The 57,671-nt window shown below is 50.1% G+C and carries 51 protein-coding genes and 1 tRNA gene (2 of these 52 cut by a window edge); 28 read left to right on the plus strand and 24 right to left on the minus strand.

The features are described 5' to 3' along the window. From topA to HZA49_06445, 3 genes are all read left to right on the plus strand, one after another. Positions 1-870: the 3' portion of a type I DNA topoisomerase gene (gene topA / locus HZA49_06435; protein MBI5779077.1), read on the plus strand. Its footprint begins 1,695 nt before the window's first position; 870 of the gene's 2,565 nt are visible here — the last part of the coding sequence; its start codon lies beyond the left edge, outside the window; it ends in the stop codon at positions 868-870. Positions 871-985: 115 nt separating this feature from the next. Next, a complete protein-coding gene (locus HZA49_06440; protein ID MBI5779078.1) occupies positions 986-1,825 on the plus strand; it encodes a Bro-N domain-containing protein in 840 nt (279 codons plus the stop codon). A 220-nt stretch (positions 1,826-2,045) separates the two neighbouring features. Continuing rightward, positions 2,046-3,908: a hypothetical protein gene (locus tag HZA49_06445; protein ID MBI5779079.1), complete on the plus strand. Its 1,863-nt coding sequence runs from the start codon at positions 2,046-2,048 to the stop codon at positions 3,906-3,908. Positions 3,909-4,543: 635 nt separating this feature from the next. Here the strand turns inward: HZA49_06445 and HZA49_06450 are convergent. From HZA49_06450 to HZA49_06475, 6 genes are all read right to left on the minus strand, one after another. After that, complete coding sequence (locus tag HZA49_06450; GenBank protein MBI5779080.1) at positions 4,544-5,518, minus strand: ROK family protein; 975 nt, start codon at positions 5,516-5,518, stop codon at positions 4,544-4,546. A 79-nt stretch (positions 5,519-5,597) separates the two neighbouring features. Beyond that, positions 5,598-6,599 carry a pyruvate ferredoxin oxidoreductase gene (locus tag HZA49_06455; protein MBI5779081.1) on the minus strand — a complete coding sequence of 334 codons (1,002 nt, stop codon included), beginning with the start codon at positions 6,597-6,599 and terminating at the stop codon, positions 5,598-5,600. A gap of 121 nt (positions 6,600-6,720) precedes the next feature. Then, positions 6,721-7,884: a pyruvate ferredoxin oxidoreductase gene (porA, locus tag HZA49_06460; protein ID MBI5779082.1), complete on the minus strand. Its 1,164-nt coding sequence runs from the start codon at positions 7,882-7,884 to the stop codon at positions 6,721-6,723. Positions 7,885-8,112: 228 nt separating this feature from the next. Beyond that, positions 8,113-8,406: a 4Fe-4S binding protein gene (locus HZA49_06465; protein MBI5779083.1), complete on the minus strand. Its 294-nt coding sequence runs from the start codon at positions 8,404-8,406 to the stop codon at positions 8,113-8,115. A gap of 83 nt (positions 8,407-8,489) precedes the next feature. Continuing rightward, on the minus strand, positions 8,490-9,059 hold the full coding sequence (locus HZA49_06470; GenBank protein MBI5779084.1) for a 2-oxoacid:acceptor oxidoreductase family protein: 570 nt from the start codon (positions 9,057-9,059) through the stop codon (positions 8,490-8,492). 85 nt (positions 9,060-9,144) lie between these two features. Next, positions 9,145-9,984, minus strand: a complete 840-nt coding sequence (locus HZA49_06475; protein ID MBI5779085.1) for an acetyl-CoA carboxylase carboxyltransferase subunit beta — start codon at positions 9,982-9,984, stop codon at positions 9,145-9,147. Positions 9,985-10,112: 128 nt separating this feature from the next. On the opposite strand from HZA49_06475, the gene rimO reads away from it, so the two are divergent. The 7 genes from rimO to larA are packed head-to-tail and all read left to right on the plus strand — an operon-like array spanning position 10,113 to position 16,471. Beyond that, positions 10,113-11,498 carry a 30S ribosomal protein S12 methylthiotransferase RimO gene (gene rimO / locus HZA49_06480; GenBank protein ID MBI5779086.1) on the plus strand — a complete coding sequence of 462 codons (1,386 nt, stop codon included), beginning with the start codon at positions 10,113-10,115 and terminating at the stop codon, positions 11,496-11,498. Further along, a complete protein-coding gene (pgsA, locus tag HZA49_06485; protein ID MBI5779087.1) occupies positions 11,482-12,084 on the plus strand; it encodes a CDP-diacylglycerol--glycerol-3-phosphate 3-phosphatidyltransferase in 603 nt (200 codons plus the stop codon). Before rimO ends, pgsA begins: the two co-directional genes overlap by 17 nt. Positions 12,085-12,112: 28 nt before the next feature. Continuing rightward, positions 12,113-12,535, plus strand: a complete 423-nt coding sequence (locus HZA49_06490) for a phosphatidylglycerophosphatase A (protein MBI5779088.1) — start codon at positions 12,113-12,115, stop codon at positions 12,533-12,535. A gap of 8 nt (positions 12,536-12,543) precedes the next feature. After that, on the plus strand, positions 12,544-14,304 hold the full coding sequence (locus HZA49_06495; GenBank protein ID MBI5779089.1) for a SpoIIE family protein phosphatase: 1,761 nt from the start codon (positions 12,544-12,546) through the stop codon (positions 14,302-14,304). 46 nt (positions 14,305-14,350) lie between these two features. Then, positions 14,351-14,785, plus strand: a complete 435-nt coding sequence (locus HZA49_06500; protein ID MBI5779090.1) for an ATP-binding protein — start codon at positions 14,351-14,353, stop codon at positions 14,783-14,785. A gap of 30 nt (positions 14,786-14,815) precedes the next feature. After that, the gene (locus HZA49_06505) at positions 14,816-15,163 is read left to right on the plus strand and encodes an STAS domain-containing protein (protein ID MBI5779091.1); all 348 of its coding nucleotides are present in this window, start codon (positions 14,816-14,818) and stop codon (positions 15,161-15,163) included. Between the two features lie 21 nt (positions 15,164-15,184). Continuing rightward, entirely contained in the window at positions 15,185-16,471 is a 1,287-nt protein-coding gene (gene larA, locus HZA49_06510) for a nickel-dependent lactate racemase (GenBank protein ID MBI5779092.1), read from the plus strand. On the opposite strand, the gene HZA49_06515 is transcribed toward larA, so the two are convergent. The 6 genes from HZA49_06515 to HZA49_06540 form a co-directional block, all read right to left on the minus strand. Continuing rightward, the gene (locus HZA49_06515; protein ID MBI5779093.1) at positions 16,468-16,914 is read right to left on the minus strand and encodes a septation protein SpoVG family protein; all 447 of its coding nucleotides are present in this window, start codon (positions 16,912-16,914) and stop codon (positions 16,468-16,470) included. The genes larA and HZA49_06515 overlap by 4 nt on opposite strands. A gap of 130 nt (positions 16,915-17,044) precedes the next feature. Next, positions 17,045-17,929, minus strand: a complete 885-nt coding sequence (gene ispE, locus HZA49_06520) for a 4-(cytidine 5'-diphospho)-2-C-methyl-D-erythritol kinase (protein MBI5779094.1) — start codon at positions 17,927-17,929, stop codon at positions 17,045-17,047. Then, positions 17,923-18,762 (minus strand): pantoate--beta-alanine ligase, encoded by an 840-nt coding sequence (locus HZA49_06525; GenBank protein ID MBI5779095.1) that lies wholly within the window; start codon positions 18,760-18,762, stop codon positions 17,923-17,925. The genes ispE and HZA49_06525 overlap by 7 nt, the downstream gene beginning before the upstream one ends. Position 18,763: 1 nt before the next feature. After that, positions 18,764-19,222, minus strand: coding sequence for a 2-amino-4-hydroxy-6-hydroxymethyldihydropteridine diphosphokinase (gene folK, locus HZA49_06530; GenBank protein ID MBI5779096.1), 459 nt, complete (start codon positions 19,220-19,222; stop codon positions 18,764-18,766). A 5-nt stretch (positions 19,223-19,227) separates the two neighbouring features. Then, complete coding sequence (pssA, locus tag HZA49_06535; GenBank protein ID MBI5779097.1) at positions 19,228-19,986, minus strand: CDP-diacylglycerol--serine O-phosphatidyltransferase; 759 nt, start codon at positions 19,984-19,986, stop codon at positions 19,228-19,230. Further along, positions 19,983-20,636, minus strand: a complete 654-nt coding sequence (locus HZA49_06540; GenBank protein ID MBI5779098.1) for a phosphatidylserine decarboxylase family protein — start codon at positions 20,634-20,636, stop codon at positions 19,983-19,985. Before HZA49_06540 ends, pssA begins: the two co-directional genes overlap by 4 nt. A 103-nt stretch (positions 20,637-20,739) precedes the next feature. Between HZA49_06540 and HZA49_06545 the strand changes: the two genes are divergently transcribed. Further along, positions 20,740-21,045: a septum formation initiator family protein gene (locus HZA49_06545; protein ID MBI5779099.1), complete on the plus strand. Its 306-nt coding sequence runs from the start codon at positions 20,740-20,742 to the stop codon at positions 21,043-21,045. Positions 21,046-21,236: 191 nt separating this feature from the next. Here HZA49_06545 and ruvB read toward each other — a convergent pair whose 3' ends face one another. From ruvB to trmD, 3 genes are all read right to left on the minus strand, one after another. Then, complete coding sequence (gene ruvB / locus HZA49_06550) at positions 21,237-22,241, minus strand: Holliday junction branch migration DNA helicase RuvB (GenBank protein ID MBI5779100.1); 1,005 nt, start codon at positions 22,239-22,241, stop codon at positions 21,237-21,239. Between the two features lie 12 nt (positions 22,242-22,253). Next, on the minus strand, positions 22,254-22,721 hold the full coding sequence (rplS, locus tag HZA49_06555; protein ID MBI5779101.1) for a 50S ribosomal protein L19: 468 nt from the start codon (positions 22,719-22,721) through the stop codon (positions 22,254-22,256). A gap of 82 nt (positions 22,722-22,803) precedes the next feature. Continuing rightward, on the minus strand, positions 22,804-23,445 hold the full coding sequence (gene trmD / locus HZA49_06560) for a tRNA (guanosine(37)-N1)-methyltransferase TrmD (GenBank protein MBI5779102.1): 642 nt from the start codon (positions 23,443-23,445) through the stop codon (positions 22,804-22,806). A 303-nt stretch (positions 23,446-23,748) separates the two neighbouring features. On the opposite strand from trmD, the gene HZA49_06565 reads away from it, so the two are divergent. The 10 genes from HZA49_06565 (at position 23,749) to mnmG (ending at position 35,109) form a co-directional block, all read left to right on the plus strand. Further along, positions 23,749-24,483: a hypothetical protein gene (locus tag HZA49_06565; protein ID MBI5779103.1), complete on the plus strand. Its 735-nt coding sequence runs from the start codon at positions 23,749-23,751 to the stop codon at positions 24,481-24,483. A 22-nt stretch (positions 24,484-24,505) separates the two neighbouring features. Continuing rightward, positions 24,506-25,735, plus strand: a complete 1,230-nt coding sequence (locus HZA49_06570) for a hypothetical protein (GenBank protein ID MBI5779104.1) — start codon at positions 24,506-24,508, stop codon at positions 25,733-25,735. Between the two features lie 26 nt (positions 25,736-25,761). Continuing rightward, complete coding sequence (locus HZA49_06575) at positions 25,762-26,457, plus strand: hypothetical protein (protein MBI5779105.1); 696 nt, start codon at positions 25,762-25,764, stop codon at positions 26,455-26,457. A gap of 213 nt (positions 26,458-26,670) precedes the next feature. Next, positions 26,671-27,372, plus strand: coding sequence for a hypothetical protein (locus tag HZA49_06580; GenBank protein MBI5779106.1), 702 nt, complete (start codon positions 26,671-26,673; stop codon positions 27,370-27,372). Between the two features lie 105 nt (positions 27,373-27,477). Then, entirely contained in the window at positions 27,478-28,050 is a 573-nt protein-coding gene (locus HZA49_06585; protein ID MBI5779107.1) for a Fe-S-containing hydro-lyase, read from the plus strand. 267 nt (positions 28,051-28,317) lie between these two features. Next, on the plus strand, positions 28,318-30,342 hold the full coding sequence (locus tag HZA49_06590; GenBank protein MBI5779108.1) for a HEAT repeat domain-containing protein: 2,025 nt from the start codon (positions 28,318-28,320) through the stop codon (positions 30,340-30,342). A 23-nt stretch (positions 30,343-30,365) separates the two neighbouring features. Continuing rightward, positions 30,366-30,851: a hypothetical protein gene (locus tag HZA49_06595; protein MBI5779109.1), complete on the plus strand. Its 486-nt coding sequence runs from the start codon at positions 30,366-30,368 to the stop codon at positions 30,849-30,851. A 39-nt stretch (positions 30,852-30,890) separates the two neighbouring features. Further along, on the plus strand, positions 30,891-32,189 hold the full coding sequence (locus tag HZA49_06600; GenBank protein ID MBI5779110.1) for a 4Fe-4S binding protein: 1,299 nt from the start codon (positions 30,891-30,893) through the stop codon (positions 32,187-32,189). 40 nt (positions 32,190-32,229) lie between these two features. Further along, the gene (locus HZA49_06605; protein MBI5779111.1) at positions 32,230-33,258 is read left to right on the plus strand and encodes an aspartate-semialdehyde dehydrogenase; all 1,029 of its coding nucleotides are present in this window, start codon (positions 32,230-32,232) and stop codon (positions 33,256-33,258) included. 39 nt (positions 33,259-33,297) lie between these two features. Then, entirely contained in the window at positions 33,298-35,109 is a 1,812-nt protein-coding gene (gene mnmG, locus HZA49_06610) for a tRNA uridine-5-carboxymethylaminomethyl(34) synthesis enzyme MnmG (GenBank protein ID MBI5779112.1), read from the plus strand. Positions 35,110-35,161: 52 nt separating this feature from the next. Here the strand turns inward: mnmG and HZA49_06615 are convergent, their stop codons facing one another. From HZA49_06615 to rfbB, 3 genes are read right to left on the minus strand one after another with little or no spacing between them, the layout of a single operon-like run. Next, positions 35,162-36,331, minus strand: coding sequence for a PilT/PilU family type 4a pilus ATPase (locus HZA49_06615; GenBank protein MBI5779113.1), 1,170 nt, complete (start codon positions 36,329-36,331; stop codon positions 35,162-35,164). An 11-nt stretch (positions 36,332-36,342) separates the two neighbouring features. Then, complete coding sequence (locus HZA49_06620) at positions 36,343-37,755, minus strand: hypothetical protein (GenBank protein ID MBI5779114.1); 1,413 nt, start codon at positions 37,753-37,755, stop codon at positions 36,343-36,345. A gap of 13 nt (positions 37,756-37,768) precedes the next feature. Continuing rightward, on the minus strand, positions 37,769-38,776 hold the full coding sequence (gene rfbB, locus HZA49_06625; protein ID MBI5779115.1) for a dTDP-glucose 4,6-dehydratase: 1,008 nt from the start codon (positions 38,774-38,776) through the stop codon (positions 37,769-37,771). A gap of 78 nt (positions 38,777-38,854) precedes the next feature. Between rfbB and HZA49_06630 the strand changes: the two genes are divergently transcribed. Continuing rightward, positions 38,855-39,946, plus strand: coding sequence for a UDP-N-acetylglucosamine--N-acetylmuramyl-(pentapeptide) pyrophosphoryl-undecaprenol N-acetylglucosamine transferase (locus HZA49_06630; GenBank protein MBI5779116.1), 1,092 nt, complete (start codon positions 38,855-38,857; stop codon positions 39,944-39,946). Between the two features lie 24 nt (positions 39,947-39,970). Here the strand turns inward: HZA49_06630 and HZA49_06635 are convergent, their stop codons facing one another. Continuing rightward, a complete protein-coding gene (locus HZA49_06635) occupies positions 39,971-40,435 on the minus strand; it encodes an ATP-binding protein (protein ID MBI5779117.1) in 465 nt (154 codons plus the stop codon). Between the two features lie 215 nt (positions 40,436-40,650). On the opposite strand from HZA49_06635, the gene HZA49_06640 reads away from it, so the two are divergent. From HZA49_06640 to HZA49_06650, 3 genes are all read left to right on the plus strand, one after another. After that, positions 40,651-40,732 (plus strand) — tRNA-Leu (locus tag HZA49_06640). A gap of 127 nt (positions 40,733-40,859) precedes the next feature. Further along, positions 40,860-43,460, plus strand: coding sequence for an ATP-dependent chaperone ClpB (gene clpB / locus HZA49_06645; GenBank protein ID MBI5779118.1), 2,601 nt, complete (start codon positions 40,860-40,862; stop codon positions 43,458-43,460). A gap of 161 nt (positions 43,461-43,621) precedes the next feature. Beyond that, positions 43,622-44,680 carry an HD domain-containing protein gene (locus HZA49_06650; protein ID MBI5779119.1) on the plus strand — a complete coding sequence of 353 codons (1,059 nt, stop codon included), beginning with the start codon at positions 43,622-43,624 and terminating at the stop codon, positions 44,678-44,680. Positions 44,681-45,005: 325 nt separating this feature from the next. Here HZA49_06650 and HZA49_06655 read toward each other — a convergent pair whose 3' ends face one another. After that, a complete protein-coding gene (locus tag HZA49_06655) occupies positions 45,006-47,786 on the minus strand; it encodes a valine--tRNA ligase (protein MBI5779120.1) in 2,781 nt (926 codons plus the stop codon). 331 nt (positions 47,787-48,117) lie between these two features. Here HZA49_06655 and HZA49_06660 point away from each other — a divergent pair, with 331 nt between their 5' ends. Continuing rightward, positions 48,118-48,516 (plus strand): hypothetical protein, encoded by a 399-nt coding sequence (locus HZA49_06660; GenBank protein MBI5779121.1) that lies wholly within the window; start codon positions 48,118-48,120, stop codon positions 48,514-48,516. Between the two features lie 78 nt (positions 48,517-48,594). Beyond that, positions 48,595-49,425 (plus strand): hypothetical protein, encoded by an 831-nt coding sequence (locus HZA49_06665; protein ID MBI5779122.1) that lies wholly within the window; start codon positions 48,595-48,597, stop codon positions 49,423-49,425. Positions 49,426-50,509: 1,084 nt separating this feature from the next. Here HZA49_06665 and HZA49_06670 read toward each other — a convergent pair. The 4 genes from HZA49_06670 to HZA49_06685 form a co-directional block, all read right to left on the minus strand. Beyond that, positions 50,510-52,615: a DEAD/DEAH box helicase gene (locus HZA49_06670; GenBank protein ID MBI5779123.1), complete on the minus strand. Its 2,106-nt coding sequence runs from the start codon at positions 52,613-52,615 to the stop codon at positions 50,510-50,512. 91 nt (positions 52,616-52,706) lie between these two features. Continuing rightward, positions 52,707-53,234, minus strand: a complete 528-nt coding sequence (locus HZA49_06675) for a hypothetical protein (protein ID MBI5779124.1) — start codon at positions 53,232-53,234, stop codon at positions 52,707-52,709. Between the two features lie 35 nt (positions 53,235-53,269). Then, a complete protein-coding gene (locus HZA49_06680) occupies positions 53,270-55,855 on the minus strand; it encodes a zinc-dependent metalloprotease (GenBank protein ID MBI5779125.1) in 2,586 nt (861 codons plus the stop codon). Positions 55,856-55,898: 43 nt separating this feature from the next. Continuing rightward, the gene (locus tag HZA49_06685) at positions 55,899-57,251 is read right to left on the minus strand and encodes a replication-associated recombination protein A (GenBank protein ID MBI5779126.1); all 1,353 of its coding nucleotides are present in this window, start codon (positions 57,249-57,251) and stop codon (positions 55,899-55,901) included. 180 nt (positions 57,252-57,431) lie between these two features. Here HZA49_06685 and bzdN point away from each other — a divergent pair, with 180 nt between their 5' ends. Further along, a protein-coding gene (bzdN, locus tag HZA49_06690; protein ID MBI5779127.1) for a benzoyl-CoA reductase, bzd-type, subunit N crosses the window boundary here: on the plus strand, positions 57,432-57,671 show its beginning. It continues 888 nt past the right edge of the window; 240 of the gene's 1,128 nt are visible here — the first part of the coding sequence; its start codon is at positions 57,432-57,434; its stop codon lies off the right edge, out of view.

Here is a 57,671-nt window from a genome sequence, read left to right on the forward strand (position 1 = left end):
GTAGCCAGATGCCTTTGGAGCGCCAATGAACGCCGGCTGGTGGCTCCGGGATTTATGACCCTCTATAATCCCGAGGAGCAGTTATTGCCCGGCTTAAAAGAATCCGGCAAGCTGGACGTAGCGCAAATCATCCCGGCCCAGTCGTTTACCGAACCGCCGCCTTATTACAACGAGGCATCGCTGGTCAAGGTCCTGGAAAAATACGGCATCGGCCGCCCGTCCACCTACGCGCCGATTATTGCCACCATCCAGGACCGGGGCTATGTCATCAAGCGGGCCCGGCAGTTGACGCCGACTGATTTAGGCCTGCTGGTCAACGACAAACTCGTGCCGTTCTTTGAGGATATCATCAATACCCAGTTCACGGCCCGGATAGAAGAGGAACTGGATTTGATTGAGGAAGGCCAGAAGGAATTGGTCCCGACATTAAAGGAATTCTACGCGCCGTTTGCCAAGGACTTGGAAAAGGCCCAGGCCGAGATGACCAGCGAAAAGGGCAAGGAGAGCGGCGGGAAATGCCCACTGTGCAATAGTCCGATTGTCGAACGCTGGTCCCGGTTCGGCAAATTCCTATCCTGTTCGGCATTCCCGGAATGCCGGCATACCGCATCGCTCAAGCCAAAGGCTGAGCCGGAAAAGACCGACCAGGTCTGCGAAAAATGCGGCAAGCCCATGGTCATCCGGTTCAACCGCCGGCGCAGAACCCGGTTCATCGCCTGCTCCGGATATCCGGACTGCAAAAACGCCAAGCCGTTCAAGAAACCCGGTGAAGAGGCAGAAGCGGCCCCGGAGCCGGCCCGGAAACAAAGCCCGTCGGTTGAAGAGACCGAAGCCAACGGCACTTCAGCAGAAGAGACAGCCGCTAACTAACGACCTTACCCCTAAAGACATTCCGATTGACAATTCTTGCCCGGCAAAGGCCAAAATGGTAGGATGGAATAAATGGGTCTTCCGGGAATTCCACTGGTTTCGGAAGGAGTAAATTATGAATAATGAACTTGTGCCGGTTACAAAAATAGCCGTTTTTCGCGGCCGGAAAATACGCAAAACCATCCACAAAAACGAATGGTGGTTTTCTATAGAAGATGTAGTTCGGGTCCTTACAGATTCATTACAACCAGCCGGATATATTAAGGATATGCGGCGCCGGGACCCGGAGATAGCCAAAGGGTGGGGGCAAATTGCCACCCCCCTTTTGATTCAAACAGCCGGCGGTCCGCAAAAGGTGAATTGCGCTAATACCGAAGGCATGTTCCGTATTATCCAGTCCATTCCCTCGCCCAAAGCCGAGCCGTTCAAACGCTGGCTGGCTAAGGTGGGCTACGAGCGGGTCCGGGAGATAGAAGACCCGGAACTCGGCACCAAACGCACCCGGGCATTGTATAAAGCCAAGGGCTACAGCGATGACTGGATAGAAAAACGGATGCGCGGCATTGCCATCCGCGAGGAACTGACCGACGAATGGAAAAAGCACGGAGTTGAAAGGGACAAGGAATACGAGATTCTGACCGCGGAAATCTCCCAAGCGACATTCGGGCTTACCCCGAGCCAGTATAAGAAACTCAAAAACCTGAAGCGTCAAAACCTGCGCGACCATATGACCGACCTGGAACTGATTTTCTCTATGTTAGGCGAGGCGTCAACCACCCAGATTACCAAGGTGGAACATCCGGACGGATTTGTGGAAAACAAGAAAGTGGCCCGGCGGGGCGGCAATGTGTCCGGAATAGCCCGCAAGAAACTGGAGCAGGAAACCGGCGGCCGGGTGGTCAGTCCGCAAAACTATCTGGCAAATCAGCAGAATAAACGGCTAAAAGATAAGTAATGGCAAAACCCGGTGAAGAGGCAGAAGCGGCCCCGGAGCCGGCCCGGAAACAAAGCCCGTCAGTGGAAGAGACCGAAAGCAGCGACGAAGCTACTAACTAACGAATCAATTCCCACAACCAGTTAATTGCTGGACATTCCGGGCGGGATTTTCTAAGTTTAAGGCATAAAATCAACCTCTATCAATAAAGAATTAGTGTATCCCCGGAATTAGAATTCGTATGAATTTTCTGCGTAAAATATTTAAGAAGAAAGCGCAGGTTGATCCTGCCAATGATCCTAACATGGTAAAGGCCTATGATGGATATGGTCGGGAAATATTTATCTCCAAACAGCAATGGAAGGACAAGGTACTCCTGAAGAATCTAGAGGAGAAACGCAACAATCCTAATCAGCTTTATGATTGGCTTTTCTTGGCACTGAAAGATGGATTTGTGCAAGATATTGTTCCTTATGCCGAGCATTTATGGCGCACTGACCCTATTCCATCCAGGGGAGCCGCAGTACTCGGTATTGTCTATATGAAGAATAACCGCTTGGATGAGGCGGAACGAGTATTAAATGATTTCCTGTCAGCACATGGCGATAATGGGGTTGTTCTGACTAACTTGGCAAAGGTATACGATAAACGGGGGGATAAAGCAAAAGCCGAATCAATTCTTTGGCATGCCTTGGAGGTTGACCCTAATCAGGAAAATGGGCTTGCTTGGTATATTGCAATTCAGAGTGAGCGGGGAGGCGAAGCGTCGGTACTCGATGCCTATCATCATATCGCCGCTTGGCCCAAAAGCTGGAGGGTCCAGCTTTGGTTGGCGCGTGAGGCGCTTGCACGCAAAGATTTGCCAGCTGCGGAGGCATTTTACGCGGAAGTATTTGCCAGGGCTGAGCGTCCGGTTCCCGATTATGTCCTTACACAAATAAGTGGAGACTTAGGTAAGAACGGATATCTGGCAGAGATGTTTCGTCTGGTCGAGCCTCATTTTGACCCGGCTATTCACGGCTTTAATGTTGGAAATAATCTTATAATGGCCAATCGTGAACTTGGTCGCACAGATATTGCCCGGCGTATTCTAAATCAGCTTTATGCCCAGAAACGTCCTGATTGGCAGCATGCGTTAAAGTACTGGGACACTGAACTTGCCAAAGACGAAGTAGCGCGCAAGGCGCAACAAAACCCCGGACAATCTATTGTTTTCATTTCAACAGAAGGTCCGTTATGGGCAAGTAAGGAATCCCCATTTGCAGTTCTCATGCCGGCTAAATCTGGTAACACACCGCAGATTGCCGTTTTGGGAAGCATGGCCTTGTTTTCGGAGTTATCCAAAAAGCCTGTGCCTCAACTCAGCGATGCTCCGGGCCGTATCAGCCGGATTGTTGCTCTTTTTCTGGCTGAAAAAATCCACCTTCAAACCGATGCGGTTGGTATAGCTTTAACTCCTTGGGCGCAAAAACTAGGGTTTGCTGTTTTTGGTAATCCCTACGGCGACAAGGATCTCTGTGAAGTTGCATGTAAGAGTGTGAAAGTTCCGCATTTTATCGTTGCTGTCAATTTTGATGCTACCCAGTTAAAATGGAAAATGATACTACGCTTATTGAGGGTGAGTGATTGTGTGCGTGTTGCAGAAGAACAGATTGAAGCCGATCCGCTGAATCCCGGACCAGCTATTGAGCTTTTAGCTCAAACGCTTCAACAGTTGCTTGCTAAATACGCCGGGGTGCATATTACGGCACATCCGCAATGGTACCAGAATCTATCCGGACCGGATTTATCTGACTATCTTCTGCGGCTTGAGCAACAACTTGCAGTAATATGTAAAAATCTCGATTTCCTCGAAGGAGGAGGTTTGTTCGGGGAACATGAAATCATTGATGGTGTTTTGCAACTCTGTCTAAGTCAGCCGGCAAGCCAATTGGTTAGAATGGTTCTGGCCCAAACGCTCCGGCAGATGAGCAAATTGCACCCGGAACTTATTTCCGAATATAAAGATAAGATTAATTTACTCCAACGGACTCATCTTCTGACAGGAGAAGTTGGCGAATTGATTAATAAAGCCATTAATCAGACAATGACACGGACGGCTTAGTGATACGACTTTCTAGTCCAGGGACACAACAAATTATCCTCCATCCTTACAGCGACCATAGAGTATCCCCTAAGCGGGGGCGGTCTATCCCCTAAGCGGGGATGGGCTATCCCCTAAGCGGGGAGGGGCTATCCCCTAAGCGGGGACGGGCTATCCTCTAAGCGGGGAGGGACTACCCCCTAAGCGAGGGTGGACTATCCCCTAAGCTGGGAGGGGCTACCCCCTAAGCGGGGTGGGGCTACCCCCTAAGCGGGGATGGGCTATCCCCTAAGCGAGGTGGGGCTATCCCCTATGCGAGGTAGGGCTATCCCCTAAGCGAGGTGGGACTATTCCCTAAGCCGGGACGGGCTATCCCCTAAGCGGGGACGGACTATCCCCTAAGCCGGGAGGGGCTACCCCCTAAGCGGGGATGGGCTATCCCCTATGCGAGGATGGGGTATCACGGGTGCGGGGATGGGGGGAGGGGGGAGGGGGGATACCCCACCCCCCACCGTCTGAACCGGTTTTTGAGATAATAACTTTATGGATAAATGGTTACGCCAAAACCCGAGTGATTTTGGTAGCAGATTTCAGCCCGGATTACTTATTTAACGAGACATTAGACGACTTTTGGGGGTCGATATTGGCCTTTTGTTCTATGTCCCGCCAGAAGATAGGGCCAATGCGGCTGCGCCTAAGAGGCCGGCATCCTCGCCTAATTTGGCCGGGACAATCAGGGGCTTGCGATAGGGGTGTTTCATTATACTTGCCTTGACTACCTGACGCAGGGGTTTGAACAGAATCTCACCGGCCTGAGCCACTCCGCCGCCGATTACCACCATCTCCGGGTCAAAGATGTTAATCAGCGATGCGCAGGCCAGACCGAGATAATGGGCGGTGTCTTGAACAACTTCGCGGGCGAGTTTGTCGCCTTTTCTGGCTTTGTCAAATATTGTTTTAGCAGTAATGTCGTGCGTCTTGCGTCCTACGTCTTGCGTCCGGACGCCCAACGCATAACGCCCAACGCATAACGCATAGCGTTCTACAATGGCCGGTGCGCTGACCAGCGCTTCCAGATGCCCGGGTTTCCCGCAACTGCAGTCCGGGCCATTGGGGTCTACGTTCATATGCCCGATTTCAGCGGCATAGAAATGCGAGCCGCGATATATCTGGTTGTCAATGATAATCCCGCCGCCTACGCCGGTGCCTAAGGTCAGGCAGATGAGATTCGTTGCTTTCTTCCCAGCGCCCCAGCATTTCTCACCCCAGCCGGCCAAATTGGCATCGTTGTCTATGAAGACGGGTATTTTGAGCGCCTTCTCAAGCTCCTGTTTTACCTTCGTGCCTTTCCAGCCAATCAGATTGGGGGAGTCAGCCAGGATAATGCCTCTTTCAGCGTCAATAGAGCCGGGACAGGCGAGGCCGACACCGCGAACGGAATGACGAATGACGAATGACGAATGACGAATAACTTGATTGACTAATTGGGCAATGAGCCGGATGCCTTGTTTGCCATTGGGTGCTTTCGAGAAAGAGACCTTTTTCCTGGCCTTGATATGGCCGTTTTGGTCCACCAGCGCCGCGGTGATGTGGCTGCCGCCTAAATCGATACCAATAGCAAATTTGGTCATAAGATGTATATAGTAAAATCCCCCTTAATCCCCCTTTTGCAAAGGGGGAAGGGGGATTAGAGCAAATAGTCCTATAACCTTAAGTGCCAACCGTCTCAAGGTCAGGTTTTTTGTCGCCCTGATTACACTTCTTGAGCAGTTTTTCCCATTCCTTATCCACATTGGCCTGGAGTTTGTTGATAAGCTCCTGGTTCGGTCCGCTCCGGTGGGTGCTCCCGGTCTCTGCGGAGTTCCCGCCCTTGGCGAAGATGTGCTTGAACCGGCCCTGGGGCTTGAGCCATTCGGTGATGGGTTTCTTTTCCTTGGGGATATAATTGAGTTTGTATTCCCCGTTTTCCACTTCATAAAGCGGCCAGTAGCAGGTATCAGCCGCAATCCGGGCCAGGTTGATGGAGTCCTTCATCTCGTTTCGCCAGCCCCGGTGGCAGGGCGAGAGGATATTCAGGAAGCTCGGGCCGTCAGCGGCCAGTGCCTTTTTGACCTTGGTCATCAGGTCGCGCCAATGGGCCGGCGTGGTCTGGGCCAGGTAGGGGATATTATGGGCTGCCACGATGCCGGTCAGGTCCTTGCGGAAGACCGGTTTGCCGTAACTGGCCGAGCCGGCCGGGGTAGTGGTGGTGGAAGCGCCCATTGGGGTGGCGCCGGAGCGCTGGATGCCGGTATTCATATAGGCCTCGTTGTTGTAGCAGACATAGAGGAACTTGTGGCCGCGTTCCAATGCGCCGGAAAGCGCCTGCAAGCCGATATCAAAGGTCCCGCCGTCGCCGCCCACGGCGATGAATTTAATGGTCTTGGTAACCTTGCCCTGGCGTTTGAGCGACTGGTAAGCGGCCTCGATGCCGGAGATGGTCGCGGCCGAATTCTCGAAGGCGCTGTGAATCCAGTTGCATTTCCAGGCCGTATACGGATAGGTGGCGGTGGCCACATAGAGACAGCCGGTAGCCACGGACATAACCACCGGGTCTTCGGCGGCCATCAATATCTGGCGGAAGGTGGTTCCGGCGCCGCAACCGGCGCAAAGCCGGTGTCCGGAGACGAATGTTTCTTCCTTCTTGGATAATTCTTTTAAACTTAGTGCCATAAAATTCCTTTCTTACTTAATTTTTGCGAAACGCCCCTTCCGTCATTCCCGTGTAAACGGGAATCCAGTAATCACATGGGGTCTGGATTCCTGCTTTCGCAGGAATGACATAAAAGGGAAATTATTCTCTTACCGTTAAATAGTCAAACACCTTATCAACCTTGCCGGCCTTGGCCACATCAAACAATTTCTGGAATACCTTGTTGATGTCTTCCAGCCGGATATCGCGTCCGCCGATTCCATAGATGTAATTAATCATCAGGGGCTGTTTGGGCAGTCCGTACATGGCAGACCTGACCTCGGTAAAGGTCGGGGTGCCGCCGGCGCCGAAGGCATCGACCCGGTCCATAACCGCGATGGCCTTGAGATGTTTCAGCGCGTTCTTGATTTCCTCTGCCGGGAACGGCCTGAAGATGCGGGGCTTGAGCAGCCCGACCTTGACGCCCTTGGCCCGGAGTTCATTGACCACCATCTTGGCCACGCCGGCCGCGGAATTGATGATGACCAGCGCGTATTCGGCGTCATCCAATTTGTAGGATTCGAACAGCCCGTATTTCCGGCCGGACATCTTGGCGAATTCCTCGGCCACCTCAAGTATCTTGGCCTTGCTGTTTATAATCGCCTCGGAATGCTGGCGTTTGTGTTCGGTATAATAATCCTGCAGGGCGCAGGCGCCGATAGTCACCGGGTTATCCACATCCAGCAGTGAATTTATGGCTTTGAACTCGCCCACGAATTTCCTGACCGCCTCGTCATCGAGCAGGTCAACCCGTTCCACGGAATGGGTGGTGATGAATCCGTCCATCGAGACCATGACCGGCAGGCGGATGTCCATATCTTCGCCGATGCGGACGGCCTGGATGAGGTTGTCATACATCTCCTGGGCGTTTTCGGAGTATATTTGGATCCAGCCGGAATCGCGTCCGCCCATGGTATCATCGTGCCCGCAGTGGATATTTAGCGGCGCGCTTAAGGAGCGGTTGGCTACATACATTATCACCGGTGTGCGCAGTCCGGCGGCGATGGGCAGCATCTCCCACATCAGGGCGAATCCGGCTGATGAGGTGGCGGTCATGGTCCGGGCGCCGGCGGCTGAAGAGCCGATACAGGCGCTCATGGAACTATGCTCGCTTTCCACCGGCACGTATTGGGTCTTGACCAGTCCGTTGGCCACGAACTCGGCGAATTCCTCCACGGCCTCGGTCTGGGGCGTAATCGGATAGGCGGCCACCACGTCCGGATTAATCTGGCGCATGGCCTCGGATACCGCGTTGTTTCCGGTCATTGCAGCTATTCGGTTCGCTCCGGTAGGTGCTCCCGGTCTCTGCGGAGTTCTGGCGTTTTTGTTGTCTGTCATCTTAACGTCCCTTCTATAAGATACTTACTTTTTTTACCGCGTCATTCCCGCCCCGTGTTTGTCATTCCCGCGAAAGCGGGAATCCACGGGATAAACTCCAGCGGGAATCTATACTTCTGGATTCCTGCCTACGCAGGAATGACAGAGAGTGAATAGTTACTTCTTATCCTCCACCATCTGGATGGCCTTGACTTTATCCGGGCATTCCTCGGCGCAGATGCCGCAACCCTTGCAGTATTTCAGGTCAAACTCGGCAATCTTGCCGTCCTTGACCTTGATGCAGCCATCCGGGCAGTAAATCCAGCAGAGCAGGCAGTTGGTGCATTTCTTGTTATCGTGCACCGGCTTGAGGTTGCGCCAGCCGCCGGTTTCATACTGCATACTACAGCCCGGGTCTTTGATAATTGAGCCGATAGGCATCTCGTGGCGATTCATTGTCTTCTTTGCCATATTATTAATCTCCTTTTTAGAGCCAGTTAGGAACAGAGTGACTTACTGGGTCTTATCCCGGCAGTTTTTGCCGGGACACCTCATTATTCCTTTACTTCTGCGAAACCCTTTTTAATAGAGTTCAGGTTGCCCTCGACCACCTTGGCGGCGAATTTCTCGCCGAATGAATGTTTGATATCAGCCAGCAGACCGTCCAGCGAAACCACGTTGGTGGTCTTGACGATAGCGCCCATTATCGGCGTATTGGGCATGGTCCGGCCCAGTTCTGCGATGGAGATGCCGGTGGCGTCCACGGTATAGATTTTATTGCCGTCCATCTTAAGTTTAGCGCGAAGTTCGGCCGGTGTCTTGGTGGTATTGACGATGATAATTCCGCCTTTATTAAGGCCTTCGGCCACGTTGACCGTATCCAGCAGCGAATCATCCAGCACCACCACCACATCCGGGTTGACCACGGAGCAGTAGAGCGAGAAATTATCCTGGCTGACCCGGTTATAGGCGCGCATCGGAGCGCCCATCCGTTCCGGCCCGAACTCCGGCATGCCCTGGGCGTATTTGCCTTCGGTAATGGCGATTCTGGCCAGGGTCCGGGCGGCTAACATCGCTCCTTGCCCGCCCCGGGCGTGCCATCTGATTTCTGTTATTTTAGACATGTTTAGCGCTCCATTCTATTTCGTCTAAATGTCATTGCGAGTATAGTCCCTCGCAATGACAGAAAGAGGGTCTTTCAATAATCTCCTACACCAAATATTCTAACATCTTGGCCAGTTCTGCCTTCATATTCTTGCGGTCGATGACCCGGTCCACCAAACCGTGCTGGAGCATAAATTCCGAGGTTTGGAAACCCTCGGGCAGTTCCTTGCCGATGGTTTGGGCAATGACTCTCGGACCGGTGAATCCGATAAGCGCCCTGGGTTCGGCCAGGATGATATCGCCCAATCCGGCGAAACTGGCCATCACGCCGGCCATGGTCGGATTGGTTAATATTGAGATATAAGCCACGCCGGCATCGTGCAAACGGGCCAGGGCAGCCGAGGTCTTGGCCATCTGCATCAGGGAGATGCAACCCTCATACATCCGGGCGCCGCCGCCGGAGCCGGATACGAATATAAACGGAATCTTGAGTTCCATGGACTTTTCCGCGGCCCGGGCGAATTTCTCGCCTACCACCGAGCCCATCGAACCCATAATAAAACGGGAATCGGTCACGCCGAACATCACGTCTATGCCGTTGATTTTACCCTTGCCGACTATAACCGCGTCATTCATGCCCGTGGCCTTCTGGTCTTCGGCAACCTTATCCTTATAGGTGGACAGGGCCTTAAAACCGAGCGGGTCTTTGGAAACCATATCAGTCCAGTATTCCTCAAAGCTTCCCTTATCCATGGTTAGGGCGACGCGTTCCCGGGCGGTGATGGAGAAATGGTAATGGCATTCCGGGCAGACATTGAGCAGTTCCTTGACCTCGTTCTTGCGGACCAGGTTCTTGCAACCATCGCACTTGGTCCACTGGCCGTCCGGCATCTCCTTCTGGCGCTGGAGCACGAACTTCTTAAGGTTTCCCCATCCTTCAGACATAGTTAGTGTTCTCCTTTATTGGTAAATTAATTTATGTAGTGTATCAAACACCAATGACCGGGTCAAGAGAAATCCTGATAAATAATTACTTGACCCTGGCAGGACGGGCTGATATATAAAGGGCTAATATGCCAAAAAAGCCAAATGTTAGATTTGTCAGTTTGGGATGTCCCAAGAATCTGGTGGATTCTGAGGTGATGTTAGGCCATTTGACCGGCGCCGGTTATCGGATATGTCCGGACAACCAGTTAAATCAGGCCCAAAGCGACCTGTTTATGGTCAATACCTGTTGTTTTATCAACGAGGCCGAGCAGGAGTCGCGGGATATCATTGGACAGGCCATAGATATCAGGGATAAATTCCGCAAAGCGCATCCGGGCCGGAGCGGTTATAAGATAGTGGTCAGCGGATGCCTGGCCCAGCGGTATGCCGACCGTTTGAATAATGATTTTAAAGGACAGATTGACGGCATTATCGGGATATCCGAACGGGATAAGGTTATTGACCTATGCGATGGTTTGGTGAATAATGGGCATAGTAAAAATACCGTGTACCGGGCTAAGCCCAATACCGGATGCCGGACCGATGGTCAACGTCTGAGAATCACGCCGGCGCATTATGCCTATCTGCGGATAGCCGAGGGGTGCGACAACCGATGCAGTTATTGCGTGATTCCGGCGTTGCACGGCGCGTATCGCAGTAAGCCACTGGATAAGGTGATAGCCGAGGCATCATCATTGGTAGCAGGCGGGGCCATGGAGATTAATCTGATTGCCCAGGACATTTCTTCTTACGGCAAGGACATCGGCAGTTCCCTGCCAAAGTTGCTTGAGAAACTGTCCGGCATCAAAGGCCTAAAATGGATTCGGCTGTTATATACCCATCCGGCCCATTTTACGGATGAATTGATATATGCCATACGCGATATTGACAAGGTGGTCAAATATGTGGATCTGCCGATTCAGCATATCAGCGACCGGATGCTGGCCTCAATGGGTCGGCACACAACCTCAGCCCGGGTCAGGCGCCTGATAGACAAAATCAGGCAGGAGATACCGGGCGTATTCATCAGGACCTCGGTGATTGTCGGGTTTCCGGGCGAGACCGCCCAGGATTTCCGGGAACTGATGAACTTTATCAAGGATACGGAATTTGAACGGCTGGGGGCATTTGAATATTCTCGGGAAAAGGATACCTTGGCCTATAAGATGGCGCATCAGGTTCCGGCTAAGATTAAAAAGCAGCGGCTGGACAAGGTGATGTTATTACAGCAGGGCATTGCCTTCAGGCAGAATCAGGCGCTCAAGGGTAAATTAATGGATGCTATTATTGATAAGTCCGGTAAGAACGGGTTTTATTTAGGGCGGATTTATGGAGACGCGCCTGACGTGGATGGTAATATTATTATCAAGCCAAAAACTAAACTTTCAGCCGGGGATATTGTAAATATTAAAGTCACCGGCAGTAAAGGTTATGATCTTAAAGGAGAATTAGCAGATGAACATACCAAATAAGATTACGGTATCGCGGTTGGTGCTGGCTATAATTTATTTTATCCTGCTCTATCTGGCCGGCCTGGATACGATACCCGAGAAGTTTGACAAGGCCATATTCTACGCCGGGATGGTGGTTTTTAGCGTTGCGGCCCTGACCGATGTTTTGGACGGCTACCTGGCCCGGCGTTACAATATTGTGACCAAGTTCGGCCGGATAGCCGACCCGTTCGTGGATAAGGTCCTGATTTGCGGCTCGTTTATATTCTTCGTGAGCTGGCCGTCGCTGAAGCCGTTTATCAGCAGCTGGATGGTGCTGGTGATTGTCTTCAGGGAATTCCTGGTGCACGGCCTGAGGACCATTGCCGAGTCCAAGGGTATATCTTTCGGCAGCACTGTCTGGGGCAAGCAGAAGACCTTTACCCAGTGCATCACCGTTATCTGGACGCTGTTCTACCTGGTCTATATGAGATATACCGAGGGACAATGGTGGAGCGCGGTGCTGTTGAAGTCCCTGGTCTGGCTGACTCTGTTCTCCACGGTTTTTTCCGCCCTGACTTATTTTTATAAGATAAGAAAGATGCTCAGGGAAGTAGTGGATGAATAAGCTGTTAGTTATTATCGGGAGCGGGGGAGTGGGGTACAAATTGCCCCTGATGCAGGGTACAGTCGGCACCCTGGAGGCCGTGGTTTTGTATCTGGCGGTATTAAATTGGGCGCCGAAACAGGTTAATCTCTGGGCCTACGGTTTCATTGTTCTGTTTACGGTTTTGAGCTTGGCTTTGGGCGGTCTGGCTGAAGAGTATTTTAAGGCCAGAGACCCGCGTCCCTTTGTGCTGGATGAATTAGCAGGATTTTTCTGCGCGGTAATATTTTTACCGGCCACATATTTTTATATAATATGCGCGTTTATCCTGTTCCGGATATTTGATGTCTGGAAACCTTTCCCGGTCAGGAGATTGCAGGATTTGCCGGCCGGGGTGGGCATCGTGGCTGATGATTTATGGGCCGGTTTTTATGCTAATATCTGTTGCCAGATAATCAGGTATTTGATTTAATATTACGTATGCAAAAAGGTAAACCAACATCGTCTTCGGTTAGTGGCGCTTCCGGCATCAATAAGCCTGGTAGTGCTTCCAAGGTTGTTCGTCCGGGCCGGCCGGACAGTCGACCGGGCGGACCTTCAGGCAAATCTTCCAAGATAATGCCGGTTCCGGCTAATCTTGCCCCGGCCCAGAATGACAAGGCTACACCCGCCACGCATAAGGGGATATCATTGGGTATCAAATATGCCTTGCTGACCGCCCTGACCGTTAGTTTGGCCGTGATTTTACTGGTGGTTATCTATAATAATTTTTCCAGCAAAGTGATAGATGAGAATATTACCGAACAAGGTGTTAGATTCGTTCAATGGGCTGCCACCTTTAAGCCTTCCTATTGGAAATCAGCTGATAAAGACACCATAGAACTCCTGGCATCCAAAAAAGGTGATGCGATGGGTCTTAATGTGCCGAATATTTTAAATCTGGTGATTACCGATTTGGATAAGCGCCCACTGGCCGGGATAGACCAAAGCGAGACTACTTTGAGGAATCCTAAGAAATTGCCATTGGTGACATCAGAGACTATCACGCTAATGGAAGGCGAATACCAGGATAAAATAACCGGACGCTGGGTTCGGACCAGGTTGTTCATAAAGAAGATTGTTGATTCCGAACTGAAAGGCCAGGGTTATGTCATCCTGTTTCTTGATGCCAGAAAGATAGATGAGCAGTTGAGTAAGATACTGGCGGCGTCTATATTCCCGGCAATACTGGCAATTATCATTGGCGGGATTATCGGGTTCTTTATGGCCCGCTGGGTAACCAGGCCGGTCCAGGTCCTGATGGAGGATATGGCCATCGTCAGCGCCGGTGACCTGACCCATAAAAGCCGGGTGGAGAGCACTGATGAAGTGGGTGTTCTGGCGTCGTCATTTGATAAGATGACCAATAGTTTAAAGGTGGCTCACCAGCGGGAACTCGAGAGCAAGGCATTGGAACATGAACTTAACATCGCCCGGGAAATCCAGTATAACCTTTTACCCAAGGAGATTCCGACCATTCCCGGGTACGATATCGCGGCCCGCTATTTCCCCTGTTTTGAGGTCAGCGGCGATTATTATGATATTATGCAGCTTGATAACGATAATCTGGGCATTATTGTGGCCGACGTTTCCGGTAAGGGCGTGCCGGCTTCGATGATTATGACCATGGCCCGGAGTCTGGTCCGGATGGAATCGGAACGGAATCTTTCCACAGCCGATACCCTGAAGAAGGTCAACCGCATCTTAGCCCGGGACCTCAGGCGCGGGATGTTTGTCACCGCCATGTATTGTATCCTGAATATCAAGACCGGAATGATTAAGGTTTCCAGCGCCGGACATAATCCGCTGGTGGTCTGGCGCAATGATCAGCAGCGCTATGAATTGTTCAACCCCAACGGTATTGCCCTGGGCTTTGACCGCGGGCCGGTCTTTGACCGGACCATCAAGGAGGAAACTATCATGATTAATCCGGGTGATTTGGTGGTGGGTTTTACGGACGGCGTTACCGAGTCAATGGATACGGACGATAACGAATTGGGCGGGGATAAATTTTATAAGTTAGTCGGCGAACTGCATCATCTGGAATCACAGCGTGTTATTGACAGCGTGATGAAATTCCTGAGTGATTTTAAGGGCAGCGCGCCCCAGCATGATGATATTACACTAGTTTGCGTCAAGCGGACGGCTATCCCGGCCGGAAATGTTCCGGTGACGGAAGGGCTGAAACCGCCGGACGCATAATCGGACGCCGGAGAAGCTGTTTTGAGTCAGCGAGATAGGAGAAAGAATGACAGACAATGTTAAAGACCGGTTGGTTATTAACAGTGAACTGAAGCATCTGAATTTAGCGCGGCATTTTATCGTCAGGACTATCAGGAAGGTTAACCTGGCCCCGAGCGACGAGAATAAGATAGTCCTGGCTACTGATGAGGCATTGAGCAATATTGTTGAGCATGCCTACGAGTTTAACAAGAGCGGGTATATTGATATCAATGTCGAGGTTACCCCCAAGCAGTTCCAGATTCGGATACTGAACGGAGGGCGGGATTTTGATCTGGAGAAGGTGAAAATTAAGGATATTATGGAGCACGTCAAACAGGGGAAGAGGAGGGGACTGGGTATTTTTCTGATGAGACGGATAATGGACGAGGTGAAATACTCATTCAAGAACGGGCAGAATCAATTAATTCTAATAAAATATTTGACAACTTCCGATAGATAATTAGATTGTTTGAGAAATAAGGAGGAATGAATGGCAGAAATCAAGATAGAAATGCAGAAATTACCCAACGGAGCTATTCTTGTTAAGCTTAAAGGTTTTCTGGATGCTTACACTTACGGCGAGTTCGAGCAAACGATAAATAATTTATTTAACCAGAAAATGTACAGGTTGATTGTGGATATGTCAGCGGTGGATTATATTTCCAGCGCCGGGGCCGGCGTTTTTATCGGTTCCATCGGCGTGGCTCAGGAAAATCAGGGTAATATCGTCATCGTCCGTCCCAAGCCGGCTGTTAAAGAGGTTTTTGACCTTCTGGGATTGTCGCAGATATTTACTATCGTTGAGAATATGGAATCCGCTCTGACCGCTCTGGCATAACAGGATTCTCATTGGAGCGTTGTGCATAAAATAAAACTCCCTTACGGCAAGAAATATCAGTATTTCCGTATTCCTTCATCGGTAAAATACAGGATATTGGAGGTGCGCGAGCCGGTACCGATTACTGATTTTTCAGGCAATTTGATACATGCCGTCAATCACCCGATTAATTCAGCTCGATTTGATTCTTTCTTTAACGTCCAGGATAAAATAGCCATTCTTATCCCGGATAAAACCCGTCGGTGCCCATCTGATAAGGTGCTTGATATTGTTATCAAACGCCTTACTGGTATGGGCGTGGACCGGGCAAATATCACCGTTATTCTGGCCCGGGGTTCTCATTCTGCTCACGCCCCGGCGGAGATAACTAAATTGGTTGGTCGGAGTACTTCCCGGGCTATAAAAGTCATAGACCACGATGCCAATAAATCCACCGAGCTATCATATATCGGGACGACCTCAAGAGGTACGCAGGTAAGAATTAACAAGCATTGCGCCGATGCCGATAAAATCATTATTATCGGGACAGTTGGCTATCATTATTACGCCGGCTTTTCAGGCGGCCGGAAACTCATCCTGCCCGGTATTTCCGCCTATCAGACCATCCAGCAGAATCACAGTTTGGTCCTGAATAAACCGCCTCTGAAAGGCAAGAATTCTGATGCCTGCCTAGGTAAACTTGACGGCAATCCGGTAAATGAGGATATGATAGAAGCCGCCCGGTTAGCCGGACGGGGAAGAGTTTTCTCCATCAATCTGGCGATTAATAGCCGGGATGAAATAATCAGAATGTTTTGCGGTGATATTATTGATGCGCATCGTCGCGGGTGTGACTTTGTGGACAGGATTTATCAAGTACCGCTTAAAGGTAAGGCGGATTATATTATTGCTTCGGCAGGCGGGTATCCTACGGATGTTAATTTTATTCAGACTCATAAAGCAATAGAAAACGCTGTTTATGCCTTAAAGGATAGAGGGAAAATGCTGATTTTGGCCGAATGCAAAGAGGGCATTGGTTCGGATATATTTATGGGTTTTTTGCAGCACCGGACACCGGAAAAAATGGAAGCCGAACTGCGCAAGAAGTTTGTGGTTTCAGGCCATACGGCCTTATGCACCTTGATAAAGGCAAATAGGTTTGATATCTACCTTTATTCTGGGCTCAAGGATTCTCTTGTCAGGAATTTACACTTTACGCCGATGGATGACGTCCAGCGGGCGATGGATATTTTCTTCAGGCAGATGCCTGATGACGCGACGGTATTTGTTCTGCCCAAGGGGTGCGGTGTCAGGCCGGTTGTTTCTTAGATGGCTTTTTGCTCATCCTGTAGTTCAGAAGGATGTTCCTTAAAATCACCTGGTTTATAACCAGGTTTTTTAGCCCGTTCCACTTCATCCTTATATGCCTGCAGGACTTTGTTTTGAATCATATCACGGCATTGAGTATTAATCGGGTGGCAGATATCGGCGAATACCTGAATCCGTCCGTTCAGATCACGAGGTCCTCGTCCGGAATCTAATTTACAGCCGCACTCGCAGCAGAATCTTGAGAGCATGGTATTCTTACCACGGCATTTGGGGCAATGGTCTGTTATCTTGCGGCTGGGCATAGCCACAAAAATCCCGTTGGATCCTTCAATAACCTTCAAATCCCTGACGACAAAGGCATTGTCAAAAGTGATGCTGCAGAATGCCTTCAGCCGGTCTGCGGCCCGTCCCAGTAATCTTACTCTTGTCTCTGTTATTTCCATAAGAACACTGTCTTCTCCAGTTTATCCGGATACAAAAATGCCTCTTTTAGGATGTTTAATCTATGGAAGTATATACTTAAGAGACGTTTACCCAGCCCTTGCATGCAAAGGCTGGGTTTATTTATCAGCCCTAATCAAGGCCGTTAACAATAAAGGATTGGCCTAAATTCCTTCTAGATAGTACGGTAGCCAGAGTTTTGGCTTCGGTTCGGCTACTGCATAGTTTAAAAATGGTAGACCCGCTGCCGGAAAGCAATATTCCCGGGTGGGATATTTTCTGGAATGCTCGGTGCGTGTCTTTTAAAACAGGATATAGTTTCATCGCCACGTTCTCTAATCTATTGTATAGCAACTTCTGGATTTCTTTGTAACCTGCCTGTTTCTGTTGGAGTTTATTAACTAATGGTAATATACCATTAGAGGCCGGTTTTGTCAAGTAGAATCTGATATTTTTGTAAATATTTTTGGTCGGGATGGATATCGGCGGTTTGAGTAGGAGATAGTGAAATTTTGCACTAATCATTAATGGCAAGATAATCTCACCCCGGCCTTTGACCAGGGCGGTTCCGCCGTATGTGAAAAAAGGTACGTCAGAGCCCAATCTGGCGCCCAGAAAAGACATTTCTTCCTGGCTTAATCCCAGGTTCCAGAGCCGGTTCAGGCCTAATAAAACAGCGGCCGCATTGCTGCTCCCGCCGCCTAATCCGCCGCCTATCGGGATTCGTTTCTCCAGGATTATCCGAACGCCTTTCCCGATACCGTATTCCTTCTTTACAAGTTCAGCCGCTTTATAAACCAGGTTAGCCCTGCTTGATGCCAGTTCCGGATGGGTGGTTACTACTTCGATTCCTTTGCTTATTGGATGCAGGTAGAGCGTATCAAAGAGGGAGACTGTTTGCATGATGCTTTCTATCTCGTGGAATCCGTCCTGGCGCTTACCCAGCACCTCGAGAAACAGGTTAATCTTGGCCGGCGAAAGTATCTTCAGTCCTTTTCGGGTCTTTGTGATTAGCATAAAATATTATCTATCAGCCTGGTCTTACCTGCATATACGGCCAGGGCAATAAGCGTATGCCCCTTTTTTATCTTTTCTATAGTTTTAAGCGTTTCCGGGTCTGCGATTTCCACATAGTCAATCCGGCTGCCGGGGATGGTTTTGATGACGGCCAGCATGGCATCTCGGATTTTCCTGCAGTCCTTCTCGCCCGATATAATCAATTCCTTTGCCTTGAGCAATGACCGGTAAAGGCGCTGGGCATAATATCGTTCTGGCACACTCAGGTATTTATTGCGTGAACTCATGGCCAATCCGTCCGGTTCGCGGACCGTGGGCAGGGTTTTTATCTCAAGATTCATATCCAGGTCTCTGGCCATTTTTCTTATAATCAGCGCTTGCTGGAAATCCTTCTGTCCGAAATAGGCGACATCCGGCTGGACAATATTTAATAACTTGGTCACCACGGTCATCACACCCCGGAAATGACCGGGCCGGGACTGGCCGCAGAGTTTATCGGTCAGGTTAGACATGTCAACGAAGGTAGAGGTGTTATGATACATTGCTTTTACAGTCGGTGCAAAGATGATATCTACTCCGGCCGTTTTGGCCAATTTGGCATCACCTTTGAGATTACGGGGATAGCGCTTGAAATCTTCTTTGGGCCCGAATTGGAGCGGGTTGACGAATATGCTGATGACCACCAGGTCGTTATCCTTCTTTGCCTGCCGCATCAGTTCCAGGTGTCCCTGATGCAATGCCCCCATGGTCGGCACAAAACCAATCATTAATCCCTTGCGTCTGGCCCGGTTGATTTCTGTCCTGATGCTTTTGAGCGTGGTGATTATTTTCATATTACAGTTTTTTTAGCAAAGCGCATATCGGTTTATTCAGCACCGGGTGCATCAATTCCGGGGCCAGCTCGCAGAGCGGCTCCAGGACAAATCTGCGTTTGTGCATCCGCGGATGCGGTATGGTCAGATGTGGCAGGCGATATATTTTTTGTCCATACAGTAAGATATCCAGGTCAATGGTCCTGGGTAATAATCTGTCGTTAATCCTGACCCGGCCCAGTGTCTTTTCTATCCGTGATGATTCCTTTAGCAGGGCTATTGCGGACAGCGATGTTTTCATCTCAATTACCGCATTGATATAATTAGGCTGCTGGATATTGCCTTCAGCCGGCGTCCGGTAAATCCCGGAAACGCCTGTGACCCGGGTGTCTTTTATTTGTTTTATAGAGCGGATGGCTATTTTGATATTCTGTTGCTTATCACCCAGGTTGGAACCCAAAGCAATATAGGCGGTTATCATTTATTCTAACCTGATTCATTCGATTCAGCCGTAGCCGCGCGCCGGGTGAATATCTTTAGCTTGAAATGGTTGGCCACTCCGCTCAGGGCGTATAATAAAAAAGTTACGCTCAGGGTAATCTCAAACCACTGGAGCAGGGAAAATCCGACCACGATTATTTCCACCAGTTTGATAAGCGGGCGCGCTTTCAGGAACCGGTTCATAAAATGGGAATAACGAAAACGACTGATCATCAATGCGGAAATCAACAGTAATATGAAAGGCAGTGCTGTGATGATTATTTTAAGCTGGAGATGCTGGTAGAGGATAACCAAACTGGCCACCACGGCCGCGGCCCCGGGGGTGGGCAGCCCGAAGAAAAACTGGTGGTCCTCTTCCTTGGTGGTGGTTTCGGTGTTAAAACGGGCCAGCCGCAGAGTGGCGCAGACCAGATAAAACGCCGCCAGCGCCCAGATAAGCCGAACCGGGAAATTAGCGGAGTTGACTACCAGCTTCAGGGCTATAAATGCCGGCACCAGCCCGAATGAGATGACATCGGCCAGTGAATCCAGATGCACTCCGAATTGCGATGACGAATTGGTGAACCGGGCCATCTTGCCGTCCAGCATATCAAAGGCCATGGCCACGAATATCATCCAGGCCGCCGTGGCATAATCCATCTTCATCAGGTAGTATAATGACGCGAATCCGGACAGCAGATTGCCTATGGTCAGCAATGACGGCAGAATCGGCACAACTTTCAGCTTTCTAAATTTTACTTTCATTTCTTGTATACTCCTATGATACTTTCACCGCCTTTGACCTTGTCGTTAACCTTAACCTCCAGCCGCTCTAATTTATTCTTGGATATATAGACCTCGGTGCGCGAGCCGAATTTTATCATTCCGATTCGGTCGCCCCGCTTGACTTGCTGATTCATCTCCAGGCCGCAGACGATCCGTTGGGCAATGATGCCGGCGATCTGGCGGACCAGGATTTTGAGGGAATGGCCGGCCGTTATGCCGATGCTGTTGCGCTCGTTCTGGCTGGACGCCTCGGGTTCGGATGCCACCAGAAACCGGCCCTTGCGGTAATCCAGCAGGGTGATTTTGCCGTCACAGGGCGCCCGGTTGATGTGGACATTGAACACCGACAGGAATATCGCCACCTTGACCGACGGCTCCTTGATAAAGGTGTCCTCATTAACATCGGCAATTTCTATGATGGTGCCGTCGGCCGGGGATACAATCAGGTTATCGCCCTCAGGAATCTTGCGATAGGGGTCGCGGAAGAAATAGAGCGTGAACAGGAATAACAAGGCCGGTAATATGACCAAAACCGGCATCATCTGGTAGAGCACATAGCCCATTACTCCGGTGATGACCAGCATCACCGCTATCTCTCCGGCCGAATATTTTGCTAAAGGTAAACGCATGTATTTAACAATTAATTAAAGGTTTAGAAATATAATGACGATATACCAAACACTCTGAGAGGGGTCAACTAATTGTGGATAGTTTTAGATAAAGCGGGGATATATGAATACCTACTATTCTTCTCAGAGGCCCAGGACATCCGGCGTAACCAAATACTTCTGGCATTTCATCTTCGGCGCTATTATCATATTCCTGGTCACCAGTTCGCTGGCGGCTTATATCAAGAATAACCGTCTGGAGAATTACATCCGGACGCTTGATAACGAGATAGCGGCCATCAAGAGTGAAAACATCTCTTTGGCCAGACAGGTGAACGCCATTTCCAGTGACCCGGTCTATCGCGAAGCGGTGATTCGCCGGGAACTCAAACTCGGCCTGCCCGGCGAGATGATTATCCTGCCCCGGTAGATATAAAACGTTATTCTGTCATTCCAGTCCCGCTTGTCATTCCCGTGAAAACGGGAATCCAGAGGGATAAACTCCGGCGGGAAGCCAGTCCCTCTGACGGGATGGTGGGAACCGTAAGCCCAAAGATGTCTGGATTCTGTGTCAAGCACGGAATGCCAGTTTAATAGAATAGATTCATTGTGCAAGCAGCACTAAAATAATCTCGGCTCTTTGGGATGCTTACCAAGATGCTCGTGCGCCTTGGAGGTGGTCTTGCGGCCGCGCGGGGTCTTTTCCAGCATACAGCACTTAATCAGATACGGCTCATAGACATCCTCAATCGTATCTTCTTCCTCGCCGATGGAGATGGAAATGGTTTTCAGCCCGATTGGTCCGCCGCCGTTGTCAATAATAGTCTGGAGAATCTTGCGGTCGGTCTGGACCAGGCCATATTCATCTATGCCCAGCATCTTCAGGCCCTCTTCAGCCGTTTCCTTGGTGATGAAATTATTGGTCTTGACCTGGGCCACGTCCCGGACTCGCTTGAGAATCTGATTAGCAATCCGGGGTGTGCCCCGGCTGCGTGAGGCCACCATCTTTAACGCCTCTTCATCGCCCTGGACGTTCAGAATCCGGGCTGAGCGCTTGATAATCTTCAAGAGGTCGGCTTCCGGATAGAGTTCCAGTTTCTCAAAGATGCCGAATCTGGAACGGAACGGGTCGGTCAGGAGTCCTTCCCGGGTGGTGGCGCCAATCAGAGTGAATGGCGCGATAGTCAACTGGACCGTCCGAGCGTGCGGGCCTTGGTCTATCATGATATTTAAGTTGAAATCCTCCATGGCCGAATAGAGATATTCAGCCACGGTTACCGGAATCCGGTGAATCTCGTCGATGAATAGGACGTTCCGATTCTCCAGTCCGGTCAGAATCCCGGCCAGGTCAGCCGGCCTTTCCAGAGACGGTCCCTGGATGACCTTGATATTGGTGCTCATCTCCTTGGCCACCAGATATGATAGGGTGGTTTTGCCCAGTCCCGGTCCGCCGGAAAAGAGGATATGGTCCAACGATTCCTGTCTTTTCTGGGCAGCGGTGATGTAGATTTTGAGATTGCTGACTATTTTGGGCTGGCCGACGAATTCCGAGAAATCAGCCGGCCTTAAAGTAGAGTCCAGTTTGAGGTCGTCTTCGGGCTTGTTGATGGAGATAGCTTTGCCCATAACAAGATAGAATTATTTCTTAGCCTCTTCAGCCGGTTTCTCGTGCGTCTTGGGCTCTTCTGCCTTTGGGGTTTCGGCCTTAGGCGCTTCTGGCAGAGGGGCTTCTTCCTCAATGGTCTCAAAGCCTGGAATCGCGCCCAGCTGTTCCCTGACCTTGGCTGACTTGCCGGTCCGGTCCCTGAGATAATATAACTTGGCCCGGCGGACTACGCCTCTCTTTTTGACCACGATATTAGCCACCACCGGCGCATGGACCGGGAATACCCGTTCTACGCCTTCGCCGTGCACGATCCGGCGTACTGTAAAGGTCTCGTGGATGCCGCTGCCTTTGCGGCCGATGACCACGCCGTTGAATATCTGTATTCTCTCCTTGTCGCCTTCCTTAATCTTGACGTGCACATCCACGATATCGCCGATATCAAAGTGGGGCACCTTCTTCTTGCGTTGTTCTTTGTCGATTTCCTGCATCAGGTTTAACATACACTTACTCCTATTCTTACTGGCTGTTAGACCGAAGGTCGTTACAGCCAGTTAGACCCCGCAGAATTGCGGGGCATTCATTCTATTTACCTTTTCTCCATTTTTCTATCTGCTGGTGATTACCCGAAACCAGCACCTCCGGGACAGTATGGCCCCGGAAATCGCGCGGCCTGGTGTATTGGGGGTAATCCAGTTCATTTCCCTTGCTAAACGACTCCTGTTCAGCCGACGAAGCGTTACCCAAGACGCCGGGTATCAGCCGGATGACGCTGTCCATCACGACCATTGAAGGCAATTCGCCGCCGCTTAGCACATATCGGCCGATGGATATAATATCATCAAATTTAATAATGTCAAAGATTCTCTGGTCAAATCCTTCATAATGTCCGCAGAGAATAATCAGCCCCTTTTTCTTACTCAAGGCCCGGGCCTTGGGCTGTCCAAAGGTCTTTCCGGCCGGGGTCAGGACAATCTTATGGGCATCTGAGCGCCCGTTGGCCTTAAGATACTCAAAAGCCCGGACAATCGGCTCGGCCAGCAGGAGCATTCCCGGCCCGCCCCCGAACGGACGGTCATCCACCTTATGGTGTTTGTCCGTTGAAAAGTCCCGCAGGTCATGGAGATTGATTTTAACCAGCCGCTTTGCCTGGGCCCGCTTGATGATGCTCTCCTTTAAGAACCCCTTGAACATCCCGGGGAACAGGGTAATTACGTCAATGACCATAACCGGTAATCAATATCAAATATCCTGGATGTAGTCAACAAAATGCAACCACAGATTTCGCGGATGACACAGATTAAAAATAATCAGTGAAATCTGTGAACACCGCAGTGACCGCGACAGCGAAATCTGTGGTTACGAGGTTTCCCTTGACATTTCCGGCGGAATAATCTATATTATCCACACCTACATTGAGACAGCACCATTGATTTAACCAAACTTATACTTGTAATCCGTGGAAAACCTTATGTTCCTTCAGGGGTATATATAATAGAGGGAATTCCCCGACATTCAGAGGTTTCAACAATGCAAGTAATAAGAAATCTTACTGTTCTTATAGTTTTAGGATGTTTTATCTCAGCCAGCGGCTGCACAAGCATGATAAATCGATCCAGTTATTCTTTAAGGACTTTAAGCACGTTAAGTGGAGCAGGTCTTACCGTTACTGGTACCAAAGAAAGTAATGCCGTAAACCCCCAGTCACAAACCACCAGTTCAGTCAACAAGCAATCGGGAACAGAAAAGCCGGGCGGGAATGAGAACCAGTCCACATTCGCCTTGAGATTCGGTGATTATGTTTTTTATAATAAAAGCAATCGGGAATATTATGGCAGTAGCGTGGGCGATAATTCATTGGATATGACTTTCGGAACGGCTAATCCCAATATTTCTTGGCGGATTGCGATTGACGGCGCGGCCACGGAATCAGACGAACTGTTTTTCGGCGGATTTTCCGGCTCGGTTGTTTTTCACACTTCACGGGCAGAAATGGTAAGATGGTTCGGCGGATTAGGTTTGGGCTCCTATTCGGCCGAAGAATATGGCGTAGATAACTATGGCTATTCCGTTTTGTATGAAGGACGCGGCATCGGCTATAAGGCGTTCGGAGGCGTTGAAGTTGCCTTATCATCCGGATTTGCTCTAAGTATGGAGCTGGCCCTGAGAGAACTGACAGCCAGAATGGCGGCTTCTAACGCATCAACTACAAATGTAAGTTACAGCGGACAGGCGTTACTTTTCGGATTAAACTTTAGTTTCTGAGCCGGAGCGGAGGTAATAATATATGCCAATAAAGTTTATTAAGGTGGTTGCATCAGTATTGATTATAATCTGTGCTTTTATTCTTAACTATGGTTGCCTTGACAGTGGCGGGCATACACCGCATACTTCTCCTTCCGAACCGCCTCCCAAGATACCCATAATAGACGGCTGGGCTAAGATTTCAGCCGGATACGGGCATACCCTGGCCCTGCAAACCGACGGTACGCTCTGGGCTTGGGGAGATAATTCTTATAATCAATTAGGTTTGGGGGAATATTACTATTATTATGGGGATTATTATGCGGGCAGTTCCGGTTATTATAACTATTATTCTAAAAATATTCCGACCATAGTTGGGAGCGATACGGATTGGGTTTCTGTGGCGGCCGGCGAGAAACATAGTGCGGCCCTGAAAACCGACGGCACGCTCTGGGTTTGGGGCAACAACTCCGATGGCCAATTGGGCGACGCGACTCATACGTATAAAAGCACTCCGACCAAGATTAGCGACACTGATTGGGCAACTATCGCGGTTGGTTACAATCACACCATTGCGCTTAAAACCGGCGGCACGCTCTGGGCCTGGGGCAAGAATGATTTCGGGCAGGTAGGCGACGGCACAACCTTCAGCAAGAGCATTCCCACCCAGATTGGAATAGATACGAATTGGTCGGCGATTACCGCCGGGCAGGGGCATACCATAGCATTGAAAAGCAATGGCGAACTCTGGGCCTGGGGCAAGAATGATTTCGGGCAATTAGGCGATGGAACAACGACATCTATAAACCAGCCAATTAAGATAACCGGCACCAACTGGTCCGCGGCGGCTTGCGGCGCCAATCACACGGTAGCGCTGAAAAGCGACAATTCGCTCTGGGTTTGGGGCGACAACACCAGCGGCCAATTAGGCGACGGCACAATCATATCCCGGACCCAGCCCACCCAGATAACTGGCACCAACTGGGCCGGGATTGCCTGCGGCGCAAATCATACCCTGGCTACCAAGGCCGATGGCACTTTCTGGGCCTGGGGCTATAACTACTATGGTCAATTAGGCAATGGCATACCGGACAATACAAGCAATCCGATTCAAATTACCGGCACAACCTGGTCAATTATTGCGGCCGGCAGTGACCGTTCATCTGCCATTAAATCAGATGGCACGCTCTGGTCCTGGGGCAAAAATTATAGTGGCGCTTTAGGATTAGGCAATTATGCCGATAAATTTATCCCAACCCAGGTCGGGGAATAACCGGAATTCTAAGAAAGGATGCGATTATGTCCGACTTCACTAAGAAATCCTGGAAGTGCGTTGATATCAAGGATATTGATTGGGGCCAGAGGTTTGAGTTTAACGAGGATAAGGTGGATACCTATGTGTCGGACCTGCCCGGGGTCTATCGCCTGGTTTATCGGACAATCCATGAGGGCAAGGATGGGTATTTTGTATTTTATAACGGCGAGACGGATGATTTATACAAGACACTGTGCGGGCATCTTAATCTCCTGAAGATTGAACTGCCACCGCCCAAGAATCCCTATAATGCCCCGGAGCATTGCATACAAAAGACCCTGCAGGAATACCCGTGCTATTTCAGGTTTATAATAGTCCGTTCAAAAAAGGAGCGGGTCCGGATTAAGAAGGAGCTTGATGATTCCATTATCCCCAAGGGCGAGATGGAATTCGCGGCCTGGGCCGATAATTTCTTCCGGGTGTTGTCGGCCAACGCGGACAAGTGGTTTCCTCCGGCGGAGCGTCCTGCTGATTTTAGCGATGCTCTTGATAAATTTAATGACAAGCACAAGAAGTTTATGGCGTCCTATGATGAGCATCTCAAGGTGCAGATTAATCTTAGGGCCGCTGAGAAGAAACTGAAAGACGCCGAGCAGAAACTCAAGGATGAACAGCAGAAACGCAAGGAAGCTGAGAATGAAGGCGAGGAGTGGAAAGAGGGGAAGAATAAGCCGGACTGATGATTAAAGCAACCCCCTGGACGGCTCAGGGGGACTGACCGATGACTGAAGCAACCCCCTGGATGACTCAGGGGGACTGACGGATGACTGAAGCAACCCCCTGGATGGCTCAGGGGGGCTGCGGAATGACTGAATAAACCCCCTGGACGGTCCAGGGGAGCCATTTGCGGAGCGACAGCGGAGTCCCGACCAAATCGGGGAAGGAGTTTTGATATGCCACAACACGATTTTATCCCTAAATCAGACCCGGGTATGGCTGCTTTCCTGCGGAATTTGGCCAATAAGATAGGCGGATATGCGGCTACCTTTAATCTGACCCCGGCTGAAGTGGCTTCGGCCAAGAACGATGCGGCCAGGTTTACCTATATCCTCAAGGTTCAGGAGGCGTATAAGACATTTAAGCAGGCGATTTCAGGGTATAAGGATATGCTCCGGGATGGTCCTGGCGACGCTCCTGTAGGCGATCTGGTTTTTCCGACCATGCCGGCGGCTCCGGCCCTGGTTAACTCCGGTATTTTTCCCCGCATTCGCAAACTAGTGGGCCGCATCAAGGCCACGCCTGGTTATACCGAGGCCATCGGCGAGGACCTCGGGCTGGTGGCAGATGAAGAGGCGATTGATATCCTAAACCTGAAACCGGTGTTGAAGAGCCGTCTGGATGGCGGGCGTCCGGTGATTATCTGGACCAAGGGGGCGGCTGGTTTCCTGGTCATCTACGTTGACCGGAAGGACGGCAAGGGATTTGTCTATCTGACCACCGATATGTATCCGGATTATATGGATAAATTCCCGGTGCCGGACGGCAAGGATGCGGTGGTCTGGGATTATAAGGCCATTTACAAAATCGGTGATGAACAGGTCGGGCAATTCTCGGAGCCGATTTCGGTCACCGTGACCAGGCAACCCGGGGGGTAGAATTAAGGAAAGATTCACCACAAAGGACACAAAGAATTAATTTTTCTGCGTAATCTGTGGTCGAATTTACTTGACATTTCTTGCCTTCTGTTTCACAATTGAATTATGAATATCCAGACCCCGTTAACTGATGGGATAGTGGAGAATCTGCATATCGGCGACAAGGTGTTACTTTCCGGGGTAATCTACACAGCCCGGGACGCGGCCCATAAGCGTATCTTTGACGAGATTCAATTAGCCCGCACCGAGAAACGCGCACCCAAACTGCCTTTTGACCTTAATGGCGCTGTAATCTATTATGTCGGTCCCACCCCAGCCAAGCCGGGTCAGGTTATCGGCTCGGCCGGTCCGACCACGGCTTACCGGATGGACCCCTACACGCCCGCGTTGCTGGAACTGGGCCTGAAGGCCAGTATTGCCAAGGGCGAACGTTCTCCAGCTGTGTTAGAGGCGATGAAGAAATATAAGGCGGTTTATTTCGTGGCGGTCGGTGGCGCCGGGGCGCTCCTGAGCCAGCGGATTGTCAAGGCCGAGGTGATTGCCTATGACGACCTCGGGGCTGAGGCGGTTCGGAGACTGGAAGTGAAGGATTTTCCGGTCACCGTGGCCAATGATATGCACGGCGGCGATTTATACAAGGTCGGGGTAAAGCAATACGCAAGGACAAGTCCCCCTTAACAAAGGGGGATTAAGGGGGTTATAACCCCCTCGCCCCCTTTAATAAGGGGGAATGGGGACGAGAATAATTTATACAGGGTATGCAGTTTTTCGACCCTCTCAAACATTCTATATATTAGGAAATGCCCCGATGTCGCTATGCTCATCGGGGTCTAAGAGCCAGTAACTCGCTACGTTGACCTGCGCGCCCCGACCCCGAAAGCATTCGGGGCGGGGTTCTCGGAGTCACGCTTCGCTTAGTTCTAACTGGCTCTAAGAGAGGAATATATGAGTAAAAGGTTAGTTGCCATATTTGTTATCGGTATATTTTTGAGTTTTGGCATAATATCAATGGATACTTACGGCTGGTGCCCGAATCCGCCCAAGATGGGTGGATACACTCCGCCGCCCAGGCCCAAGCCGCCTGACCCTGCGCCAGAGGCGCCTAAGGAACAACCTAGGCCGCCCGAGGCGCCCAAGGAGGCGCCCAAGACACCCGAGTCACCCAAGGAACAGCCCAAACAGTCCGAGACACCCAAGGAGTCCGAGACGCCAAAGCAACCCGAGGCGCCCAAGGACCAGCCGGCAACCCCGCCGGTTCCGGCAACACCGGAAGCTCCTAAGGATACTACGCCACCACCGCCTCCTCCTCCGACCACGGATACGCCTTTTGACCCCAATAGTTCTGTCGGAGGCACAGGAGGCAAGAGGCCAACCAGCGGAGGCGCATCTGTTACCCGTCCGCCATTGGATTTCGGACTGCAACCCCGCATTCAGGCAATGACCCAGGGCACCTCTAATCTCCTGGGATATGTTGAACCCTGGGAGGTCTGGTGGACCCGTAACCGGGCCAAGTACCTGAAATTCCGCCAGCCCATAGAATTTATCAGTAAAACAAACGACGGCTATGTTAACGTGGCCAAGGAATACGACGAGATTTTCAATCTCTTCAACAAAGCGCTGCACGACAAGGACCTCTATGTCCGGGTGGCGGCCGCCCAGGGATTGAGCAAGATGGGCGATAACAAGGTCAATCCCATCCTTAAAAAGGCATTTTACGATGAGAAGCAGTTGTACGTGGAGAATAACATTATTTTTGCCATGGGCCTGATGGGCGATGCGACAAACGCCATTGTCCTGAAAGAGATAGCGGTCAATAAGCAGGAGACCGAGATAAACCGCGCCTATGCCATCCTGGCTTTAGGGTATGTCAAGAACAATGAAGAGGTGATTAAGGTATTAAAGGAATTAGCCGGCCAGCCGGACAAGGATGAGGTGGTGGCCAGCGCGGCCCTGGCACTGGGCAATCTTAAAGAAGCGTCCGCCGTTCCGATCCTGGCCAAACTTATCCAGCGGGGCGTTCTTTACCAGGGTGAGAAAAGTGACCGCAAGGTTAGGACGTATGCGGCCTTGGGCCTTGGCCGCATCGGCACTAAAGAGGCCGTGAACGAGCTGAAGAAATCGTTGGACGATAAGGATAAGGATGTCCAGGAATGCGTGGCCATTGCCCTGGGCTCAACCAAATTGCCCGAGGCCCTGAATCCGTTGATTCAACTGCTATCAGACCGCGATTTGTCGGTCCGGGGATTCGCCGCCATTTCTCTAAGCCAGATATTGGATAAGGCGGTGTATCCTTTGCTATCTGATGCTTACCGGAATGCCAAAGACCCGCAGGTAGACGGTATGATTGTCCTGGCCATGGGCTTGAACGGCGATAAGCGGGCCATCCCTGAACTGCAGAAGATTCTCACCACCAAGACCAAGCGGTCCCTGATTAAAGGTGCAGCGGCTATTGCCCTGGGGCTCTTGAAGGATACCTCATCCGTCCAGATTATCTCCGACCTGCTGGACAAGAGCAATGACCCGGTGCTGGCGGCTCACCTGACCCTGAGTTTGGGGATGATCGGCGATATTAAGGCCGTGGATGTCATCAAGAAGAAGTGGGCGGATGTCGGAAGCAAGACGACCAATATTGCCTATACCAATATGGCCGTGGCCCTAACGATGCTGGGCGCCAGGGATGAGCTGGTGCTGCCGATGATTCGCAAGCACTTTGATAAGAAAGAAATGACCGCCCTGCGCCAGCATGCGATTCATTCGGCCGGACTGATCGGCGGCAAGGATATTATCAGCGATGTGGCCAAATTATATGATGACGAGACCAACCCGCAGGTGCGTAATTACATCGTCAGTTCGCTGGGTTTTGTGGTTGACGTCAATGAAACCCCGCTGCTTACCAAGGTTACCGCAGACAATGACTACAATGTCTTTATGTGGATTATGGAACACCTTCTGCCGCTGCCGCTGTGGTAATAATTACGATAGGAGTGATCAAAATGTGCCTCAAGTGCGGTTGTCAGGGGGTGGTTAACCTCAATCAGCGGGAATATCTTAAAATAATCTCTTTACATCCATTCAAGGACAAGGTCATCCATAATAGCGGATATGATTTTTATATTACGGTTTCGGAGCCGGCGCCTCAGGTGATTGACCTTATTTTCTATGTAGAGAATCCCTTTTTCAAGAGGCCGGTCCATTCAGTCAAGGAGATATTATTGTATCCCGATGGTTCTTCAACACCGCAGCGGTTTACTTTAGATACGGATATCGCCGGTGTTTCGTCATTGAGATACCGCTATCAGGAACCATTTGAGGCGAAACTAAAGATAATAACCGTAGCGTCTGACCGGCAGAATCTTTCGGCAGAAACGACTGTTCAAATCGGCTCGCCCAAGCCGTCTTATTTTTTCCTTATTACCTTTGTGATAACAATCCTGCTTGCTGTTGCTTTTGTCTCTCTGAAGAGAGGACGGCGTAGTTAAGCACATATATGATGCCTGTTGCCTGCCGCTTTCTGAAGTATGAATATCCTTAAATACAGATTCATCCATCGGTTGCTGATAAACCCGGTGTTCATATCTATTATCCGCTTTCCATTTGTCGTTGCCTTTTTCCTGATAATCTTCAGTGGATTATTCGGCAGTATCTATAGGAATTCCGTTAATCTTATGGTCGGTGTCATCTGGCTGGTCTTTATTTCGTTCACCGCTATTATTGGAGGCAAAATCTGGTGTCTGGTCTGCCCCTGGAATACCCTGGCCGAATGGATGCAGTATATCCTACGCCTGCCTGATGCCAAATTCCAGGTTCCAAGGATATTTCGTAATCTCTGGATCGCCGTCTTTTTCTTCCTGTTAATTATTTGGCTGGAATATGCAATAGGGCTGGCTAACAATGCGCGGTTTATTGCTTATCTGGCAATAATTATTTTTGGTATAACATTTATCTCGGTGTTATTATTTCCCAGAAAGTCATTCTGTCGTTATGGCTGTCCGGTCGGCGCCATCTGTGGGTTATACGGGCTTTTTGCGCCGCTCGAACTGCGCAGCGCTGATAAGGAGACCTGCCGGCAATGCCTGACCAAGGATTGTATTAAGGGCAATGATAAGGGAAATGCCTGTCCTGTCTTTGAGTATCCCGGCACGATGGACGATAATCTGTATTGTATCCTCTGCACCGAATGCATCAAAACCTGCCCGAATGACAACATTGCCGTTAATATCAGGAAGCCCGTCGCAGACCTCTTAAAATTCAGGGTGTTATCATTCAGCGAGATATTTATGATTGTGACCATGCTGGCCTTATCCATATTCGGCGCAATGAATATAAGCCGCATTTATTTCCTGATAATAGATTGGTCGTTGGCAAAATTGGCATTACCCGAAATAGTTTCTTTATTATTCTTGATACTGATACTGGTTCTTATTATTTTATTCCTCTTTTATGCCTTATCGCGTATTTATCGCACAAATCTATCTGTCGTTACCTATACATTTTTGCCAATCGCATTGTTTAACCATCTGGCAAATACCGTAAAACTGTTCTCTATCAGGGCCGAGGAGGTAATTCCGCTTATCTCAGATCCGCTGGGTTTATCCTGGAATCTCTTTGGCAGCGCCGGGTACCTGCCCAAACCGCTTTTTGATGCCGGGACTCTTCAGTACATAGCCGGGCCGGTGATGATTATCGGGCTGTTATATTCCATATATCTGGCATATCGGCTGGTTAGGATGCAATCTAAATCAAAGGCGGCGCTTGTTTTATTGTTAATGCCGATGGCCCTGTTGGTTTGGTTCAACTGGTGGCTGATACCGCAATAAAATCTTGCTAAAACAAATCTATCTTGATAAAATAGCAGATATGAGAAGATATAATATCGCCATTGTCGGTGCCACGGGTATTGTCGGGCTGGAGTTGCTTAAGATACTGGTGGAACGCAGATTCCCGGTAAGAGAATTGCGCCTGTTTGCTTCTGCCGGATCGGCTGGGAAAAGTATGAGGTATAAAGGTAAAGGGTTGAAAGTAAACAATATAACCAATAACTCATTTGAGGGCATAGATATCGCCTTCTTTGCTGTTGATGGTTCAATCAGTAAAAAATGGGCGCCGGTGGCGGTGAAAAGCGGGGCGGTGGTGATTGATAAGTCCAGCGCCTTCAGGATGGGCAAGAATGTGCCGCTGGTTATTCCGGAAATTAATGCCGATGCTATTAACACAAACTCCCCTTTAGTAAGAGGGGGTAGGGGGTGTGTTATCGCCAGCCCTAATTGCTCGACCACGCCTCTGGCCATGGCCTTAAAGCCGCTCAATGATTACGCTAAGGTGAAACGGGTGGTCGTGTCCACATATCAATCAGTCTCCGGCGCCGGTCTGCAGGCAGTGCAAGCGTTGACCGAACAAACAAAGCAAGTATTAAATCTGAAATCTAAAATCTTAAATCTTAAATCTCAAAGATACGCCTTCAACGCCATCCCGCAGATTGATTCGTTCTGCGAGGACGATTATACCGGTGAAGAAGTCAAGATGATTAACGAGACCCGCAAGATACTCAATGATTATTCCATAAAGATAACCGCCACATGTGTGAGGATTCCGGTCTATTGCGGGCATAGCGAATCAGTCAATATCGAAACAGCCAGACCCATAACTGTTGCCCAGGCTAGGAATCTGTTAAGCAGGGCAAAGGGTATTAAGGTAATGGACAATCCTTTAAAGGGTAGTTATCCTATGCCGATTGATGTTGCAGGTAAGGACGAAGTATTCGTGGGCCGGATTCGCAAAGACCGGTCCGTCAGGAACGGAATCAACCTTTGGCTGGTTTCTGACAACCTTCGCAAAGGCGCGGCCTTGAATGCGGTGCAAATAGCGGAATATCTGATAAAAACATGAGTTATGAATTAATAATTGATAACTTATAATTCATAATTTATGGTTCTCTATGATGTTGTTGTAGTCGGTGCCGGACATGCCGGAATAGAAGCCGCTCTGGTCTCTGCCCGAATGGGCTGTCAGACCCTTCTCCTGACTATATCCTTTGACACCATTGCTCAGATGTCCTGCAATCCGGCTATCGGTGGATTAGCCAAAGGGCAATTGGTCCGTGAGATTGATGCCCTGGGCGGCGAGATGGCTAAGGCCACGGATGCCACCGGCATCCAATTCCGTATGCTCAATACCGGCAAGGGTCCGGCCGTTCAATCACTCCGCGCCCAGTGCGATAAGAAACAATATCACCTTTACATGAAGAAAGTTTTGAAGAATCAGGATAATCTCATCCTGCAAGAGGATATGGTTAACGAGATTATGGCCAAAGGCAATTGCGCAGTCGGCGTAAAGGGTAAAAAGGAGTCATACTACGGAAAAGCTGTGATTATTACCACCGGTACCTTTATGAAAGGGCTGATTCATATCGGTGAAGACAAGACCAAGGGCGGGAGAATCAATGAGCCGTCAGCCGAAAACATTTCGGATAGTCTGGTTAAGCTTGGCTTGGAATTAGGCCGCTTGAAGACCGGCACGCCGCCCCGGCTGGATACCAAAAGTATAGATTACCCCGGGCTGATAGAGCAGCCCGGCGATGAGATGCCGAAACCATTTTCATTCTCTACTGAAAAGATTATTCAGAAACAGATTCCTTGTTACATCACGCATACAAATAATAAGACGCACGAGATAATTCGCAAGAATCTTGATCGGGCGCCGCTTTATACCGGTCAGATTAAGGCCATCGGCCCGCGGTATTGTCCTTCCATTGAAGATAAGATAGTCAGATTCGCCGGCCGGGAACAGCATCAGGTTTTCCTGGAGCCGGAAGGCCGCAAGATTCCTGAGGTCTACTGCAACGGAATTTCCACCAGTTTGCCCAAGGATGTCCAGGAAGAAATGGTGCATTCTATCGAGGGGCTGGAGGATGCTGAATTTATCCGTTATGGTTATGCCATAGAATATGATGTGGTCCTGCCGCACCAGATAAAGCCGACATTGGAAACCAAGAAAGTGGAGAACCTTTTTGTAGCCGGTCAGATAAATGGCACATCCGGTTATGAGGAAGCCGGGGCCCAGGGGTTGATGGCCGGCATCAATGCGGTACTGAAGATAAGAAATGACCCGTCATTTATTCTCGGGCGGGATGAAGCATATATCGGGGTTTTGATAGATGATTTAGTCACGCTCGGGCCGACCGAACCGTATCGGATGTTTACCTCGCGGGCCGAATATCGCCTGCTTCTGCGTTCTGATAACGCCGACCGGCGCCTGATGCCTTATGCGAATAAATTGGGATTGCTTGATAGGGCGCTGAAAAAGAGATTAGATAATAAGGAACGCTTGATAAGAGATACGCTCAACGTATTAAGTCGGACGTTCAAGGGAACTAAGAATTTGAAGACGCTGCTCAAACAGCCGGAGATTACGCTGAAGGAATTAGAACATAAGTCAGCACCTTTGCGTAAGCTTAAACTGACCGACGATATCCGGGAACAGGTGGAGATTGAGGCTAAATATGAAGGGTATATCCAGCGCCAATTGCGCCAGATTGAAAAGGCCAGAAAGATGGAGGATTATCCGTTGCCGCCTGGTTTTGATTACGGCAAGATAGGGCATCTCAGCAAGGAAGCCCGGACCCAACTCAATAAATTCAAGCCGGCTTCATTAGGCCAGGCATCGCGTATTGCCGGCGTCTCTCCGGCAGATATCACAGTTCTGATGGTATATTTTCTATATGGCAGGAGAGCGCCATAATGGCGCCATGGCGCTTCGGCACCAAAAGACAATCTGGTTTCCAAGCAATAGGTTATCCGACTATCTTATGGCTGTCCGACAGGAATATGCCTTTTATCAGCATCTTCAGTTGTTCGGGATTAGGAGAATATTTTAATCCGGTTTCCTCCCTGATTAACCCATCCTTGATTAGTTGATGGAGTGATTGGTTGAAATCCTGCATTCCTTCTTCTTCGCTGGAGCGCATTATGTCGGTGATTTTCTTGTCTTCCTTGTTCTGAATCAGTTTCTGGATGGAAGGATTATTCAGCAGCACCTCCACAGCCGGAACCAGGCGGGCCTCTTTCTTGGCGCCGGGCAGCAGCCGCTGGCAGAATATGGCCCTGAGATTCATCATCAAACTTTGGCGAATCAACTCCTGCCGTTCGGTCGGGAACAGGTCCAGGATGCGCGAGACGCTCTGGGCGGCCGTCGAGGCGTGCAGCGTGCCCAATACCAGATGCCCGGTCTCAGCCGCCATCAGGCCGGCTTCCAGGCTTTCCGAATCGCGCATCTCGCCCATCAGGATGACATCTGGATTCTGGCGCACGATATACCTCAGCGCATCGTGGAATGAAGCCACGTCAATGCCGACCTCGCGTTGGTTGACAAATGATTTGATATCCGTAAAGAGATATTCTATCGGGTCTTCCACGGTAATAATATGGCATTTGCGGTTTTCGTTGATGTATTGCAGCATCGAGGCCAGGGTGGTGGATTTCCCCGATGAGGTCGGGCCTGAAACAATAACCAATCCTTCCTTATAAGAAACCACCTTCTGAACAGCCGTCGGCAGGTTCAGCTCTTTGAAATTCGGTATCTGGGTGTTGACCCGCCGGGCGGCCAGGGCAATATTGCCGCGTTCCTTGAAGACGTTGACCCGGAACCGGCCCGTGCTTTCAACGCTATAGGCAAAGTCAAGGTTGTTGTGTGCCTCAAAATGCGTCCGCTGTTCATCGGTCAGTATTTCGTAAACTATCTTCTTGATATCTTCATTGCTCAGGGCGCGGCTGCCGACTTCATAAAGGACCGTGGAAATCCGGAATACCGGTTTCATGTCGGCCTTGAGATGCAGGTCAGAACCCTTGTTTTTGGCTAATCCCACAAATAGTTTTTCCATATCCTTTAGGTTCGCCGGAGCCGAAATATCTGGTTGAACTGTCTGGGATTGGGAAGCCGGATGTTCTTTCTTGGATTCTGTCATAAGGTTTCACCTCATTTCCATTCGATAACAGGTGGAATATCCTGAACGCTAAGCCAGGTTTTATTCGCAAGCGTTAGGGTGGTTCGTGTGTTATCAGGAAGAGTATAGGTAATTGTTTTTTTGCCATTTATGACTTCTTGTACCTGCGCATCCGGGTATAATTTATTCAGAACCTTTTGATACGCATTAAACGATTCGTAGGCATCGTTATCTGAATCCCATATGGTCGAGAGGAATAAAACAATATCCTTGGTTTTATTGTTTTGGAGCAGGAAATATTTATCGCCATCCCAGCCCTCCGATGCCTCGCCGGCTTTTCCTTTGGCATAACTGCTGAATAGAATCCAAAAGCCGAATTCCCCCATGGTGTTTTCGGCCAGTATGGTCCATTCATCGCCAGCCTGGGGCGGTGTAATCGATTCAGGGGTATCGCGCGGTTCGGCCAATTTTTTGGTATGAATCATCTGTTCGGTTGATATAGGCGGATTCTTATATGTCCCGCTAACCAGCTGCCAGTTTTTTTGCTTCTCATCAATGGTCACCATGGTATGAATGGAGTAGGCGCCGTGGTAATAAGGCGCTATCAGCAGCCAGAAAAGATAATCCGGCACATCCTTGAGGGCTATTATGGATTCATATAAGTCAGGCGCTGTTTCTTTATACTGTTCAGCCATTGATGTTGATAACTCCAGTAAATCTTTGCGCCCCAGATTTTTGTAGCGGCTGAAAGCCATTTCCATCATCGGGCTGTCCGGCGCAAAGGTGATGCCCATTTTCTCTAACTGGGCAATGGTCATGACATAAGTGGCTTCTCCTTCTACCAGATATCTGATAGCGGTTTCCTGGTCGCTATTATTCGCTGTTTTGATCAGTTTTCCCAGGTCATAATACTGGTCCTGGAGGGCGTGAGTCAGTTCGTGGATAACCATGGTTTCCATTTCCATCTGCGGCATATTGATTTTTATGAAATACATACACTTGGTTTCGGGGTCATAATAAGCTCCGGCCTGGCTGACCAGCAGGTTTTCCAGTCCTTTTTTCATGTCATAATTCTTGGGTAACAATCCCAGTTTAGATAATGCCAGCTGGTTCCATCTGCTTTCCTCATCAAATGATTTATCCAGGTCTTTTTTCACGAAAGTCCTAAATTCCTCAACGGATTGTACCGCTCCTTTGACATCAGACTTAAACTTCTTGCCGCTGATTCTTTCCACGATTTCCTGGCAGGATTTCAGGTTGACCGGGATTCCCGGCGTAGCAGCGGCGGAGTCCGCCGGCGCGGTCACTGCGGTTGTTCCCCGAAGGCTTTCGGGGGGCGCAGCGGCTGATTTGTCATCCGGTTTATTACTGCCGCCAGCGCAGCTAATAGAGGCGATAGAAATTAGTGTCAATGCTAATACTAAGGCAATATGTTTTTTATGCATTATGTTGTTGTCTTCAACGTTGGTAGTGTTTATGATAGAATTTCATGTATTCGCCGGTTTTTATCTGCTGCCACCACGCCTGATTATTCAGGTACCATAATATGGTTTTCTTGATGCCGTCCTCAAACCGGTATTTGGGCCGCCAGCCCAGTTGCCGTTTGATTTTGGAGATATTGAGCGCATACCGGCGGTCATGCCCGGGCCGGTCCTTGACATAGGTAACCAGCGATATGGGCTGGTTCAGGAGTTTTAAGATAGTCTTGGTGATATAAAGGTTGGTCTGCTCGCAGTTGCCGCCGATATTATAAATTTCGCCCGGTTGGCCCTTGAGCATAACCGTCGCGATGGCCCGGCAGTTATCCTCGACATAGAGCCAGTCCCGGACATTGAGCCCGTCTCCGTAAAGCGGCAGCGGTTTGTCCGACATGGCGTTGGTGACAAAAAGCGGTATCACCTTTTCCGGGAACTGGTATGGCCCGTAATTATTACTGCTTCGGGTGATAAGCGCCTTGTAGCCAAAGGTTTTTTCGTACGACTTGACCAGCAGGTCAGCCGCGGCCTTGCTGGCGGAATACGGACTGCTGGCTTCAAGCGGATAATCCTCCCTGAAGGCTGGCTCGTTTGGTTTTAGCGACCCATAGACCTCATCGGTTGATATCTGGATGAATCGTTTGATGTTATGCTGGCGGGCTGATTCCAGCATGGTCTGGGCGCCCAATATATTGGTGCTAAGGAACTCGGCCGGTTTGTATAAACTCCGGTCCACATGCGACTCGGCCGCGAAATTTATCACCACATCAGGATATTCACCCATCAGGCGATTGACCAATTTGCCGTCTCGGATATCGCCCCGGACGAATTTGTATCTTTTGTCCCTGCGGATATTTTCAAGGTTAGCCGGATTGCCCGCATAGGTCAGCAGGTCAAGATTGGTTATTTTTACGGAAAGGTAGTTTTTGAGAATGAATCTGATGAAATTAGAGCCGATAAATCCGCATCCGCCGGTCAGTAATATTTTCATCCTGGTAATTTAATAATTTCTATTATCTCTGGTCAAGAAAAGGACGATTTTATATAACGATAAGCATATAACCAAGATATGAAAATCATCTTTGCAGGCGGCGGAACCGGCGGTCATCTTTTCCCGGGTATTGCTCTGGCCCAGGCGCTGTCTTCTAAATCATCAATCCTTTTTCTCTGCACCAACCGTCCGTTTGACAAGGCTCAGCTCGACCGCTATAAGTTTGCTTATCAGGCGCTGTCATCGCCGCGCCTGCCTTCAATAAAGAGACCCTGGACCGTTATTAGTTTCATTATTAATGTTTGGGCGGCTCTCTATCGAACAAACAGGTGTTTCTCTGGTTTTAAACCTGATATCGTAGTCGGATTGGGCGGTTACGGCGCATTCAGTTCATTAATCATTGCGCTGTTAAGAGGGGTGCCGTTTGTGTTATTGGAGCAGAATGTTCTGCCCGGTCGAATCTCGCGCCTGTTTTCACCCTTTGCCAGGCAGGTCTTCTGCCAGCGGGAAAAGTCACTGCGTCATCTCAGGAATAGAAAGAGCCTTATGGCAACCGGCAGTCCAATCCGCCAGGAGATTCTTTCCCATGTTAATCGCGGCAAGGCAGATGCCCGGAAGCAGCTTGGATTAACCCGGGAGCATATTATGCTGGTTATCGGCGGTAGCCAGGGCGCTGAGGCGTTAAATAGGGCAGTAGTAGATAACATGGAACATCTTAAGAGACTGTCTGATAGATTAGGCATCGTTCATCTGACCGGCCAAAGGGATTATCAGCGTATTAAAGAGGCGTATGGGAAATCAGGCATAGAGCATCTGGTAAAACCATTCAGCGATGATATGGGCTTGATATATGCCGCCTCGGACCTGGCGTTCAGCCGGTCCGGCGGGATTGCCATTTCTGAGATGACGCTCTTCGGTCTGTCCATGTTTTTGGTGCCTTACCCGCAGGCCGCGGATAATCACCAGTTCTTCAATGCAATGGACGTCTATCAAAAAGGCGCCGGGATTTTGGTTAGCCAAAACGAGCTCACCAGAAAGATGGCGTATATTCTATCTGATATAGAACGAAACGGCTTTCGGACATTAGGAGGAATTTCTCTTAAAGCCAAAATGATGGCTCGGCCCGGAGCCGCAGAAGAGATTATAGATTCTCTGCCTGCCCAACGATAAAAGTTATGATACGGGTGTTCGGGATTACTCGGAATTTGCTTCTAACGGGGACAGATATTTTATAAGGGTGAGTTTATTACCCGGCGGGGTAAAGATGAGTTCATTAATGCACTTCCTCATCAGGGCCAGGCCCAAGCCGCCCGGCGATCCGTATTTAACCGTCTTTTCTATCAATTTCGGGGCCTCGAATTCAATCAGCGGAACCTCCAGATGTTTGGTGAAATCGAACCCGTTTCCCTCGTCCTTGACCGTCAGGGTGATTTTAGACGCCTCATAAATATATTCCACCTCAACGAATTTGGCTGGCGAGAATTTATTTCCGTGAATGACCGCATTATCAATGGCCTCGCCCACGGCCAGCATAAATTTCCGTTTGACATCGTCGGCTATTTTCTGGCCATCCAGGCATTTGTTAATCAGTTCAAAAACCCCGCGTGACATTTCCGGTGAAGTGCTGAATTTTACCTGTAGCTGCTGACGGTTTTTCATAAGCTAAGTTGCTTTCTTTCTCGGCACTGTCTCTAACCGCCGTTTGTGAAACAATATACTAACTCATCGCTAATTAGTTGTCAAGGTTTTTCTGTAAGTTTATTGTGATTATCGCTGGTGCAAATTTATCCGGCGGCGGATAATCCGCTGATTAGGAAGCGATGGATTTTCGTTGACTCGGGCGGGCATTTTTGATATACTTTGATGCGATTAGGGCGCGGGTGGTGGAACTGGCAGACACGTAGGTTTTAGGAGCCTATGCCTCACGGCTTGCGGGTTCAACTCCCGCCCCGCGCATTAGAATCTGTTAAGCCGAAGGCTGTTACAGATTCTTATCCCGCACATAACCAGATTCTGCGCATCAGCAAAGCAGTAGATTATGTGCGGGATTAGAACGGGGAGAACAAAGAGGATAAATAGAACTATGCGTTTTGATAAATTTACCATTAAGTCACAGGAGGCCATGCATCAGGCTGAAACCATTGCCGAGAAAAACGGCCATCAGGAGCTCCAGCCCGAACATCTTCTGCTGGCTTTATTGGAACAGCCCGAAGGATTGGTTACGCCTATCCTACAAAAAGTCGGCGTTAATATCCAGCAACTGACTCAGCGTATCCAGGACGAGTTCAAGAAATTGCCTAAAATAGAGGGTTTTATCGGACAGATTTATATCTCTCCCCGCTTAAAGCATATTCTGGAATCGGCGGTCAAGGAAGCCGAACGACTCAAGGACGAATATATTTCGACCGAGCATATTCTGCTTGGTATCTTTGAAGACAAACAGGGCGCTCTGGTTAACACGCTCAACGGCTTGGGTATAAGCAAGGACCGTATCTATGCGGCCCTGACTGAGGTGCGTGGCTCGCAGCGGGTGACGGACCAGCAGCCGGAGAGCAAATACCAGACCATGGAAAAGTACTGCCGTGACCTGACCAAGCTGGCCCGGGAGGGCAAACTGGACCCGGTCATCGGACGGGAAGACGAAATCAGGCGGGTGATGCAGGTGCTCTCGCGCCGCACCAAGAACAATCCGGTCCTGATTGGCGAACCGGGTGTGGGCAAGACTGCGATTGCCGAAGGTTTGGCTCGGAGAATTATCCAGGGCGACGTGCCGGAGCCATTAAAGAATAAGCGGGTGATGGCTTTGGATTTAGGTGCGTTGGTGGCCGGCACCAAATACCGGGGTGAGTTTGAAGACCGCCTCAAGGCGCTACTCAAGGAAATCGGCCAGTCCGAAGGCGAAATCATATTATTCATAGACGAACTCCACACCGTGGTCGGCGCCGGAGCAGCCGAGGGCGCCCAGGACGCATCAAATATGCTCAAGCCGGCCCTGGCCCGCGGTGAATTGCGATGCATCGGCGCCACCACGCTCAATGAATACCGCAAATACATAGAAAAAGACGCGGCCCTGGAACGCCGGTTCCAGCAGGTTCTGATCGGCGAGCCGACAGTTGAGGATACCATTTCCATCCTGCGCGGATTAAAGGAACGTTATGAGGTCCATCACGGCGTGCGCATTCAGGATGCGGCCCTGGTTGCAGCGGCAACATTATCGCAGCGCTATATCTCGGACCGGTTTCTGCCGGACAAGGCCATTGACTTGGTGGACGAGGCGGCCTCAGCCCTTCGGTTGGAACTGGACAGCATGCCCCAGGAGATTGACAACCTCCAGCGCCGGATAATGCAGCTGGAAATCGAAATGCAGGCGCTTAAGAAAGAAACCGATCCGGCCAGCAAAGAGCGTTTCGCCAAGGCCGACAAGGAGCGCAAGGATCTGAACGAGCAGGTTACCGGTCTGAAGGCCCAATGGCAGAACGAAAAGAAACTGATTCAGGAAACCAGCGGGCTTAAAGAAAAGATAGAAACTGAAAAGTTAAAATTGGAAGACCTGATGCGCAAGGGTAGTTTGGACAAGGTGGCCGAAATCCAATACGGAATTCTGCCCGGCCTGCAAAAGCAGCTCGAAGCCCAGAACAAGAAATTAGCCGAGGTTCAGAAGAAATCCCAGATGCTCCGTGAAGAAGTGACTGAGGAGGATATTGCCGAGGTGGTGGCCAAATGGACCAAGATACCGGTGGCGCGGCTGGTCGAAAGTGAGGTTCAGAAACTGCTCAAGATGGAAGAGCGCTTGAGCCAGCGTGTGGTTGGCCAGGATGAGGCGCTCAAGGCGATTTCCGATACCATCCGCCGGGCCCGGGCCGGACTCCAGGACCAGAATAAGCCCATTGGTTCATTCATCTTCATCGGGCCGACCGGCGTGGGCAAAACCGAACTGGCCAAGGCCTTGGCCGAATTCCTGTTTGATACCGAAGCTGCGCTGGTGCGCATAGATATGTCCGAGTATATGGAAAAGCACACGGTTTCCCGGCTGGTCGGCGCGCCGCCCGGATATGTCGGCTACGAGGAAGGCGGGCAGCTGACCGAGGCCATTCGCCGCCGGCCCTATGCCGTGGTCCTGTTCGACGAGATAGAAAAAGCCCATCCTGAGGTGTTCAACGTTTTTCTCCAAATCCTGGACGACGGACGCTTGACTTCCGGGCAGGGCAAGGTGGTTAATTTCAAGAATACTATTGTCATCATGACATCGAATATTGCCTCTGATGTCATGAAGGAGTATGCTGAGGCCAAATCACCGGACCCGGTCAAGGTCAGGCAAAAAGTCATGGAAGTCCTGCGCCAGGGTTTCAAGCCGGAATTTATCAACCGGATTGACGATATCATTATCTTCCGTCCGCTGGACAAAGCAAATATCATCAAGATAGTGGATATCCAGATCGGTCTGTTGCAGAAACGTCTGGATGAGCGCAAGATAAAAATCAGTTTGAACAAGGAGGCCAAGGAAATGCTGGTTCTGGACGGCTATGACCCGGTCTACGGGGCCCGGCCGTTAAAGCGCCTGATTCAGCACAAGATCCAGGACCCGCTGGCGCTCCAGATGCTGGACGGTGAATTCAAGGCCGGCGATACCATCAAGATTACCCCGAGTAAAAAAGATATCGGTGAGTTTGAGTTTAGCAAGTAAGATGGTGTTGGCAGAACAATAAACCTTGACCCCGCGCATAATATTTGTATACTTATGTAATGGGTGTCAGATAAGATTGTTTATTAAAACTACTGACGAATGAATAAAAGGGTTTATGTGCGGGGTTGACATCAAGAGGATAATTGGCTACTCTAAATAATATGCAGATTCAGGAATCAATTGTTAATGCGGTGAGTTTGTTGAACGGATGCAAGGATTATTCCGAGGCGTTATTGAATATCTCGGAGGAAATACTGAATCATCTCAGTGCGGATAGCTGCGTCTTTTTCTCGGTTGATGCGGACGAGGTCATTCCCGATATGTTCGCCGTGGTTGGAAGAAAGCCGCAGGCCCTGACCAATAAACTTTCTGCCAATAGTCGAAATACCATGTCATCCTGGGTGGTCCAGAACGGTGAGACTATAATACTGGATGCTTCCAGTAATGACCCGCGTTATAGCGAGGAGTTAAAATTACTCGGGGCAATGGCCCAGATCGCGCCGGTTATTATAAGTATCCCGCTGGTCTGCGTTGGTTCTTTGGTCGGGGTGATGGATGTTATGGTCACCAGCCGGCGACATGTCAATAATGAAGAATTGATTCCGGTTAATCCGCTGATTAATATTGCGTCATTGATTTACTCGCGGCGCTATAGCAACGGCCTGACCAAGCTGGCCGAGATATCGGTCCAGCTGCTGGAAGGCCGGGATTATTACACGCACGGACACTCTATGCGGGTGGCTAATTATTCCCTGGCCATTGCCGATAAATTGGGGTTGACCGAATTGCAGAAACAAAAAATCAGGTTGGCATCTATCTTGCACGATATCGGAAAACTCACCTTCAGCGATACGCTCTTTAAGGCCGACCGGGCCCTGACCAAGTTAGAGCTGAAGATTATCGAGATGCACCCGATTATCGGTGCCAATATCATCTCGGAAATCAATAAAAGCATCGCCACTGTCATCCGCTCCCATCACGAGCATTATGACGGCTCGGGATACCCGGATGGTTTAAAAGGCAAGGCCATACCGTTGTTATCCATGATTATTGCCATCAGCGATGCCTTTGACGCCATGCTGACCGAGCGGCCTTACCAGCAGGCCACCGATGTTAAGACGGCGCTTGAGGAAATCAAAAATAAGAGCGGCACGCAATTCGATCCTGAGGTTGTCAATGTCATGCTGGAATGCTACAACTCCGGGAAATTGCAGTGCTAAATATCAAGAATAGTAACCACAGATAAACACAGATTAACACTGATTTTATCTAATCTGTGCTACTCCATTGCCATAGTAATAATTCATATCTGGTATCGACCAGGAGTTTTTCTCTCCATTATCGTCATTTCCGTGTAAACGGGAATCCAGTATTAGGTTTTTGGATTCTTCCTGAGTTTAATACGTAAATGCCTGGACTCCTGCCTTCGCAGGCGTGACAAACACGTGGTTGGAATGGTATGGGGAATAAGCTTGATAGATTATGGTGATTTGCGGCTAATAACCACAGATTTAATTATCTGTGTATATCTGTGTAATCTGTGGTTTATAGTTCTCTTAGCGATTCCTTCAGATTTGCTTCCTGTTTGGCCAGTTCTTCCTGCCTGAGCAATTCTTTTTGGAGAATGGCCTGGGGCGCCCGTGATTTGAAATTCTCGTCGGATAATTTATTGGTCACTAAAGCCAGTTGTTCCTTGATTTTGATCAGGCGCTGTTCCAGCCGTTTTTTCTCCGCCTCCGGGTCAATAATTCCCTCCAACGGTATGAAAAGCTGCAAAGCATTGACGATTTCGGTGGCCGAGTGTTTGGGTTTGGCCAGTTTTACGCCCATCTCTATCTTACCCAGATTAGCCTGATGCTTAATCAGTTCTTCATGCGGCCGAATGCCGTCCAGCGCTTTGCTCACTTCAGCCGAGATAATCAGGTCTAACGCCTGCTTGCGCTCGATTGTCATCTTATTGCGGATATTCCGGACACTCCGGATGATGCCGATATTTATTTCCATTGTCTGCTCAATCTGCTCGTCTATCTGCTTGGGCTCGGCCGACGGCCAGGTTGCACTCATCACTGATTCGCTCTGGAAATGTTCCGGATATTGCTCCTTAAACTTCTGCCAGAGTTCCTCGGTGATAAACGGGATGAAGGGATGGAGCATGCGCAGGGTATTGCTGAAGAGATAAAAAAGCGTAGAGCGTGTAGCGTTGAGCGTAGAGGCGTCTTGGCTGTATAATCTTGGCTTGATGATTTCCAGATACCAGTCGCACAAATCGCTCCAGAAGAAGTGGTAAATCAAGTGGGCCGCCTCGCTGAATTGGTAGGTCTCTAAGGCCTTGGTATAATCGCGGATGGTGGTGTTCAGGCGGGAGAGAATCCAGCGGTCTTCGAATGTGTCGTGCGTTGTGGGTTGTGTGTCTTGGGTTTTTGACGCAGGGCTCATAACGCCTGACGCATCGGCGCTGGTTAGCACCAATCGGCTGGCATTCCACAACTTATTACAAAAATTACGGCCGGATTCATAGGTTTCATCCGATAGATTGATATCGCCGCCCAGGGGGATATTGGCCATAATGCCGAAGCGCAGGGCATCGGCGCTGTATTGGTCAATCAGGACCAGCGGGTCCGGCGAATTGCCCAGCGACTTGCTCAGCTTCCGGCCTGAATTGTCACGGGCTATACCGTGGATATAGACATCCTTGAAAGGGGGCTTCCCGGTGAATTCAATCCCGGCCATTATCATCCGGGACACCCAGAAAAAGATGATGTCCTTGCCGGAATTCAGGACGCTGGTCGGGTAAAAATATTTCAGGTCCTCGGTCTGTTTCGGCCAGCCGAATACGGTAAAGGGCCAAAGCCAGGATGAAAACCAGGTGTCCAGCACGTCCGGGTCCTGAACCATTGAATCTCTTGAGCCGCATTTCGGGCACTTGGTCTTTTCTTTAGAAACTATCGGTGTAATATCAGATAAATTATTAATGGATCCTGAGGATATATCAAAATGTGACGGGGGTATAGATTTGCCTTCTTTAAGTTCTTCGAATGGCGGATCCAAGTGAATATTTAATTCTGGATGACATTTCGCGCAATACCATACTGGTAATCGGTGTCCCCACCATAGTTGGCGCGAGACGCACCAGTCCCGGATATTCTCCATCCAGTTAAGATAGGTCTTAGACCAGTGTTCCGGAAAGAATTTGACATCCCCGGACCGGACCGCCTTGATGGCCGGTTCGGCCAGGGGTTTCATCTTGACAAACCATTGCAGGGACAAATAGGGCTCAATCATGGTATTGCAACGGTAGCAATGCCCGACCGCGTGCTGATACTTTTCCTGCTTTTCCAGCAGACCTTCATCGGTCAGCCGCTGGACAATCCGTTTGCGGCATTCCAGCCGGTCCAGGCCTTTGTATTCTCCGGCGTTCTCGGACATCTTGCCGTCCGGCGCCAGGATGTTGATAGATTCCAGATTATGTTTTTGGCCCATCATAAAGTCGTTTGGGTCGTGGGCTGGGGTGACCTTGACCGCGCCGGAGCCGAAATCCTTTTCTACTATCTCATCGGCGATTATCTTGATTTCTCTGTTCATAATGGGCATAATCAGGGTCTGGCCAATAAGATTCTTGTAACGCGGGTCGGTCGGATTGACCGCCACGGCCGTATCGCCCAGCATGGTCTCCGGCCGGGTCGTGGCCACGACCACGAACTTGTCCGGGTTATCTTTGAATGCATATCGAATCCAATACAGCCCGCCGGTGGTGTCCACATTCTCCACCTCTTCATCGGACAGGGCGGTCAGGCAGCGCGGACACCAGTTGACGATATAATTACCCCGGTAAATCAGGCCCTTTTCATAGAGCCGGACAAAGACATCCTTGACCGCGGCCGAATAGGCCTCATCCATAGTGAATCTCAGGCGCGACCAGTCGCAGGAACAGCCCAGTTTCTTGAGCTGCTGGATGATGGTATCCCCGTATTGTTTCTTCCACTCCCAGACCCGCTCGACGAATTTGGTCCGTCCCAGTGCGTGCCGGGATGATTTATTCTTCTTTAGTTCTTTTTCCACCGCGTTCTGGGTGGCGATACCGGCGTGGTCTGTGCCTGGTACCCAGCAGGTTTCGAACCCCTGCATCCTCTTAAAACGCACCAGGATATCCTGGGGTGTCTCGTCCATGACATGGCCCATATGGAGAATCCCGGTCACATTCGGCGGGGGAATAACGATAGAGAAAGGTTTCTTGGGTTTATTCGGGCTGGACGAAAAATAGCCGTGCTCCTCCCAGAACTTATAAATCCGGTCTTCAACGGTCTTGGGATTATATGCGGTTTCCATAAGCAGACATTCTATTTCGCCTCTACTCTGATGTCAAGAAAATCCCGCTGGGATAACTCCTGCCACTAAGTGCACAACCCCCCGACCCCCTTTTCTAAGGGGGAGTGGTTAGTAAATTCCCCCTTAATAAAGGGGGATTAAGGGGGTTGTTAGTGCTTTTGTGCCTTTGTAGCGACTCTTTTATTTCCCAAAATAACTATTGACCCCGTTAGTCATATTTGATATAAGGTCTTATATAATTCATTAATACGGAATAAAATAATCCCGCCATTCGGTGGGATCTAAGTCGCTGTAAGGGCTAAAGCCCAACAGCGACTAAGAGGAGGATATTATGCCACAAGCGACAAAAGGTAAGGAATTACTGGTCACCACGCCCAACGCCATCGGCGCCTTGGGCACAGTCACCGGAGCCGTTTCCAAGGCCGGAGTGAATTTCATCACCATCTCCGCCTGGGGCGAGAAAGACAAGGGCTTCTTTCGGATGCTCACCTCGGATAACGACAAGGCCGCGGCCGCGCTGAAAAATCTTGGCTACACCATTACCGAAACCGATGTTCTGCTGGTCAATCTCGGTAACAAACCCGGCACCTTCGCGCCTTTGGCCAGGAAGATTGGCGATGCCGGTATTGAGATTAACTACTGTTACGCCACGGCCTGGAGCTCCACGGCCGTCCTGGTGCTATCCACCAAGAACAACAAAAAGGTCATGGATATCATTGCTGCCTCGTAGAGTATGGGCAGGAAGAATGGCAGGGTGGAATAATAATTAAGTAAGATGTTTTCCGAACTCCGAGAGAGGAGAGGATTTATGAAATTTATTATGATTACTACTTGGTGGGGACACTGGGATAATATACGAGGTGATTCTACATATTATAGTACAACAATGGTTCCAAGTAAGATAAAGAAAGAGGAAATATTAAAACTCCAAAACGTGGAAACGTTATTTATAAAAATACCAAGCGACAAAGATTTTATTACAGGATGTTGGACTGGCAAAACCACAAATTTCAGAGAGGAAATGCAAAGTGGGAAACCAATTATAAGGTTTGATGTAATTATTGGGCTGCGAGCCAGTTTTCCTACTCAATATCAGGACTTAAAAAGCGGTTGGTATTGTGAAGATTGGCAATCCAGTCCAGCAGTAGTAGAAGATAAATCTTTTGACCCGCCATTTTTTGATATTTTAAATACAACTACTGACCATAAACACTTTGAAACTCATGCTTACCGTTTATTAAAAGTATTAGGATTACACACGCTGTATAAATTTCCGATGCAGGACCAAAGTGGTAAGTCAGATGGCTTCTTTGTTTTTAAGAGTCTGGCTGTTATTTTTGATATGACATTACGCAAGGATTTTGAGCAGGCCAAAAAAGTTCAGATGGAAAATTATTGTGGCCAGCTAAAAAATGGAATGATTGAAATTATTAAAGGTGGTAAAAAGAGGGAATTTAATGTGGGGTCTAATGCAAGGCAAGTATGGATAATTACCAATGGCTCCTCACGGGAAATCAGAACAATAGATGGTATTACGATAAAAGAAGTGCCCATAAAAAACATTATGGAACTTTATAGGAAAAGAATACAAGATGATTTAGATGAGGCAGATTTTGAAAAGAAATTACTTGCCTTGTAAAAAACAATAGAATTCCGGCGCCGCCACACCGAATTATACCCCCATCCCCCTCACCCCTCCACTTCCTCCCCGGTATACCCTGTAGGGTAGCCCAGCCCCCGGTATAGATTAGCCCAGCCCCCGGTATGGAGTAGCCCAGCCCCAGGTATAGAGTAGCCCATCTCCCCCCATAGAGTAGTCCATACCCCGGTATGGAGTAGTCCATCTCCCCCTATGGAGCAGTTCAGCCCCCCGTATGGAGTAGCCCATCCCCTCCTATGGAGTAGTCCATCCCCTCCTATGGGGGAGCCCACCACCCCCTGGGGGGATGCCCACCACCCCCCATAGGGTAGCCCTACTCCCCCCTGGGGGATACCCACCACCCCCCATAGGGTAGCCCAGCACCCCCCAAGGGGATGTCCAGCACCTCACATAGGGATGCCCATACCCTCGTGGAGGGAAGCCCTATATTACCCTCCTAGGGTGGAAAGATTCCGCCTTAGAGCGGAAAGGCATCGCTAACAAGCGGAAAGTTCTTGCTAACAAGCGGAAAGTTCCCGCTAACAAGCGGAAGGTTCCCGCTAACAAGCGGAAAGTTCCCGCTAACAAGCGGAAAGTTCCCGCTAACAAGCGGAAGGTTCCCGCTAACAAGCGGAAAGTTCCCGCTAACAAGCGAAAAGTTCCCGCTAACAAGCGGAAAGTTCCCGCTAACAAGCGGAAAGGCATCGCTAACAAGCGGAAAAGTTCCGCCCCAAGGTGGTTTATTCACGTAACACCTTTAATTTTAGTGGGTTAGGGCGAATTTTCCCCTCGTTCCTGTCATTCCCGTGCAAACGGGAATCCAGTATTAAATTGTCTGGATTCCTCCGTTTTAGCAAGAGTTTAGTACCACCCTATCCGGGTAGCGGGGATAGGGTATAGTCCTCCACCCCATAGGGTATAGGGGGAGGGGGGATAGGGTATGGTCTCTCCCCCGATAGGGTGTCCCCCTATAGGGGATAGGGTGGTTTTTCGGCGCCATAAGGAATGTATTAGAACAACCCCCCGACCCCCTTTTCTAAGGGGGAGTAGGAAATTTTCCCTTTAATAAGGGGGAATGTGAGACCTACGACTCTATCATTACCGGGCATTTGGGCAATGCCTGGAGAAATAACTTGCCGTAGTTCTTGGTGACTATCCGGTTGTCCAGGATGACGATGATGCCCTTGTCGGTCTTGGTCCGGATAAGCCGTCCGAATCCCTGCCGGAGTTTCAGGATGGCCTCGGGCAGGAAATAGTTCTTGAATGAGTCCACGCCGTTGCGTTCCATCTCTTCCATCCGCGCCTCGACTAAGGGTTCGCCGGGCACAGGAAAGGGCAGTTTGGTGATGATGATGTTTTCCAGCGCCTCGCCCGGCACGTCCACGCCCTGCCAAAAGCTGTCCGCGCCGAGAATGACCGAGCCGATGTTGGCCCGGAATTCCTCGAGCATCTGGTGCCGGGGCATATCCTTGCCCTGCATATAGAGCGGGATGCCCTGGGCCATCAAGAGCGGATAAATCCGGTCGTGCACCCGGTGCATCAAGTCATAGCTGGTAAACAGGACAAATGCCCGGCCGCGGCTGAGCTGGAGGTATTTCATTATCTTCTCGCTGGCTACGGGCTCGAAGTCGTCCTTCTTGTTCGGGTCCGGGGTGCCTGAGGTGATGTAGACCTTGACCTGTTTGGCGTAGTTAAAGGGCGAGTCCAGGATGATGTCCGCTGAATTCTCGATGCCCAGTGTGTCTTTAATGTATTTCAGCCCATCCTTCTTTGATGTAGATAATGTGGCGCTGGTAAAGATGGCGGACTTGACGGTTTCGGGTAATAGTATCTCCTTAATCAGGGTATTGACCTTGAGAGGCGCGCCCTGGAGCGTGACCCGGGGCTGGGCCCGCTTTTGCTTGGCCAGTTCGACCCAATATACCCCCACACCAATTCCATTGGTGTGGGGGTGAACGGATTCGCCTGTGCCTGATTGCTTAATAAAGTTTTCCACCGCCTCGGCAAAGATGAGCGTCCGTTTGATAAAGGCGTCCAGTTCTATCTCGTCCACCTCCTTGGCCTTGGGCTTTTTCTTGCTCAACACAGATTTGAGTTCCTTGAGCGAAAAATGGAGCTTGACCAGGACCGGACTGAGGGTATTGGCCACGAAGTTCTTGCTCTTGACCCGTCCGTTCTCCGGCGCCTTGTGGTTGTGCCAGTACAGGACATCGTCAAAGAAGCTTAGCGCCGCCTCGTGCGCCTGCTCCACCAGTTCCTTACATTCGTTGGTTTTGGCAATGCGATGGGGAATAAACTGCAGGAATCCGGACTGCTTTTTGGGATTCCACAAAGAGCTGAGCAGGTAACTGACCTGGTAATTGGAGACATCCATGCCGAGGTGCTTTTGGGCCACGGATTCCAGCCGGTGCGCCTCGTCAATCACCACCATCTCGTAATTGGGCAGGAGGTTGACTTCATTTTCATAGCGCATGACCGCGTCAATCACCAGGAGCGGATGGTTGACCACCACGATATTGGCCAGCCACAGTTGGGACCGGGCCTTTTGATAGAAGCACACCTCGTAGTAGCCGCATTTCTTGCCGGCGCAGTTGTCGCTCTCGGCGCATATCTTGTCCCAGACGCCGCTTGACGGCACCCAGTCGAATGAGGATAGCGAGCCATCCCACATACTGGCTGTTCGACCCCGGCGCGCATGGGGGGAGTTACAGCCAGTTGCCCCGCCGGATGGCGGGGACTGGTTGCGCTTGATGACTAATCCATATATTCTTGCAAGTTCTTCTTTTTCCGCGATGAGCTCGAACAGCTCTGTCTGGTGGTCCAGTGCCTTGGCCAGCCGGCGCTGGCAGATGTAATTGGACCGGCCCTTGGCCAGCACTACCGTAAACTTATCCGGCAGGACGGTCTGGAGGAACGGAATGTCCTTATAGGCAATCTGTTCCTGGAGATTGATGGTATTGGTGGAGACGATAACCGGCTTTTTGGTGGAGAGCGACTGATAGATGGCCGGGATAAGGTAAGCGAATGTCTTGCCGATGCCGGTGCCGGCCTCGACCACCAGATGACGGTTCTGGTCTATGGCCTGGCAGATGCCTTCGAACATAGCCACCTGTTCGGGCCGGTATTCGTAGGCCGAGAATTTCTGGGCCAGCAGGCCCTCGGGCCCGAAGATGGCCTTGGTATCAAGCATAAATTAATTTCCGTAAGCCACAGATTGCACAGATTAATAAATAGAAATACTTAAATACGTATTAACCACAGATGAACACAGATTACACGGATTATTTTGATAGCGGTTCGATGTCTATGTCCGGTCCACCCCAATTACCAATAATAGCATCATTAAGTTTACTATTTTCGTATGACTCCATTTTCAAGTCATCCATAGTTTTCTTTATATCTACCATTAGTTCTCCTGGTGAATGAATACGGCTTTCTACTATAAGGCACGCGTTGGGTTGGTCATGACCGCAGTCTAAATCAACCTTAACTAATTTGCTTATAGAATTGTCTTCTTTCTTCCATTCCTTGTAATATTTTGTCCGGAATATTGCAGACAGAATATTGGGTTTGTCTTTGGCGATGAATTGCCAAACGACATCTTCGTTTTCCACGCTATACAATTCAATATCGAAATCCATTTCGGTGTAGCCTTTTATTCGGTGTGCAAATAAACCTCTTTCTTTACAGAGATTATCGATTAGTTTGTCTCTAAATTTAATAATGTTTTCCCAATCTATAAAGCCAACCCTGCAAGTAGTTATGTTGCCTTCTTTCCATGCCCAGAACATGTTTTTATTAAATGACATCTTTTGTAATCCTTACAATCTGTGTCATCTGTGGCTTAAAACGGTTTACTTACCTTCCACTCCAGCGCCGTGGTTATCCGTTCTTTGATATCATCCAGATGGGCCCTGGTCAGGGTATCAAGTTGTTCCAGATTAATAGTATTGATGTGATTCTTTATGGTCAACATGTCCTGGCGAGCCAGGGCAATGGCGTCCGAGGGATAGCTCCGAGAGTCGGACAGGTAGATGGATATTATTTTCTCCATATGGGCCCGCTGGAGATTGCGCCGGAATGGGTTGATGTTTTCTGCCTTGGTAGCCTCGGTCCAGATGCCGTCCCGGACGCCATGGAATAATTCCTCCAGCCCGAATCTCGGCTCGCCTTCTTTGTACTTGAGGGCCATATTGTTGAGCCGGCGCAGGACGGTCGGTTCATACATATAATTCAGGGCTGATTGCTGGATAGACAGGATGGTGTTGTAAATCTGGACATCCAGGGTCGGCCCTGAGTCGGCTCCGGGCATCCGTTCGGGCGCCAGTTTATTCAGGACCTCGCTGTCCGGCAGTGACTTCTCGGACAGTGAGAATATATTATTGACGATAAAATCCAGCGCCTGCTGCTGTTTCGCGCTCGCTACCGGTTCAAACGGCACCCGGCCGTCTGTATCGCCGATGTGGTCCCGGCGGTGGTAGATGCCGCCGATGAATCTGGCCGCCAGGGTAGTTCCAATGGCGTATTCCTTGATGCCCTGATTAAACACCCGGCGCATCTTCTGATAGCCCTCGCCCGGCTTGGAGAATTTAAACTCTATCTTGCCCCAGAGTTCCTGGGCCAGCTTGAGACGTTGGTTGACATATTCCAGCTGGTCATTGCCCAAATCCCAGAGGGTGCAGGTTGGGTCGATGCCGGTGGGTGAATTACCGTGGCAGTCCTCGTCAGTGCCGTAGGCCAGTTCCGGCTGGGCGCATCTGGCCGCGATGGCCTTGAGTTGGGTCAGTTCTTCATCTGGGGCCTTGGCCCCTAATGGCTTGTAGGCGTATTCAATGGCCCAGCAATCATAAGGGCCGACCGTAGAACTCCAAAATTCACCCTGCTTGGCCGGGTCAACCGAGATATTGGCCGGATTATAATCCATTACCGAAGCGATTAGGCCTTTTTCACTGGTTAGGGCTTTATCATGAAGTTGCTCGGCTGAAAGCATATTGCTGGCCTTGAAATTATGCCTCAGGCCCAGGGTGTGCCCGACCTCGTGGACCGCCAGGTCGGTCAGGTAATCGGCCACGAATTGCTCGGCTTCTTTTTCCTTGCCGTCCAGGAATGCCCGGGCTGTTAACATCGACGAGGCAAAGGCGGCCTGATAGGCCAGTCCATTGGCGTAATTGCAATAGGCGTTGTTGATACCGAGCGGATTGATGACTTCTTCAAACTCGGCGTAATTGACGCGGGCCATATCGGCGCTGATGCGGATGTCGGCCGCGTAGAGCTGGCCGGTGAACGGGTCTTCGTGCGATGGCCCGACTGCATAACCAGAGCCGGGCCTGATGAGCCAGCGGATGGTGTTATAGCGCGCGTCAGCCGGGTCCCAGTCCGCGTCGTCCGGTTGCTGATTCACTACCACCGCATCCTTGAATCCGGCCTGTTCAAAGGCCTTGTTCCAGAGCAGCACGCCCTTTTTTATCGGTTCGCGGTATTCGATGGGAATGGTCTTTTCCAGCCAGAAGACGATGGGTTTCTTGGGCGCGGACAGGGCCGCGGTTGGGTCTGATTTTTCCAGGTTCCAGCGGTTGATGTAGCGGACAAAAGGCGTCTCCGGTTTCATCGATGAATAATCCTGGTACATGGTGATAAAATGCCCGACCCGGTCGTCGGCCAGTCGCGGGATGTAATTATCCTGGGGCAGGGCTAAAATGGAATAATAATACCTGATGAATAAACTTTTGTCAGGAATAGTTGCCGAGTAAAATCCCTTATTGGAGCGGAAATGCATGGTGATTTCTATATCGGTATTGGCCGGGAATGATTTGAGCGTGGAAAAGAAGCTGTTGTCCCGGTCAAAGGAGAAATCAGATTTAGTGGCTTCGTTTAAGTGCTGGGCCAGGTTGTATCGGTCAAACAGGAACAGGTCATTGAGCGAGACCAGGACGGCTCCGGTAGTGGAATGTGGTTTAGACAGGACGATGGATGAGGAGATGAGCGAATCGCTCACCCCTTTTTCCACGGCCCGGAACGCGGGTTTATCGCGGTCGGCCCGGACCAGGACGTTCTTATGAATTAATTGAATGCGCTTGTTGACCTGCCTGAAGAAGAACGGGAAATTGTCCTCCATCGCCGCCGCATCCAGAAAAGTGCCGTCGCCGGATTCCCGGGTGACCGAGCAGAGCATAATTTTGTCCATCTGCTCGGGTTTTAGTTCCAGATAGGCCTTGCCGTCCTTGGGATTATGGTAGATGGTCAGCATGCCGGTAATGGGTTTGCATTCCTTGATAATCTCGGCGAAGTCCTTTTCATCGCCGTTCTTTTTATCCTCTTTGGCCGCGTCATTTTTGGCGTCGGTCGGCGGTAAGGCGGTTGAGGCGCAGCCGGCATATAATAATGACAACACAAACAAAGAGCCTCCGAAAGCGCATAATTTTCTTAACATAGCATTTTTCTCCTTATCTTGTTTATCTGTGTAATCTGTGCAATCAGTGGTTGCGTTTCAGTTTTTCCCAGTATTCCATTCTTTTCTTTATCTCTTTTTCAAACCCGAAATCGCCGGGCTGGTAATATTTAGCATCTTTGAGATTGTCCGGCAAGTAATCCTGTTTGACAAAATGCTGGGGGAAATCGTGGGCATATTTATAATCCTTGCCGTAGCCCAGGTCGCCCATCAGGTCGGTGACCGGATTGCGCAAATGGATGGGCACCGGCATGGCAATGGTTTTCTGGACATCCTCTTTGACTTTATTATATGCCGCATAGATGGAGTTGCTCTTTGGGGCCGTGGCCAGATATATCACGGCCTGGGCCAGGGCGTTGTCAGATTCAGGCATGCCGACAAAATCCACTGTGTCCTTGGCAGCCAGGGCAATCAGCAGGGCCTGGGGGTCGGCGTTGCCGATGTCTTCGGAGGCGAAGCGAACCATCCGCCGGGCGATATAGAGCGGGTCTTCGCCGGATTCCAGCATCCGGCACAGCCAATAGAGCGCCGCATCCGCGTCGCTGCCCCTGAGACTTTTATGGAATGCGGAAATCAGGTTGTAGTGCTCCTCGCCGGCCCGGTCGTATAACAGCATCTTTTTCTGGGCCGACTGCTCGACGATGGTCTTGGTGATCGTGCGCTTGGTGCTCTTGGCCGGAATGGAAAAGGCCGAGAGTTCTAATAAATTCAGGGCAATTCTGGCGTCGCCGTTGGCGATATTAACGATATATTTTTCCGCCTCGGCATCTATTTTGATATTCAGGTTGGCCAGGCCGCGCTCTTTATCCGATAGGGCGCTCCGGATTATTTTGATTATTTCGTTGGAGGCCAGCTGTTTCAGGACGAATACCCGGCAGCGGGAGAGCAGGGCGGAATTGAGTTCGAATGACGGATTCTCGGTGGTGGCGCCGATGAGCGAGATGACGCCTTTTTCCACATAGGGCAGGAAGGCGTCCTGCTGGGCCTTGTTAAAGCGGTGGATCTCGTCCACGAACAGGATGGTTTTTTTATTATGGAGCTTCTGGTTGTATTCAGCCCGTTCCATTACCTGCTTGATGTCCTTGATGCCGGATGTCACCGCGCTAAAGGTGATGAATTCCATGCCGCTGGCCCGGGCGATTAAGAAAGCCAGGGTGGTTTTGCCAGAACCGGGCGGTCCCCAGAATATCAGCGAGGGCAGTTGGCCTTTCGATTCTCTAAGGTTGGCAATGACCTGGCGGAGCGGTTTATCCGGGCTGATGACCTCCTCTTGTCCGATAAATTCCTCGAACTTTAAGGGACGCATCCGTTCGGCCAGGGGAGTCGTTTGTCCCGATGTCTGCCCGACCTGACGGTTGTTCGGGCGGGCCTTTTCCATCTTGTCGACGGTATCAAATAGTTCGCTATCGCGGTCACTGCGGTGTTCCATACACTACATAATATACACTCTAATGACTGCTTGTCAATTAATGCGATTCGCTAACTTAAACGTAATTTTCTTGACTCTGATATAACAGCTTGGTTAAATACCGGTTCAATTAGAAATAAAGGAGTTTTTATGATAGAGATGTTCAAGGAGTGGTATGACGCCCGGCACGAGTATGCCAAGGAATGGAAGAAAAATAATCCCAAAGGCAAGGTGATGGGTTATTTCTGCACCTATGTGCCGGAAGAGATTCTCTATGCGGCTGATGTTCTGCCGGTGCGGATCCTGGGCAGTCACGAGCCCCAGGATGTGACCGAACCCCATATCTTCGGGATGTATTGCCCGTTCTGCCGAGATTGCCTGGCCCAGGGA

It is taken from the genome of Planctomycetota bacterium (assembly GCA_016235865.1).
GTDB lineage: Bacteria > Planctomycetota > MHYJ01 > JACQXL01 > JACQXL01 > JACRIK01.

Coding starts and splice junctions, on each gene's coding strand:
- HZA49_06440 (MBI5779078.1), top strand. CDS start 986: ATGAATAATGAACTTGTGCCGGTTACAAAAATAGCCGTTTTTCGCGGC.
- HZA49_06445 (MBI5779079.1), top strand. CDS start 2,046: ATGAATTTTCTGCGTAAAATATTTAAGAAGAAAGCGCAGGTTGATCCT.
- HZA49_06450 (MBI5779080.1), bottom strand. CDS start 5,518: ATGACCAAATTTGCTATTGGTATCGATTTAGGCGGCAGCCACATCACC.
- HZA49_06455 (MBI5779081.1), bottom strand. CDS start 6,599: ATGGCACTAAGTTTAAAAGAATTATCCAAGAAGGAAGAAACATTCGTC.
- porA (MBI5779082.1), bottom strand. CDS start 7,884: ATGACCGGAAACAACGCGGTATCCGAGGCCATGCGCCAGATTAATCCG.
- HZA49_06465 (MBI5779083.1), bottom strand. CDS start 8,406: ATGGCAAAGAAGACAATGAATCGCCACGAGATGCCTATCGGCTCAATT.
- HZA49_06470 (MBI5779084.1), bottom strand. CDS start 9,059: ATGTCTAAAATAACAGAAATCAGATGGCACGCCCGGGGCGGGCAAGGA.
- HZA49_06475 (MBI5779085.1), bottom strand. CDS start 9,984: ATGTCTGAAGGATGGGGAAACCTTAAGAAGTTCGTGCTCCAGCGCCAG.
- rimO (MBI5779086.1), top strand. CDS start 10,113: ATGCCAAAAAAGCCAAATGTTAGATTTGTCAGTTTGGGATGTCCCAAG.
- pgsA (MBI5779087.1), top strand. CDS start 11,482: ATGAACATACCAAATAAGATTACGGTATCGCGGTTGGTGCTGGCTATA.
- HZA49_06495 (MBI5779089.1), top strand. CDS start 12,544: ATGCAAAAAGGTAAACCAACATCGTCTTCGGTTAGTGGCGCTTCCGGC.
- HZA49_06500 (MBI5779090.1), top strand. CDS start 14,351: ATGACAGACAATGTTAAAGACCGGTTGGTTATTAACAGTGAACTGAAG.
- HZA49_06505 (MBI5779091.1), top strand. CDS start 14,816: ATGGCAGAAATCAAGATAGAAATGCAGAAATTACCCAACGGAGCTATT.
- HZA49_06515 (MBI5779093.1), bottom strand. CDS start 16,914: ATGGAAATAACAGAGACAAGAGTAAGATTACTGGGACGGGCCGCAGAC.
- ispE (MBI5779094.1), bottom strand. CDS start 17,929: ATGCTAATCACAAAGACCCGAAAAGGACTGAAGATACTTTCGCCGGCC.
- HZA49_06525 (MBI5779095.1), bottom strand. CDS start 18,762: ATGAAAATAATCACCACGCTCAAAAGCATCAGGACAGAAATCAACCGG.
- folK (MBI5779096.1), bottom strand. CDS start 19,222: ATGATAACCGCCTATATTGCTTTGGGTTCCAACCTGGGTGATAAGCAA.
- pssA (MBI5779097.1), bottom strand. CDS start 19,986: ATGAAAGTAAAATTTAGAAAGCTGAAAGTTGTGCCGATTCTGCCGTCA.
- HZA49_06540 (MBI5779098.1), bottom strand. CDS start 20,636: ATGCGTTTACCTTTAGCAAAATATTCGGCCGGAGAGATAGCGGTGATG.
- HZA49_06545 (MBI5779099.1), top strand. CDS start 20,740: ATGAATACCTACTATTCTTCTCAGAGGCCCAGGACATCCGGCGTAACC.
- ruvB (MBI5779100.1), bottom strand. CDS start 22,241: ATGGGCAAAGCTATCTCCATCAACAAGCCCGAAGACGACCTCAAACTG.
- rplS (MBI5779101.1), bottom strand. CDS start 22,721: ATGTTAAACCTGATGCAGGAAATCGACAAAGAACAACGCAAGAAGAAG.
- trmD (MBI5779102.1), bottom strand. CDS start 23,445: ATGGTCATTGACGTAATTACCCTGTTCCCCGGGATGTTCAAGGGGTTC.
- HZA49_06565 (MBI5779103.1), top strand. CDS start 23,749: ATGCAAGTAATAAGAAATCTTACTGTTCTTATAGTTTTAGGATGTTTT.
- HZA49_06570 (MBI5779104.1), top strand. CDS start 24,506: ATGCCAATAAAGTTTATTAAGGTGGTTGCATCAGTATTGATTATAATC.
- HZA49_06575 (MBI5779105.1), top strand. CDS start 25,762: ATGTCCGACTTCACTAAGAAATCCTGGAAGTGCGTTGATATCAAGGAT.
- HZA49_06580 (MBI5779106.1), top strand. CDS start 26,671: ATGCCACAACACGATTTTATCCCTAAATCAGACCCGGGTATGGCTGCT.
- HZA49_06585 (MBI5779107.1), top strand. CDS start 27,478: ATGAATATCCAGACCCCGTTAACTGATGGGATAGTGGAGAATCTGCAT.
- HZA49_06590 (MBI5779108.1), top strand. CDS start 28,318: ATGAGTAAAAGGTTAGTTGCCATATTTGTTATCGGTATATTTTTGAGT.
- HZA49_06595 (MBI5779109.1), top strand. CDS start 30,366: ATGTGCCTCAAGTGCGGTTGTCAGGGGGTGGTTAACCTCAATCAGCGG.
- HZA49_06600 (MBI5779110.1), top strand. CDS start 30,891: ATGAATATCCTTAAATACAGATTCATCCATCGGTTGCTGATAAACCCG.
- HZA49_06605 (MBI5779111.1), top strand. CDS start 32,230: ATGAGAAGATATAATATCGCCATTGTCGGTGCCACGGGTATTGTCGGG.
- mnmG (MBI5779112.1), top strand. CDS start 33,298: ATGGTTCTCTATGATGTTGTTGTAGTCGGTGCCGGACATGCCGGAATA.
- HZA49_06615 (MBI5779113.1), bottom strand. CDS start 36,331: ATGACAGAATCCAAGAAAGAACATCCGGCTTCCCAATCCCAGACAGTT.
- HZA49_06620 (MBI5779114.1), bottom strand. CDS start 37,755: ATGCATAAAAAACATATTGCCTTAGTATTAGCATTGACACTAATTTCT.
- rfbB (MBI5779115.1), bottom strand. CDS start 38,776: ATGAAAATATTACTGACCGGCGGATGCGGATTTATCGGCTCTAATTTC.
- HZA49_06630 (MBI5779116.1), top strand. CDS start 38,855: ATGAAAATCATCTTTGCAGGCGGCGGAACCGGCGGTCATCTTTTCCCG.
- HZA49_06635 (MBI5779117.1), bottom strand. CDS start 40,435: ATGAAAAACCGTCAGCAGCTACAGGTAAAATTCAGCACTTCACCGGAA.
- clpB (MBI5779118.1), top strand. CDS start 40,860: ATGCGTTTTGATAAATTTACCATTAAGTCACAGGAGGCCATGCATCAG.
- HZA49_06650 (MBI5779119.1), top strand. CDS start 43,622: ATGCAGATTCAGGAATCAATTGTTAATGCGGTGAGTTTGTTGAACGGA.
- HZA49_06655 (MBI5779120.1), bottom strand. CDS start 47,786: ATGGAAACCGCATATAATCCCAAGACCGTTGAAGACCGGATTTATAAG.
- HZA49_06660 (MBI5779121.1), top strand. CDS start 48,118: ATGCCACAAGCGACAAAAGGTAAGGAATTACTGGTCACCACGCCCAAC.
- HZA49_06665 (MBI5779122.1), top strand. CDS start 48,595: ATGAAATTTATTATGATTACTACTTGGTGGGGACACTGGGATAATATA.
- HZA49_06670 (MBI5779123.1), bottom strand. CDS start 52,615: ATGCTTGATACCAAGGCCATCTTCGGGCCCGAGGGCCTGCTGGCCCAG.
- HZA49_06675 (MBI5779124.1), bottom strand. CDS start 53,234: ATGTCATTTAATAAAAACATGTTCTGGGCATGGAAAGAAGGCAACATA.
- HZA49_06680 (MBI5779125.1), bottom strand. CDS start 55,855: ATGTTAAGAAAATTATGCGCTTTCGGAGGCTCTTTGTTTGTGTTGTCA.
- HZA49_06685 (MBI5779126.1), bottom strand. CDS start 57,251: ATGGAAAAGGCCCGCCCGAACAACCGTCAGGTCGGGCAGACATCGGGA.